The following is a 55466-nucleotide window of genomic DNA, read 5'->3' as shown; positions in this document are numbered from 1 at the left end:
GCGCGAAGCGACGTACGATCGCGTCGTCGTACTTGACGGTGACTTGGGTCATGACTTGGTCTCGCCTTCGGTGGAGTCGTCGAACACGACGCGCAAAGGAGGGGTGTCGAGGTCGTCGAATTGGCCCGAGCGCACTGCCCAGCGGAATGCCAGCAGTGCGACCGCCACGATGAGGGCGGCGAGGGGGATCAGCGCATAAAGGACGCCCATGGCTCGAGTCGACGCTCTTGCCCACTCGTAACGCCCGCGAACGACGTGCACCAATGAACGCGTTGCCTGCCTTGCGGCCGAACCACGCAACGCTTGCGCGTCGCGACAAAATCGCGGGCGCAGCTCGGGGGAGGCCTGAGGCGAAGCAAGTGTCGTGGTCGATGCACGCGCAAACTCGGCGCGGCGCGTGTGAAACGTCGCCGGTCGTGCGCCAGAACGGGACGCCCACGCAACCAGGCGGGCTGCGTCAGCGCGGTGCGACCGCGTCCGTCGGTGCCGGCACCAGGATGCTCTCCGGGTCGTCGAGCGTGTGCTGATCGAGCCAGGTTCGGATCTCCTGCTCCTGCTCGTCGCGGTAGTTGGGCGGGATGCCGGGCATGCGCGCCAGCGCGGCCTCGGCCAGTGCGACGGCGCGATGTCGCTCGGCGGGGAGCTCCCACAGGATCTGCGCGAGCCTGAACTCGGCCTCGGGCCGCCCGATGAAGAAGGCGTCGGGCCCCATCTTTCCCAGCGCCGTCTCGAGCAGCCCGCGGGCCTCCTCCCGTCGGCCCGCGTGGAGGAGGACGTTGGCGAGCTCGATGTCCGCGAACGCGAAGTAGGCCCCGTCGTCGGCGTGCGAGGCGGCCTCGAGGGTCGAGGCCTCGCGCAGCACGGCCTCGGCGTCGCTCCACTGCGCGAGCGCGACCAGCTCGCGTCCCAGCGCGCCGAGGCCCGCGGCGACCAGGCCGCGGTTGCCGGCGATCCTTCGCAACCGCACCGTCTCGCGCAGCGTCGCGGCGGCGCGGCTGTGATCGCCCTGCAGCGAGTAGATGTGGGCGAGGTTGTGCAGCGTCGATGCGCGCGCCGGGTGGGCCTCGGGCACGCGACCATCCATGCGCCGAAGCGCCTCTTCGGTCGCGCTCGCGGCCTCGTCGAGCCGGCCGAGCTCGCCGAGCGCCGTCGCGCGCATGCCCATCATCGACCACACGCGGTCATGGTTGGGGCCATAGGCGGCCTCGACGATCGCGAGACCGCGATCGAAGTCCGCCAGCGCTTCGTCGATGTGGCCGTCGCCCAACGCCGACCAGCCCAGCTGCGTGAGCGCCGACGCCACCTTGGGATGATCGGGACCAAAGGCGGCCTCGGCGATTGCGAGCGCGCGCTGCAGATACGCGTTGCACTGCTCGATGCGACCGAGCACGTGCAACAGCTGCGCGTTGGCGATGAGGACACCGATCAGATCCGGATGCTCGGGGCCGACCGCCTGCTCGAGCTGCGTCAGCGCGCCCGCGAAGTACGGCTCGGCCTCGAGCTCGAGCTCGCGGTCGGCGAAGACCTCGCCGTAGACCAGCATCGCGTCGGCGACCAGCCGCGGATCGCTGCCGTCGCCCTGCGCGAGCCCCAGGGCGGTGCGGGCCAACCACATGGACGGCTCGGCCGAGCCGTTCTCGTTCGACAGCAGCGAGGTGAGCTCGACGGCCGCGCTCGCGGCGGTGTGTTGCGCACGATGGGCCAGCGCCGTGTCGAGCGCTCGCTCGAACGACGCCCGCGCTGGCTCGGGGCGATCGAGTGCGTCGAGCAGCATGCCGACCGCGAGCTCGGCCTCGGCGTGCAGCGGCGGGTGATCGATCGCCAGCGCGTCGGCGCGAGCCTGCTCGGCGAGCTCGAGCGCGGCCTCGTGTCGACCGGCGCGGGACTGTAGGCGGGCCTGTTCGAGCCGCGCGCGCACGTCGTCGATCGCGGCGCGCTGCTGTGGCGAGTCGCCGGGCGCGGTGCGCTCGCGCAACGCCGATGCGTCCGCGCAACCCTCGAGCGGGCCGAGGCCGAGGGTCAGCTCGACCGCCCGCTCGAGCACCGCGTCGTCGCCGGCGGCGAGGAGATCGGTCACGGTGTTCAGCTCACCCGCGCGCGCCCGCAGGCAAGCCATCCGCAGATCGAGGGCCTCGTCCGACTGCTCGTGATGCACCCGCGTCGCCTCGCAGGCCTCCACGTGGGCCTGCGCCCATGCCTGCGACCAGGCGTCGAGGCTCGCGAGCACCCGCGTGCGGGTGTCGGCGGCGTAGCTCAGGCGCGAAGCCGAGAGCGCCGCGTCGACCCGCGCGCGCGCGTCGTCGTCGAACACCTGCGCGTGGGCACTCGCGACATCGCTGCACGCCGGCGCGCGTTGCCACCACAGGACGCCCGCCACCGCAGCGACCGCAGCGAGTGCCACCGGGGCGCCCCAGCGCCGCGGCATCGTGCGCCGCTGCAGCTCGTCGAGCAGCGCGTCCATGTCGGGCCAGCGATGCTCCGGTCGCGGCTGCAGGCCCCGCTGCAGCACCGCCTGCAGGGCCGCCGGCACGCGCGCGCCCGTGGGGGCCTTCGGCGAGCCCATCAGCTTCGCGGCCGCCAGTTCGCCGAGATCGCGTCCCGTGAACGGCACCGCGCCGTACAGCGCCTCCCACAGCGACACGCAGAAGGCATACTGATCCGTCCGCGCGTCGACCGGCTCGGCGACGTGCTGCTCCGGCGCCATGTACGGCGGCGTGCCCACCACCGTGCCGTCGGCCGTCAGGGTGTCGCCGACGTCGATCACCGCATCTCCGTCGTCGCCCTCGACGCGCGGCGCGAATGCGTCGGGCACTGCGTCGAAGATCCCCGAGTCGTCGTCACTGGCGGCGCGGGCGAGTCCGAAGTCCATCACGCGGGCGCGACCGTCGGTGCCGACGATGACGTTGGCGGGCTTGAAGTCGCGATGCACGATGCCCTGCGCGTGCGCGGCCGCGAGGCCGCGGCCGGCCTGCACGAACATGCCGAGCACCGCACGCCAGCTCGGCGCGCGTCGCCGCAACCACGTACGCAGCGTGACGCCTTCGACGTACTCCATCGCGATGAACAGCGCGCCGTGGTCGAGATCGACGTCGAACACCGAGACCACGTTGGGGTGGGCCAGCTGCGCCATCGCCTTGGCCTCGCGCAGCATCCGGGCGCCGTCGTTCGAGCGCGGGCCCACGCGCACGTGCAGGCGCTTGAGCGCGACCTCGCGGCCGAGCTTGGGATCGTAGGCACGGAAGACCCTGCCCATCCCGCCGGCGCCGATCTGATCGATGACGAGGTAGCGCCCGATCTCGGGGCCGATGTCGGCGACCCCTGCGTCCGCGGCGGCGCTCCCGTCCATCACGGTGCGCAGCAGCGGATCGGTCGGCGGGTCCATTGCCACGGTCGAGGATAACGCGCGGGTCGCGAGGCGCCGGGATCCCGCCGACCCTTGCCTGTCGAGGCTCCGCGTCGTAAAGGAAGGCCCCGCGCGGGGCTCCGCGCCCCTGCGCCGCGCCTCGCGATCGCCGCGGCACGCCCCGCGGGCCGCCACACCGGCCCGATCGAGCGCCACCTCACGGCCCGCAGGCGCGTGACCCTCCGATTCCGCCGAGCCGTCCCTTGCGATCGCGGCGGAGGTTCGGCTATAGACTCGCGCCCCGGCCCGGAGTTTCCGCGGCTCGGACCCGTCCACGGAGTCGCTTCACCTTCCACTCCACTGCTTCATGCATCGACCGAGCTGCACTGCCCCAAGCGCAGTGCGACTGGCGATGCCCCGCCCGACCGCTGCTCGACCACGGGCCCACGGTCGCAAGCGAAGGCCCCAGCCGAGCGACACCCCCTCCCGAACTCGAGGAGGCGGATCGCCCGGCTCGCGGGCCCTTCTCAGCACCCCGACTCCCTGATCTCCGCGCGCACGCGCATTCGAAGCTCCAACCGGAACCCAACCCACCTGTAGAGGAATCACGAACATGGCGAAGGAAAAGTTCGTCCGCGACAAGCCCCACGTGAACATCGGCACCATCGGCCACGTGGACCACGGCAAGACCACGCTGACCGCGGCGATCACGAAGGTGTTGTCGTCGCGCGGTTGGGCCGCTGCCATCCCGTTCGACCAGATCGACAAGGCCCCCGAGGAGCGCGCGCGCGGCATCACCATCTCGACCGCGCACGTCGAGTACAACTCGGAGAAGCGCCACTACGCGCACGTCGACTGCCCCGGCCACGCCGACTACATCAAGAACATGATCACCGGTGCGGCGCAGATGGACGGCGCGATCCTCGTGGTCGCGGCGACCGACGGCGCGATGCCCCAGACTCGCGAGCACGTGCTGCTCGGTCGTCAGGTCGGCATCCCGAAGATCGTGGTCTTCCTCAACAAGTGCGACATGGTCGACGACGACGAGATGATCGAGCTCGTCGAGGTCGAGCTGCGCGACCTGCTGAGCAAGTACGAGTTCGACGGCGACAACGCCCCGATCGTGCGTGGCTCGGCGCTCAAGGCCCTGAACGCTCCCAACTGGGAGCACCCGGACGCCAAGTGCATCTTCGACCTCATGGAGGCGTGCGATGCCTGGATCCCGGAGCCGGTCCGCGAGCTGGACAAGCCGTTCCTGATGCCGGTCGAGGACGTGTTCACGATCTCGGGTCGTGGCACGGTCGTGACCGGTCGCATCGAGCGCGGCGTGGTCAAGGTCGGCGAGGAAGTCGAGATCGTCGGCATCAAGGACACCGTCACGACCACCATCACGGGCGTCGAGATGTTCCGCAAGCTGCTCGACCAGGGCCAGGCCGGTGACAACGTCGGTCTGCTCCTTCGCGGTGTGAAGCGCGAGGACGTCGAGCGCGGCCAGGTGCTGTGCAAGCCGAAGTCGATCACGCCGCACACGCGCTTCATGGCGCAGGTGTACGTGCTGAAGAAGGAAGAAGGCGGCCGCCATACGCCGTTCTTCAAGGGCTACCGCCCGCAGTTCTACTTCCGCACCACCGACGTGACCGGCAACATCCACCTCCCCGAGAACGTGGAGATGGTCATGCCGGGCGACAACATCGAGCTCGAGGTCGAGCTCATCTGCACGATCGCGTGCGAAGAGGGTGTGAAGTTCGCGATCCGCGAGGGCGGCAAGACCGTCGGCGCCGGCGTCGTGACCAAGATCATCACCTGACCTGACGCCGCCGCTGCGGCGGCGTCCTCGGTTCCGGCCACGCGGCCGGGACCACCCCGGGGACGACGGGCACCCGCCCGACGCTCCCTCCCTCGCACGCCGCCGACCGCGGCGGCGTGTGAGACCGACTTCCCCGTTTTCGTCCGCTCCTTTTTCGTCCCCCCGGAGAGCTCCGATGGAGAACCTCAAGATCCGGATTCGGCTCAAGGCCTACGACCACAAGCTGCTCGATCAGTCGGCGCGTGAAATCGCCGACACCGCGCGGCGTACGGGTGCGACCGTGGCCGGTCCGATTCCGCTGCCGACCAAGATCAACAAGTACACGGTGCTCCGCGGGCCGTTCATCGACAAGAAGTCGCGCGAACAGTTCGAGATCCGCACCCACAAGCGGCTGCTCGACATCCTCGAACCCAACAAGCAGACGCTCGACGCGTTGATGAAGCTCGATCTCTCGGCCGGCGTGGACGTCGAGATCAAGACCTGAGGTAGCCATGGCGAAGCTTTCCGTCATCGATCTGCAGGGCAACGCCACCGGCTCCATCGAGCTGGACGACGGCGTGTTCGCGGCGCCGGTCAAGGAGCACCTGCTGTGGGAGGCCGTCCGGTCGCTGCGCGCTGCGAAGCGCCGCGGCACCGCGAAGGTCAAGGGCCGCAGCGAGGTCAACCTGACCAAGGACAAGTACATCAAGCAGAAGGGCTCGGGCGGCGCGCGTCACGGTAACAAGCGCACCAACCTGTACCCCAAGGGCGGTCGCGTGCACGGCCCCGTGCCGCACCTCTACATCCTGCACGTCAACAAGCGTGCGATGGCCGGCGCGCTGCGCTCGGCGCTGTCGCTGCGGGCGCAGGCGGGTGATCTGCTGGTGGTCAAGGCGTTCGCCGGCGATGCGCCCAAGACCAAGCTGCTGGCCCAGGGCCTGCTGGCGATCAAGGCCCCGCGTGCGCTGCTGGTCGACACCGGCGACAACGAGTGGCTGCGCCGCACCTCGAAGAACCTCGCGCAGGCGAACTTCCTCGATGTCCGCGGGCTCAACGTCTACGACATCCTGAAGTACCCCAAGCTCGTGATCGCCGAAGGGGCCATCCGCGCGCTCGAGGAACGACTCAAGAAGACGGTGCCCAAGCGCGCCGCGGCAGGTGCAGCGTGATCACACCGCATCAAGTCATCGTGCGGCCGATTGTGACCGAGAAGAGCAACGACCTCGTCTCGGCCAACAACCAGTACGTGTTCGAGGTCCACAAGGACTCCAACAAGATCGAGATCCGCTCCGCGGTCGAGATGGTGTTCGGCGTCCGCGTGGTCGGGGTGCGCACGCAGGTGGTCCGCTCGGACCTCCGCCGCGTGGGCCGCTACTACGGCCGCAAGCCGTCGTGGAAGAAGGCCATCGTGACCCTGCACAGCGAGGACTCGATCGACCTCTACGGCGAGGAGGGCTGACGCCATGGCCATCAAGAAGTACAAGCCGACCTCCCCCGGCCGTCGAACGATGACGGTCAGCGACAAGGCCGACGTCACCGCCGAGAAGCCGCACAAGCAGCTCACCGGCTTTCGTCACCGCTCGCAGGGCCACAACAACGCCGGTCGCATCACCTCGCGCTTCCGCGGCGGTGGTCACAAGCGCCTGTATCGCTCGATCGACTTCAAGCGCGACAAGTTCGGCGTGCCCGGCAAGGTCGCGACCATCGAGTACGATCCGAACCGCTCGGCCCGCATCGCGCTGGTGCACTACGCCGACGGCGAGAAGCGCTACATCTTGGCGCCCGCCGGACTCGGCGTGGGCCAGACGGTGATCGCTTCGGCCAAGGCCGACATCACGCCGGGCAACACGTTGCCGCTGCGCGCGATGCCGTCGGGCACCGAGATCCACAACGTCGAGCTCAAGATCGGCCGTGGCGCCCAGCTGGTCCGGGCCGCCGGCGGCGTTGCCCGCCTGATGGCGCGTGACGGTGACTGGGCGCTGGTTCGCCTGCCCTCGGGCGAGCTCCGCCGCGTGCACGCCGACTGCCGCGCCACCATCGGCACGCTGTCGAACTCCGAGCACACCAACATCAGCCTCGGTAAGGCCGGACGAACCCGCTGGCTCGGCCGTCGCCCCCACAACCGCGGCGTCGCGATGAACCCGGTCGACCACCCGATGGGCGGTGGCGAAGGCCGTACCTCCGGCGGCGGTCACCCGCGCTCGCCGTGGGGCAAGCAGACCAAGGGCCTGCGAACCCGCAACAACAAGCGCACCGACGTCTACCGCGTCTCCCGTCGCGCGAAGTAACCCGAGGATTCCGACCGATGCCACGCTCCGTACGCAAGGGCCCGTTCTGCGACGACCACCTGATCGTGAAGGTGGATGCCACCGCCGGCGACAAGCAGCGCCGCGCGATCAAGACCTGGTCGCGCCGCTCGACCATCCTGCCGACCTTCGTCGGCGCCAACCTCATGGTCCACAACGGCAACAAGTTCATTCCGGTCTACGTGACCGAGAACATGGTCGGCCACAAGCTCGGCGAGTTCGCGCCCACGCGTACCTTCCGTGGTCACGCCGCCGACCGCAAGGCGAAGAAGTGAAGCCATGTCGACCGCACGCCTCTCCCACGTTCGCATCGCGCCCCGCAAGCTGCGGGTCCTGGCCAAGATGTTGCGCGGCATGCCCGTGACGCGGGCCATCAACTCGCTGCGCTTCATGAACAAGTCGGGCTCGCGCGAGTTCTTCAAGCTGCTCGTGTCCGCCGTCGCCAACGCCGAGGACCGGGGCCAGGGCGACGTCGACGTGCTGGTCGTGAAGACGGTGCTCGTCGACCAAGGGCCGGTGCTCAAGCGCTGGCGTCCGCGCGCGATGGGCCGCGCCAACCGCATCAACAAGAAGACCAGCCACGTGTTCGTGGAGCTGGCCGAGGGCGCGGCGGGCTGAGGCCCGCGGCGCACGCGAAGAAGGATTCCAAGCACATGGGCCAGAAGACACATCCAGTCGGCTTCCGCATCGGGATCGTCAAGACCTGGAACAGCAAGTGGTTCGAGCACCAGCGCTATCGGCAGTGGCTGCACGAGGACCTGCGCCTGCGTCGCGTCCTCAAGCAGAAGCTCAACAGCGCCAGCATCTCCGAGATCACCATCGAGCGCGCCGCCAACAAGGTGAAGATCAACATCTTCTCCGCGCGTCCGGGCATCATCATCGGCAAGCGCGGCGCGGGCGTCGAGCAGCTCAAGAAGGACGTCCAGAAGCTGACCGAGTCCGAGGTGTTCATCAACATCCAGGAGGTCCGCAAGGCCGAGGTCAACGCGCAGCTGGTGGCGGAGAACATCGCCCAGCAGCTCGAGCGACGCATCGCCTTCCGCCGCGCGCTCAAGCGTGCCGTGCAGACCGCGATGAAGTTCGGCGCGAAGGGCATCCGCGTGAACGCGGCCGGTCGCCTGGGCGGCGCCGAGATGTGCCGCCGCGAGTGGTACCGCGAGGGTCGCATTCCGTTGCACACCCTGCGCGCCGACATCGACTACGGCTTCACCGAGGCCCGCACCACCGCCGGCTCGATCGGCGTGAAGTGCTGGATCTTCAAGGGTGAGGTCTATGACCACCGACAGGGCGGCGGCGGTCAGCAAGAACGCTTCCCGCACCCGCAGCGAGGATGAGGACGAGACGCCATGCTCACACCATCACGCGTCAAGTTTCGCAAGGTCTTCAAGGGCCGCATGGCCGGTCGCGCCAAGGGCGGCGACACGGTGGACTTCGGTGACTTCGGCCTGCAGGCGACCACCTGCGGCTGGCTGACCTCGCGCCAGATCGAGGCTGCCCGTGTCGCCATCAACCGCCACGTCAAGCGCGGCGGCAAGCTCTACGTGCGGGTCTTCCCCGACAAGCCGGTGAGCAAGAAGCCCGCCGAGACTCGAATGGGTAAGGGTAAGGGCGGTCCGGAGTACTGGGTCGCCGTGGTCCGCCCCGGCCGCGTCATCTACGAGCTCGAGGGCGTGCCCGAGCAGCTCGCGCGCGAGGCCTTCCACCGCGCCCATCACAAGCTCCCGGTCAACACCCGCGTCATCAAGAGGGAGGCGGCGCTGTGAAGCCCTCCGAGTTGCGAGACAAGAGCGATGACGAGCTCGTCACGCTCGAGAAGGACCTGCGCGACCAGCTGATCAAGCTGGGCATCGCGCGCGCGACCCAGCGCATGCGCAACAGCGCTCAGCTGGGCAAGCTCAAGCGGGACATCGCCCGCATCAAGACCATCGTCCGCGAGCGCGAGCTCGGGCTCGCCACCGGCGGACGAAGCCAGAGCGAGGCGTCCACATGAGCACTCAAGCCGAGCCGTCCACCACCGCCACCGAGGTCCGCCGCAAGCGGCAGCTCGTCGGCACCGTGGTGTCCAACAAGATGGACAAGACCTGCGTGGTGCAGGTGAGCCGTCGCTTCCGCCACACGAAGTACAAGAAGTACGTGAACGAGCGGAAGCGCTACAAGGCCCACGACGAGCGCAACGAGGCGAACGTCGGCGACAAGGTCGTCATCGTCGAGTGCAGCCCGATCTCCCGTGACAAGCGCTGGCGCCTCCAGAGCGTGGTCGAGAAGGCGGTGGCCGTATGATCCAGGTCGAATCGGTCCTCGACGTCGCCGACAACTCCGGCGCGCGCAGGGTGTTCTGCATCAAGGTGCTCGGCGGCTCCAAGCGCCGCTACGCCTCGGTGGGTGACGTGATCGTGGTGTCGATCCGCGACGCGCTGCCGAACAGCAAGGTGAAGAAGGGCGCGGTCATGAAGGCCGTCGTCGTGCGCAGCAAGAAGGGTCTGCGCCGCGCCGATGGCAGCGTGATCCGCTTCGACAGCAACAGCGCGGTGCTGATCGATGCCCAGAAGCAGCCCATCGGGACGCGCATCTTCGGGCCTGTCGCGCGCGAGCTGCGGGCCAAGAAGTTCCTCAAGATCATCAGCCTCGCGCCGGAGGTGCTGTGATGCAGCGCGTACGGCAGGGCGACACGGTCGTCGTGATCGCCGGCAAGCAGAAGGGCACCAGCGGCCGCGTGCTGAAGGTGCTGCCCGCCGACGACGGCGTGGTCGTCGAGGGCATCAACGTGCGCACCAAGCACGTCAAGCCCACCCAGCAGAACCCCCAGGGCGGTCGCATCAAGCGCGAGTACCCCATTCACCTGTCGAACGTGATGTTGGCCGACCCGAAGACCGGCGAGCCCACCCGCGTGCGCATCTCAACCCTCACCGACGGTCGCCGCGTACGCGTAGCGGTCAAGTCGGGCGAGCAGATCGACAAGTAGGAGCACCACCATGGCCGAAGCAAAAGCTCAGGGTGGCGGCGGACAGAAGAAGAAGAAGGACACCGGCTTCGCCTTCAAGTTCCGCAATGTGATGGATGAGCCCGGCAACCGCGGCGGCACCGAGAAGCCGCGGATGTTGCTCAAGTACGAAGAGAAGGTGCGTCCCGTCCTCTCGAAGGAGTTCGGGTACAGCAACTCGATGCAGATCCCCAAGCTGCAGAAGATCACGCTCAACATCGGCCTCGGCGAGGCCCTGCGCGTGCCCAAGCTGCTCGAGCAGGCGTTCGAGGCGCTGGGCAACATCTCGGGTCAACGCCCGGTGGTGACCCGCGCACGCAAGTCGATCGCGACCTTCAAGCTCCGTGAAGGTCAGAAGATCGGTTGCATGGTCACCCTCCGCGGCCCGCGGATGTGGGACTTCTTCGACCGCTTCATCACCGTCGCCCTGCCGCGAACCCGCGACTTCCGCGGCGTGAGCCGCAAAGGCTTCGACGGCCGTGGCAACTACACCCTCGGGATCAAAGAGCTCCTCATCTTCCCCGAGGTCGACATCGACAAGCTCGAGAAGGTCCCCGGCATGAACATCTGCATCCACACCAGTGCCCGCACCGACGACGAAGGTCGCGCACTGCTCACCCACCTCGGCGTCCCGTTCCGCGCCGCCTGAGAGACCGAGGAGAGCACGATGTCCATGACCGATCCCATCGCCGACATGCTCACGCGGATCCGCAATGCGGTGGCCGCGAAGCACCGTTCCCTCGTCCTGCCGGGCAGCAAGCTCAAGCTGCGCCTGGGCCAGATCCTCAAGGAGGAGGGCTACATCGAGGACGTGACCTGGAAGCCCGAGGGGCCCCAGGGCGCCATCGAGATCAACCTGCGCTTCCGCGAGGGCCAGTCGGCCATCGAGGGCCTGCAGCGCATCAGCCGTCCGGGCCAGCGTCGCTACGCCAGCCACGACGAGATTCCCAAGATCCGCAACGGCCTCGGCATCCTGATCGTGTCGACCAGCCGCGGCATGATGACCGATCGCGCCGCCCGCAAGGCTGGCGTCGGCGGCGAGCTCGTCTGCAGCATCTGGTAGCGCGGGCAAGAAGGACACCACCATGAGTCGCATCGGCAATGCACCCGTCACCGTGCCCAAGGGCGTGACGCTCACGACCGCCGGCCGTACGGTCTCGGCCAAGGGCCCCAAGGGCCAGCTCAGCTTCGAGATGCCCGACGGCGTCACGATGGAGCACAAGGGCGATCAGCTCACCTTCACCCGCGCGGCCAACGACTCGCGCCACCGCGCCATGCACGGCATGGTGCGCGCGCGCCTGGCCAACATGATCGCGGGCGTCGGCACGGGCTTCACCCGCGAGCTCGAGATCATCGGCGTCGGTTACCGCGCCGCGGTCAAGGGCCAGAGCGTCGAGCTGACCCTGGGCTTCTCCCACGGCGTCAACTACCCGCTGCCCGACGGCGTCAAGGCCGAGGTCACCAAGGACAACAAGCTCATCCTGTCCGGCTGCGACCGCGTCGTGCTCGGCCAGGTGGCGTCCGACATCCGCGACTTCCGTCCGCCGGAGCCCTACAAGGGCAAGGGTGTGAAGTACGCCGAGGAAACCATCATCCGCAAGGAAGGCAAGCGCGGCAAGAAGTAGCCCGCTTCCGCCTCCTGACGAGACACCGCCTTTCGTTCGGCACGGGATCATCATGGCCAACAAAGCATTCGAACAACGCCTGCGGCGCAAGCTGCGAGTGCGCGCGCGTGTCACCGGCACGTCCGAGCGCCCGCGCCTGACCGTGTTCCGCAGCAACAAGCACATCTACGCGCAGGTCATCGACGACAGCTCGTCGCAGTCGCTGGTGTCGGTCTCGACCCTGAGCAAGCAGCTCAAGGACAAGCTCGCCGGCCAGGACAAGAGCGGCGAGGCGAAGCTCGTCGGCACCGCGATCGCCGAGGCCTGCAAGGGCGCCGGCATCACCAAGGTCGTGTTCGACCGCAACGGCTACGCTTACCACGGGCGCATCAGCGCGCTCGCCGAGGCTGCCCGCGAAGCCGGGCTGGAGTTCTGATCCATGGCGCACTCGCGACGAGATTCCGACAACAACCGCGGCCGCCGTGACGACGACGGCGAAGACAAGGGCGACCTCGTCGACCGTGTCGTGTACATCAACCGCGTGGCCAAGGTCGTCAAGGGCGGCCGCAACTTCTCCTTCACGGCGGTGGTCGTCGTGGGCGACGAGCACGGCAAGGTCGGCATGGGCTACGGCAAGGCCCGCGAGGTCCCCGAGGCCATTCGCAAGGCCACCGACTACGCGCGCCGCAGCCTCTTCGAGGTGCCGCTGTCGGGCACGACGATCCCCCACGACGTCATCGGTCACCACGGCGCCGGCCAGGTGCTGCTGCGCCCCGCCTCGGCGGGTACCGGCGTGATCGCCGGTGGTCCCGTCCGCGCGGTGGTCGAGTGCGCCGGCATCCACGACGTGCTGAGCAAGTGCATCGGCACCAACAACCCCCTCAACGTCATCCACGCGACCATGGAAGCGCTGCGTCAGCTGCGTAGCCCCGAGCAGGTCGCCATCAAGCGCGGCGTCGACGTGGCGTCGTTCGCCGAAGGGTAGGCCGACCATGGCGCTCAAACTCAAGGTCACGCTCGTGCGCAGCACGATCAACCGTCCCGAGACGCAGAAGCGCACGATCAAGGGGCTCGGTCTCACGAAGATCAATCGCTCGGCGGTGCACCCCGACAACGACGCGATTCGCGGGATGATCCGCAAGGTGCAGCACCTCGTGACCGTGGAAGCGGTGGAGTAGGGCAATGGGAACCACACTGCATACGCTGCAGCCGCCCAAGGGCGCGCGGAAGAAGATGAAGCGCGTCGGCCGTGGCGTCGGCTCGGGCAAGGGCAAGACCTCGGGTCGCGGCATGAAGGGCCAGATGGCCCGTCGTCAGCCGCCGAAGCCGAACTTCGAGGGCGGCCAGAACCCGATCCACCGTCGCGTGCCCAAGCGCGGGTTCGTGAACATCTTCCGCGTGGAGTACCACCCGGTGAACCTCGCCCTCATCGAGGGCAAGTTCGCCGCCGGCGAGGAGGTCACGGTGGAGTCGCTCTACGCCAAGAAGCTCGTGCCCAAGCGCGCCAAGCAGATCAAGGTGCTGGGCATGGGCGAGATCAAGACGGCGGTCAAGCTCAAGGTCCACGCGGTCAGCGAGACCGCGAAGTCGAAGATCGAGGCTGCCGGTGGCAGCGTCGAGATCATCGGCGCCGCCGCGGCCTGAGCGGCCCCGTGAATGCGGCCCCACCGGTGGCCGCAGCCGTCGACGCCCGCGCGAGGACTCTTGCGCGGGCGTCGTTCGTCGTGGGTCAGTGCGGGCGCCAGTCGAGGCCCTCGCCGAAGGCCCGCTCCCAACCCGTGCTGGGCAGCGGCGCACCGCTGGCGTCGATGGCCTGTGGCTGCCCACGCTCCGCGTCCCAGCGCAGCGCGCCCTCGCGGTCGCAGGTGAATGCGCCGAGCTCGGGTCGCTGCACGCTGTACCACTGGCCCGGCGCGGCGATGTGGATCTCCTGCGAGCACAGCACGCCACCGCGATACAGGTACGCGTGACCGCGATCGCCGGGTAGCTCGAGGCTGGCGGCGAGCGTCGGTCCGAACGGAAACGACGGCTCCGACACCAGCACGCCCACCGCCAGCGCGATGCTGCCGAGCAAGTGGGCGACGACGACGGCGACGGCGTGCCGGGGCCTTCGCATGCGCCTGGCCCACCCGACGCACGAGACGATCGCGGCGACGAGGCCCAACCCGGCGAGCATCCACGGCGTCGCGGCCAACAGCGGGCGGGGCAGCGCGTCGGGTGGTGTCGCGAGCCCTAGCGCGCCGTTCAGCGCCGCGGCGAGTCCGAAGCCGAGCACCGCGGCGATGCTGCTGCGCCAGCGGCGAGTCATCCGCCCATCAGCGTAGCCCCCTCGTCGCCTGATTCGCGACAAAAGTGACAGGGCCGACGATGGCGGGGGTTCTCTTGGCCGCGAGTCAGGCCTCCAGGAGACGCGCCCGCCCGCCCCGCTACAGGTCGTCGAGCTCGAAGCTGGTGTGGACGATCGTGATGATGTCCTTCTCGAACGACGTGGTGTCGTTGTTGCCGTCCCACGAGGTACTGGTCGAGTTGGGCGGGTTGATGTTGATGACGCCCATGTCCGCCGAGCGCAGACGACCGACGCTCGCGCCACCGGCGGCCTCGACGACCTTCTCCGCACGCAGACGTGCGTCGGCGCTGGCCTCCGCGAGCATCTCGATCTTGAGCTCTCCGAGTCCGGTGTAGAAGTAGGCCGGCGTCGACGAGTCGACCGAGATGCCGCCCTCGAGCAGCTGCGTGACCTCGCGGGACACCCGCTCGACCACCGCGACGTCCGTCGAACGCACCGTGATGGCCTGGCCGGCCGCAAAGCCATCGGCGACCTGCCGCTCGTAGCGCTCCTCGCCGCTGCCGACCATCTCGCTGCGGGTCAGCTCCTGCAGCGACGCCGACGAGACGCGGATCTGGTCGCGCGCGATGCCCTGGGCCACGAGGTAGGCCACGGTCTTCTCGACGTCGGCGTGCAGCTTGCGATACGCGGTCACGCGCTCGACGTCGCGGGTGTCGACGTGGGCGGTCCACTCGATGGTGTCGGAGACGATGCGTCGCTTGGCCGAGCCGGTCACCTGCAGCACGCGCTCCTTGGGCTTGGTCTTGACGCGCTCCCAGGTCGCGGCGGGGATCCACGCCGCCGCGATCACGGCGAGGGACGGGGCCAGAAGGTCGAGCGGGAGCAGACGTCGTCGGTGGGCGGGACTCATGGCGGTGCCGCGACGCATGGGCGCTGCAGTCTGTTCCCGAACCCGCGCGGGTGGTCACTACCCGCCGTCACAGGCCGGGAATTGGGCCGCGCCAGGCACGTCGGCGTCGGCCACCAGCGCGATGGCGTGGTCCTCGAGGACCACGCCGTGGACGTCGGTGATGCGTAGGTCCAGCGGACCCTCGCCCATGCCCGAGTCCTGCACGAAGTAGTTGTAGTCGAGCCGGGGCACCTCGACCCACGCGCCGGCCTGCGAGAACTCGAAGCGCGCGATGCCATGTCGGTGGTTGCGCAGCTGCACCGCCGTCCACCAGGGGTTGCTGCCGTCCTTGAAGTGGTACACGACCGGGCCCTCGACCGCGCACGGGATCACCTGCCAGGTGATCGCCACGCGCCCTGCCGTGAGCGGAGCGATGCGCTCGAACGCACCGGGCGAGAGGTCGATGTCGCCGGCGGGGCACTCGGGACACTGGTCGACGATGCGCACGTCGACACTGCCGTCGGGGCCCTGCACGCGGACGCACGTCCCGCAGGCGGACGACCCGGCGTAGTCGACGTGGTTCATCGCCGCGACCAAGGGATCGTCGGGCGTGGCCGGAAAGCCGCAGTTGCCCGAGCCGTCGGCGAAGTCGTAGTAGGTCGCTTCACCGCTGCGCGTCGGGGTCGCGGTGCAGGGGTCGACGTGCCCACCGTCGCTGCCGTGTCCCGATGCGGTGCCCTCGGCCGCGTGGGTGTCGCCGGACTCACCATCGGCGTCGTCGGTGGCGCTCGCAGTGCAGCCGAGCAAGATCCACGGACACAGGGCACGCCATCGCACGCGAACAACGATAGCAGGCGCGCGGCCGGCACGACGATCTGGCATGATCGGCGGCAGGCATGCGGAACGCGACGGGGATGGCACTCGCGGTGTGGGCGACGGCGTGCTTCGGCGAGGCGCCGGTGACGGGATCGGGCAGCGGCGACGGGCAGTCGACGTCGGCCGGGACCACCACCTCCACGGACGCGTCGACCGGCGGCAGCGAGGCCTCGAGCGCCGGCTCGGCCAACACGAGCACGTCGTCGGACCCCTCCGCCGGGACCACGATCGCCGACAGCAGCGGCAGCTCCGGCGATGTCGACTGCGAGCCGGCACTCGAGGGCCTCGTCGCATGGTGGCCGTTCGAGAACGACGCCACCGATCGGGTCGCCGGCCTCACGCTCGACCTGCTCGACGTGTCCTTCGACGAGGGCCGACACGGCCTCGCGGCGCGCTTCGATGGCTTGTCCGCGATCGGCACGGCGCCCTCGAATGGCGCGCTCGAGGTCGCGCCGGGCGATTTCACGGTCGAGGCGTGGGTCAACCTCGACGACCTCGTGCAGCCGCCCGAGTTCGGCGCGCCGGTCGACTTCGCGGTGGTCACCAAGATGCTCAGCAGCCAGGGCATGCCCAACGCCGACGGCTGGCGCCTGCTCATGTTCGCCGGCGATCACCGCTGGTGGTTCTGCCTCGGCGGCGACGAAAACGGCTGCAACCCCGGCGGGAACACGGCGAACGTCGCCCGCTCGAGCAGCGAGGCGGTCGCCGCCACGTGGATCCACGTCGTCGGGGTGCGCATCGGCAAGGGCGTCCGGATCTACGTCGATGGCGTGCTCGAGGACGATCTCCAGGCCGTCGCGCCGATCAGCAGCGTCAACATGGAGACGCCGCTCACCATCGGCGGTACCGCCTTCACCGACGGCGAAGGGCGCAGCTTCGCGCTGTTCGGTCGCGTCGACGAGGTGTCGATCTACGCGCGAGCCCTGAGCGACGACGAGATCGCCGGCCTCGCCCAGGCCGCGCGCCCGCGCTGCGGTAGCTGACCTGACTCACGCGCGCCGCGCCGAACCCGGGCCTGCGCCCTGCCCGAAGCGCTGGGCGCGGCCGCAGGGGCGGTTTCCCCGTCAGATGCGGCCCGCTCGTGCCTAAGGTATGTTCGCCCGCCCGGAAGGGGGCTCGCGCCCGAGCGCATCCCCCCGATCGAGGGTTTCGTCCGCCGTCATGAGCGTCATCGTCAACATCTTCAAGCTGCCGGAGCTGCGCAAGCGGCTCGGCTTCACGCTGGCGATGCTCGCCGTCTACCGCCTCGGGGTCTTCATCGCCGTGCCCGGCGTCGACCGCAAGGTGATGAGCGACATCGTCAACCAGGGCGAGGGCGGCTTCCTGGCCTACTTCAACATGTTCTCGGGCGGTGCGCTCGAGCAGCTGTCGGTGTTCGCACTCGGCATCATGCCGTACATCAGCGCGAGCATCATCATGCAGCTGATGACGGTCGTCATCCCGCGGCTCGAGCAGCTGTCGAAGGAGGGCGAGACCGGTCGTCGCAAGATCAACCAGTACAGCCGCTACGGCACCGTCGGCCTCGCCTTCGTGCAGGGCTACTTCATGGCCAGCTGGCTCGAGTCGCAGAACTCGCAGGGCCAGACGTTGGTCGTCGATCCGGGCCTGGGCTTCCAGATCATGACGGTGCTGACGCTGACCGGCGGCACCATCTTCCTGATGTGGCTGGGCGAGCAGATCACCGAGCGCGGCATCGGCAACGGCATCTCGCTGGTCATCTTCTCGGGCATCATCGCCAACCTGCCGCGCGCGCTGTACCAGCTGCTGCAGAAGACCCAGGACGATCCCGAGAACTTCGGCCCGATGACCCTGGCCGTGCTGCTGGCCATGGCCATCGCCGTGATCGCGTTCATCATCGTGATGGAGCGCGGGCAGCGGCGCATCCAGGTGCAGTACGCCAAGCGCGTGGTCGGCCGCCGCATGTTCGGTGGCAACGCCAACTACCTGCCCCTGCGCATCAACTCGGCTGGCGTGATCCCGCCGATCTTTGCGTCGTCGATCCTGATGTTCCCCAATCAGATCGCCGGCATGACCCAGAACGAGTGGCTGCAGAAGTTCTCGGGCGCGCTGCGCTACGACGGCTGGCTGTACATCACGCTCTACGTCGGGCTCATCGTCTTCTTCTGCTACTTCTACACGGCCATCCAGTTCAACCCGACCGATGTCGCCGACAGCCTGAAGAAGCAGAACGCGTCGGTGCCCGGCATCCGCCCCGGCAAGCGGACGGCGGAGTACATCGACTTCGTGCTCAGCCGGCTGACCTTCGTCGGCGCCTGGTACATCTCGGCGGTGTGCATCCTGCCGCAGCTGCTGCAGACCCGCTTCGACGTGCCGTTCCAATACGGCGGCACCTCGCTGCTCATCGTGGTCGGCGTCGCGCTGGACACGGCACAGCAGATCGAGAGCCACCTGGTGACCCGCTCGTACGAGGGTTTTGCGGGCCCGCGCGGGCCTCGGATCCGCGGTCGCAAGGGTTGAGACCCGCCGTCGCGCTCGCTACTCTCGCGCGGGCATGGGCGAGCGCAAGGGTCTCATCCTCATCGGGGCACCGGGTTCGGGCAAGGGCACGCAGGCCAAGCGCCTGCAGGAGCAGCTCGGCTGGGCGCACATCAGCACCGGCGACTTGCTGCGTGCGGCGGTCGCCGCCGGCAGCGAGCTGGGCGTGCGCGCCAAGGGCTTCATGGACGAAGGTGGCTTGGTCCCCGACGCACTCGTGATCGACCTGCTGCTCGAGGCGCTCGCGGCTCCGGCCGCCGCCAAGGGCTTCATCCTCGACGGCTTCCCGCGCACGATGCCGCAGGCGGAGGCGCTCGACGCCGCGGTCTCGATCGACAAGGTCATCGACCTGCAGGTGCCGTTCTCGCTCATCGAGGAGCGCATCACCGGCCGCCGCATGTCGCCCTCGGGCCACGTCTATCACGTGAAGTACAGCCCGCCGAAGGTCGAGGGCATCTGCGACGTCACCGGCGAGGCGCTGTACCAGCGCAGCGACGACACCCCCGACAAGGTCCGCGAGCGGCTGGCGAAGTTCGAGGCCGAGACGCGGCCGGTGATCGCCCGATATCAATCCAAGGGCATCGTGGTCGCGGTCGACGGCGTGGGCGATCCCGACGAGGTCTACGCGCGCATCGCTGCGGTGCTGTAGCCGTCGTGCGCGGTCGTGCACGACGATCGTGCACGGCCAGCTGGCCCCGCCCCCGTCGATGGGCGATGATGTCCGCTTCGGGGGATGATGGCCATGACGAGCATGCGACGCGCCGTGTGGGGGCTGTGGTTCGGGCTGCTGGCGGCCTGCGGCAGCACAGGTGACGGCGGCGGCGAATCGACCTCCGAGGTGGCCGACGGGACCTGCGGGATCGCCGGCTGCGATGACAGCGTCACGACCACGGTCGCCACCACCGGGAGTGGCGAAGGCGGCTCCGCGGACAGCGGCTCGACCGGCGGCGCGGCCACCAGCGGCCTGCCGTGCGACGTCGCCGACGTCGTCGAGCGCAACTGCCTGCTGTGTCACGCGCCCCCCGATGGCCTGTTCGGCGCGCCGATGTCGTTGGCGAGCGCGGCCGACTGGCAGGTGCCTGCCATCACCGCGCCGACCAACAAGGTCTACGAGCTCGCGGCCCAGCGCATCGACGATCCCGTGTCACCGATGCCGCAGAACATGGTCATGTCCGACGCCGACAAGGCCACGCTGCACGCGTGGTTCGATGCCGGTGCGCCGGCCGACGAGGGCGCCGACTGTGGCGACACCACCACCGGCGGTGACACCGATGGCGGCGTCGGCCCCGACGCGCTGCCGTGCGAGCCGACCCATACCTTCGTCGCCGGAGCCGGCGACGGCAGCGGCGATGCGTTCCATGTGCCCGAGAACGGCGCCGACAACCTCTACATGTGCTTCACCTTCGCGTCGCCGTTCGGCACCGAGGTGCAGGGCACGGCATGGGCGCCGATCACCGATGACGAGCGCGTGCTCCACCACTGGATCCTCTTCCGCACGCAGGAGCCCCAGGTCGACGGCGGCGCAGGGCCGTGCAACATGCCCAGCGACGCGGTGTTCGTGTCGGGCTGGGCGCCCGGCGGGCAGAACTTCGTGATGCCCGACGACGTCGGGCTCGAGCTCGGCGGGCCCGACAACTACTACATTCTGCAGGTCCACTATCACAACGTCGCGCACCACGCCGACGCGCTCGATCGCAGCGGCGTCGCGTTCTGCACCACCGAGGCCCCGCGAGCCCACACCGCCGGCGTGTTGACCTTCGGCACCACGTCGATCGACGTGCCCGCCGGCGCCACCGGTGCGACCGCGACCGGACACTGCCCCAGCTCGATCACGTCGTTGCTGCCGGTCGATCTGAACGTGCTCGCCAGCTTCCCGCACATGCACGGGCTCGGTCGCCAGTTCGACACCACCGTCACGCGCGCGGGCCAAGACCTCACGCTGGTCGACGTGCCGGCGTTCAGCTTCGACAACCAAGTCTCGTACATCCACGACCCGCCGTTCGTGCTGAAGGCCGGCGACTCGATCACGACCACGTGCACCTACGACAACCCGGGCGGCTCACCGGTCCACTTCGGCGAGCGCACCGAGGACGAGATGTGCTTCAACTTCGCGCTCATGTGGCCGATCGAGATCCTGCCGCCGCAGTACCGCATCTGCATGACCGACTAGTACCTCGACACAGCGATAGTGATGGGTCAGAACGCCGTCATGGCCGCGACTAGCGTCGTGCCCCGCGGGCGCTCGCCCGCCGTGCCCGCGCGGGCCGCCAGAGCGACGACGAAACCAAGACAATCGGCGCCCGAACCAGGACGCGCCCCCGCCCGGCCGGGGCGTTAGCCTGACGCCCATGGTGATTGCCGCGTTCTTCGTGTGCCACTGGGTGCTCGCGGTCTTCTTCCAGAGCTTCTTCCATCATCGCTATGGCGCCCATCGGATGTTCACGATGTCGCGCGGGTGGGAGCGCTTCTTCTATCTCGCGGCCTACGTGACCCAGGGCTCGTCGTTCCTCGACCCGAGGGGTTACGGCATCCTCCACCGCCTGCACCACGCGTTCAGCGACGGCGCACGCGATCCCCACTCGCCACAGAACCACCCCAACGTGTGGGCCATGATGTGGGCGACCAAGTACGAGTACGATCGCTACGCCCACCACGGCGAGCTGCCCGAGGCACGGTTCCTGGGCGGCCTACCGAGCTGGCCCGCGCTCGATCGCATCGGTCAGAGCTGGGCCAGTCGCGTCGCGTTCATGGGCCTGTACGTGTGGTTCTACGCGGCGTTCGCGACCGCTTGGTGGCAGTTCCTGCTGCTGCCGGTGCACTTCATGATGGGCCCGGTGCACGGCGCAATCGTGAACTGGTGCGGCCATCGCTACGGCTACCGCAACTTCTCGCTCGCCGACCAGTCGCGGAACTCGCTCATCGTCGACCTGGTCTGCGCCGGTGAGCTGTACCAGAACAACCATCACAAGTACTCGATGTCGCCCGACTTCGCGGCGCGGTGGTTCGAGTTCGACACCACCTACGCGGTGATGCGGGTGTTCGCGTGGCTCGGCATCATCGAGTTCGGCGCGCACACCCAGCGCATGCGGCTGACCGAGCGGGCCATCGCGCGGGCCGGCGAGGCCGGGGTCGCGCAGGCGTGTGCGACGATGCCGTCGATCGACGATTCGCCGGTGGTGGCGATGGTCGACGAGCCGGTTGCGACCAGCGACCTCTGAGTCGAGGATGAACGCGAGGCGTTCATCCTCGAGGAAGGCAAGGACCGAAGCGATGAGGGACACGGCGGGCTCTGCCCGACGGAGGGGGAAGGGCGGGCCGCCGTTCCCCACTTGCTTGGTAGCCGCGTCTCGGGCGTCGTCAGCGACGCTCGACGCTCGAGGCACCGCTGGTGTGGGGCTCGACCTTGCCGGCGTTCCCGGCCCACCGCACGTGGCTCGCACCGCTGGCATCGGCGTCGAGCGAGACCTCGGCGGTGACGTCGATCGAGCTCGCGCCGCTGGCATCGACCTCGACTTCGTCGGCGGTGGTAGCCGCCGCGTCGATCGTCGACGCACCGCTGGCGTCGACGTGCAGCCTCGTCACGCGGCCGCTCGCGCGCGCATGGCTGGCGCCGGACAACGCGAGTGTGAACGCATCGCCGCTCAGGCCGGTGAGCTCGGCCCGCGCGGCGCCACCGAGACTCACGCGATCGAGCGTCGGCGTGCGCACCACGAGCACGAGGTCGAGCGACGGCAACACGTTGTCGTGCAGGCGCGCCTGCAGTACGCCGTCATCGACCGCGAGCTCGACCTTGGGCACGAGGTTCGCGTCGCCGCGCAGCTCGACCGCTTGCGGTCCGTCGGTGCGCGTGGCCTGCAGATGGAAGACACCGCCGACATCGACCGCGTGGAACGGCGCGAGCTCGGGCTGGATCGAGCTCGGCTCGCCGTTGCCGCGCTCCATGCACGCCGTGAGGCCGAGCGTGAGGCAAGCGAGGGTGAGGGGGCGGCGGCGGGTCGTCATGGGATCTCCGGGGCCGGGCCGGGGCGGCCGCGGGTCCGCGAGGGGTAGCACGGCGGCACCGCGCGGCCCGTGGGGTCGGCGTCGCCGCGGCGTTGGAGGGCGTCGCCGGGCCGCCATGGGGGCCTGGCGGTCGTTTGGGCCCCGCGTCCCCGGGGCGCGCCGCGGCCTGGGGGCGAACGCCGGCCGGCCGGTCGATGGTGCGGATCCTCAAGCCACCACAGCCGTGCGGACCCGCTGGACAGCCGCTGGGTGCCCCCCTACACTCCGCGCTCCCTGGGGCCCCCCAAGGACGCACGAATGCCTGCTTCGAGCGATGAGCTGCTGGCCGCAACGGTCCAGCACGAGCTGGGCAACCAACTCTTTCGACTGCTCCTGTCCGACGGAACCACTCTCATCGCAGGTCTCTCCACCGAAGTCAGACGACTGGGCTTGCCCATCAGCACCGGGATGCGTGTAGAAGTGCGTCGCGCCCGGTTGGACCCCGCCCGCGGGACCGTCCTCGGTCCCATCTCGGTCTCCGAGCAACCCGCTCGGCCCCGCACCACAGTGTTCGACCCCACGAAGAATCCTCGCAAGCGAAGTTAGCCGCGTGATGCCATGAAAGTCCGAGCCAGCGTCAAGAAGATCTGTGAGAAGTGCAAGGTGATCCGCCGTCGCGGCATCGTGCGCGTCATCTGCGAGAACCCCAAGCACAAGCAGAGGCAAGGCTAGGTCATGGCACGCATTGCAGGCGTCGATCTTCCGCGCAACAAGCGGATCGAGGTTGCCCTCACCTACATCTATGGCATCGGTCGCGTGACGGCGTCCGAGATCCTCGACAAGTCGGGCGTTGGTCCGTCGGTTCGCACCGACGAACTCACCGACGAGCAGGTCAGCGCCATCCGCCACGTCATCGAGAGCAGCTACAAGGTCGAAGGTGATCTTCGACGCGACGTGCAGTCGAGCATCAAGCGATTGATGGACCTCGGCTGCTACCGCGGGCTGCGACATCGCCGTGGGCTGCCGGTTCGAGGGCAGCGCACGCACACCAACGCGCGCACGCGCAAGGGCCCCAAGCGCGCCACCATCGCGCAGAAGAAGCGAGTCTGATCCATGGCCACCACGCAGGGGAACAAGCCCACCAAGAAGCGTGCGAAGAAGAACGTCTCGACCGGCATCGTGCACATCCGGTCGACCTTCAACAACACGGTGGTCAGCGTGACCGACGTCAACGGCAACGTGTTGTCGTGGGCCTCGGCCGGCGTGCGCGGCTTCAAGGGCTCGCGCAAGTCGACCCCGTTCGCCGCTCAGCTCGCCGCCGACGATGCCGCCCGCAAGGCCGCGGAGCACGGCGTCCACACGGTCGCGATCCGCATCAGCGGTCCCGGTGCCGGTCGCGAGTCGGCGTTGCGCGGCATCCAGTCGGCTGGCATGCGCGTGACCTCGATCAAGGACGTCACTCCGATCCCCCACAACGGCTGCCGCCCGCCCAAGCGTCGCCGCGTCTGACCCGTCTTCCCAGGCTTCCAAGGCACCATGGCTCGCTATACCGGACCCGTTTGTCGTCTCTGCCGTCGTGAGGACGTGCAGTTGTTCCTGAAGGGCGATCGCTGCTTCTCCCAGAAGTGCGCCTACGAGCGTCGGCCGTACCCGGCCGGCCAGCACGGCCAAGGCCGCAAGCGCCGGCCGTCGGACTATGGCCAGCAGCTTCGCGAGAAGCAGAAGGTCAAGCGCATGTACGGCCTGCTCGAGAAGCAGTTCCGTGGCTACTACTACCGCGCGGCCCGCATGAAGGGCGTGACCGGCGAGAACCTGCTGTCGCTGCTCGAGCGTCGGCTCGACAACGTCGTGCTGCGCTGCGGCTTCGGCAACAGCCACGCCGAGGCCCGCCAGCTCGCGCGCCACGGTCACTTCACGGTGAACGGCAAGCGGGTCAACATCCCCAGCTACCTGGTGAAGTCGGGCGACATCATCGAGGTGCGCGAGGGCAGCCGCACGATCCAGAAGATCGTCGACGCCCTCGGCAAGGTCGACCGCACCTCGCGGCCGACCTGGATCGAACTCGACAAGGACAACATGCGCGGGAAGATCACCGCGCTCCCGGCTCGCTCCGACATCGCGGCCGACATCGACGAGCAGCTGATCGTCGAGCTCTACAGCAAGTGATCGAGTGAGCGCCTTGGCGGGCCGAGTACCGGCTTCGCCTTCGCGAGGAGAACGAGGATGCAGGACACCAACACCATCGCCCGCAACTGGCGCGACCTCATTCGCCCGAAGAAGCTCGAGGTCGAGGGCGAGAGCCTCACCGACGGCTACGGCAAGTTCACGTGTGAGCCGCTCGAGCGCGGCTACGGCATCACGCTGGCGAACAGCCTGCGTCGGGTGCTGTTGTCGTCGCTGCAGGGCGCCGCCATCACCACCGTGCGGATCGAGGGCGCGCTCCACGAGTTCACGACCATCGAGGGTGTGGTCGAGGACGTCACCGACATCATCTTGAACGTCAAGGCGCTGCGCCTGCGGATGGACGACTCCACGCCGCGCACGCTCACGATCGACAAGCAGGGTGAGGGTGAGGTCAAGGCCTCGGACATCCAGTGCCCGACCGGCGTGACCGTGCTCGACGGCGAGCAGCACCTCGCGACGCTGTCCAAGGGTGGCCACCTGCGGATGGAGCTCACCTGCGAGATGGGTCGTGGCTACGCCACCGCCGACCAGAACAAGCGCGAGGGCATGCCCATCGGCGTGATTCCGATCGACAGCCTGTTCTCGCCGATCCAGAAGGTGAACTACCGCGTCACGAACGCCCGCGTCGGTCAGCGCACCGACTACGACCGTCTCGTGCTCGAGGTGTGGACCGACGGTTCGGTGCGCCCCGACGACGCGGTGGCGTTCGCCGCGAAGATCCTCAAGGAGCAGCTCTCGATCTTCATCAATCGCGAGGAGATCGAAGAGGCGACCACCGCCGAGCCGACCGAGGAGGACAAGCTCAACGAGTACCTCTGGCGCTCGGTCGACGAGCTCGAGCTCTCGGTGCGCTCGGCCAACTGCCTGCAGAACGCGAACATCCACTACATCGGTGACTTGGTGCAGAAGACCGAGCCCGAGATGCTCAAGACCAAGAACTTCGGTCGCAAGTCCTTGAAGGAAATCAAGGAAATCCTCGCGCAGATGGGCTTGACGCTGGGCATGAAGATCCCCAACTGGCAGGGCCCGCCGCCGGCCCGCGAAGACGCTTAGAGGTTCCCATGCGACATCGCGACGCTGGCCGCAAGTTCGGCCGAAACAGCACCCACCGCAACGCCATGTTCCGCAACATGGCGACCTCGCTCGTCGAGCACGGGCGAATCACCACCACCGAGCCCAAGGCCAAGGAGCTGCGGCGCTTCGTCGAGAAGGTGATCACCCGCAGCATCGGCGTCCACGAGCTCGTGGCCAAGCCGGTCGACTCGCGCACCAAGGCAGAGCAAGCCCAGGTCGTGCACGCGATCCGCATGGCCGGCCGCCTGGTCCGCACCCGTGAGGCGCTGAGCAAGCTCTTCAACGAGGTCGCGCCGCGCTTCAAGGACCGGCCCGGCGGGTACACCCGCATCATCCGCACCGCGCCCCGTCCGGGCGATGGCGCGCCGATGGCGATCATCGAGCTCGTCTAGCGCTGCGGCACGGCGGCCGCCCCCCGTCGGGTGGTCGCTGCGAGCCGACTGGCCGCGTGATCACGGGTGAGCGCCCGGCGATCGTGCGGCTTTTTTGTCGCACATCGTGGGACCGCTTAGCTTCGGCCCCATGCTGTTCGCGTCGTCGTCCGCCCAGGTGTTGATCGAGATCGGGCTCGTACTCGGCGTGCTCGCGGGCGTGCTGGGCTGGCTCGGACGCCGCGCCAAATCGGCTGATCCGAGCGTGCTGCGGACCATCCGCCTGTCGCCGCAACACGCGGTCTACGTGGTCGCTGTCGAGGATCGCCGGCTGCTGCTCGGGGTCGGGCAGGGCTCGGCACCGACGTTGCTGTGCGACCTCGGTGACCGCATCAAGGCCGTGCGCAACGACGCGACCCGTGCGGACGCGGGGCCGCGCGCCGGGGGAGATGCGTTCGTGGCCGGGGCCAGCCGCGGTCGCGGGGGCTGGGACCACGGTGCCTGAGCTGTCGAGCTCGACGGCGACGTTCGCCCTGCTGGCGATCGTACCGATCGTGCTCGTGGTCGCGACCGCGTTCGCGAAGTCGTCGGTGTTGCTCGGCGCGGTCCGGACGGGCCTGGGCGCCGAGGCGCTGCTGCCGATGCCGGTGGTACTGGCGCTCGCGATGGTGGTCACGGCGATCGTGATGGCGCCGACGGCCGGGGCCGTGTTGGCCGAGATCGACGCCCGCGGTGGCCCGGCGGCCATCGACGGCGTCTCGGGGTGGTGGGCGAGCGCCGCCCCTTGGCTCGAGTTCCTCCAGCGCCACGCCGACGGCGACGAGCTGTCGTTCTTCGCCGAGCTGCAGGCACGGGGCGCCGAAGACCCGCTGGTGATCGTGCCGGCGTTCCTCGTGACCGAGCTGCGCGAGGCGCTGTCGATGGCGGTCGTGGTGTTGGTGCCGTTGGTGGTCGTCGATCTGTTGGTCGCCCAGGCGGTGACGCTGCTGGGCTTCGCACAGCTGCAGACCGCGCTGGTGTCGGTGCCGCTCAAGCTGTTGTTGTTCCTCGCCGTTGGCGGCTGGGGCGTCGTGATCGGCGGGCTGGTCGAGGGCTATCGATGACCGACGGCGTCGCGTTGGTGCACGACGGCTTCGCGCTGCTGCTGGCGATCGCGATCCCGCTGGTGGCGGCGGCGGTGGTCGGGGTCTTGCTCGCCGTGCTGGCCACGCGCACGCTCGGCATCGCCGATCCCGCGGTCGGAGCGGTCGCGCGGGCGCTGGCGGTGTTCGCCGCACTGGCGGTCTTCGGTGCGACCTGGGCCACGCAGCTGCACGACTTCACGGCGACGGCGTGGCAGCAGCTCGCCGCGCTCGGGCGCGGACCATGAGCGCGCTGGCGCAGGCGCTGGTGTTGGCGTTCGCGCGCTACGTCGCGCTGCTTCGGGTGCAGCCGCTCTTGCGGGCCGCGTTGCCCTCGGCGTGGTGGGCCCTCGCCGCGATGACGGCGGCCGTGCTGGTGCTCCGCGAGGGCGTGGTGCCCGGGCCGGCGCGCAGCCTCGATGCGTTCGTGCTCGCGTTGGTGCTGGAGCTGGTGCTCGGCACCGTCGTGGGCGTGGTGGTGGCCCTGCCGGCGCAGGTGCTCGTCGGCGCGGCGAGTGTGCCCGCGGCGCTGCTGCGGGTGCCGGCGGCGGGGTGGACCGCGCTGGTGATCGCGTTGGTGTCGTCGGCGGCGTTTGCGATGGGCCTGCACCACGCGGTGCTCGCAGGCGCGTCGACGCTGCAGCAGGTGTTCCCGCTCGGGGAGGCCAGGGCCTGGTGGCTCGGCGCGCACTCGGCCACGGCCGAGCTGGTTGCGATCGCCCACGCGACCACGCTGCTGGCGCTGGCGCTCGCGAGCCCGTCGCTGCTGGTGGCCGCGGCGGTCGAGCTGGTCGGCGCCGCGGCGGCACGGAGCTCGGCCGAAGCCGCCGCCTTCGCCGCTGCGCCGGTGGCGTTGCTGCGACTGGCCGCGGTGTTGATTGCGCTCGGGGCCTCGTGGGCGATCGACATGCCGCGGTGGGCCAGCGCGGCGCTGCCATCGGTGCCCGCGACCGTGCCGTAGCGCCGAAGGGGGCGCCGCCGCGGTCCGGGCGGCTAGGTCGGCGATGCCCGCCGTGGTTGTGCGATGCTCGGCCGGCGTGCGATCGCATCGACAGCAGCGCGCCGGAGCGATTCGGAGCCACGGTGCGGCGATCGTCTGCCTGTTGGTGCCGTGGTCGTGGGCCTGCGGCCGTGATCTCCCCGAGGCCACGCTCGGCGATCTGCGGCAGCCGACCGGCGTCGCGCTCTCCGACGAGGGGCGGTTCCTGTTCGTGACCAACGGCAACTGGGATCAGTCCGAGCGCACGGGCGGCGTGCTGGTGTTGGACCTGCAGTCGTTGCACGATGCGTTGGCGGACCACGACGAGCACGGGAGTTGTCGCGTGCGCGGCGACACGCCCGTGGCCACGATCGAGTGCGGTGCGCGCGGGCTGGTGGTCCCGCGCGCCGGCATCACGCTGGGCAGCGCCGTCGGCAACCTCGCCCGCGATCGCCCCGCCGGTGTGACCGGGGCGCTGCGGCTGCTGACGGTGCAGCGCGCCCCTGCGGCGGTGGTGTGGTTCGACGTGATCGCCGGCGACGACGGTCCCCAGCTCGACTGCGGCGTGGGCTTCGACGGCAACTGCGACGACGTGCACGTCATCACCACGGCGCCCGATCGCGGCGATCTGCGGCTGCCACCGGACCCGGCGCGGGTCGTGGTCGACGACCAGGGCTATCGCTTCGCCTACGTGCCGCAGCTGTTCGGCGAGCGCGGCTCGCCCAAGGCGGACCTCTCGCTCATCGACCTCGATGGCGAGTTCGGTCCCGAGCTGGTCAACGTCGCCCAGGACGTCTACCGCGACGATCCCTTCGATGGCACCGAGTACTCGGGGGGCTTCGGCGTGGCGTCGCGGCCTTGCGACCTCGCGAACGCGCCCGACGGCAGCCGCGACTGCACGCGACCGGTGCTGTACGGCAGCCAGCGCTTCTTCCCGTCGCTGCGACGCTTCGCCGTCGCGCCGGGGCTCGACGTCATCGTGCCCGGCGAGGAGTCGTCGATCGCCAACGTGAACCCCGAGAGCGTGCAGCAGCAGCCGTTCCTGGCCGACCTCGCGTTCGAGGACCCCAGCGGCGGTGTCGACCTGCTGGTGGTGCAGACCACCCCCGCTGCGTTGTTGCGCGTCGACACCACCGTCGAGGACGGCCGCTCCGTCGACGCCATCGTCGGCATGCTGCCGCTGTGCGAGCAACCCAACATGCTCGCGGTGCACCGGCACGGCGACGACGAGCCGCTCGCGCTGGTGTCGTGCTTCGCCGAGGGTGAGCTGGCGATCGTCGGGCTGACGAGCTGGCGCGTGCTGCAGCAGCTCGAGCTCGAGGCCGGCGCGAACGAGATCACCATCGACCCCGCGCGACAGTGGGCGTTCGTGGCCAACACCCCGGCCGACTCGATCTCGGTGGTGTCGCTCGATCGCGACGCGGCTGGCTATCTCACCGAGATCGCTCGCATCGTGCACGGCTGACGCGGGGGCCCGCTCGACGACGGGCGAGCTCGGGTGCCCGCACGCCCGAGACCATTGTGGGGGCGCGCCTGCGGCCCCCGGCCCAAGCCAGACCCGCGGCTCAAGCCGCCTCGACGCGAGGTCGAACGAACGTGCGAGGTGATCGACACCCGTCATCGCGGCCGTGCGGCCGCCCTCGCGACGCTGGTGCTGCTGACGGCGGCCTGCGATCGCGCGACCTACCTCGAGGGGGTGACGCAATGGCGCAGCAGCGACGCCGCCTACGGCGTCGAGTTCGTCACGCCACCGTGGACGCTCGCCAGCGACGACGGCGTCACGCTCGAGCTCCATGTCGCAGCCGAGATCTTCGGCGTTGCGGTCGGGGGCTCGCCGCCGACCCACGTGTTCGCGCTGGGGCCGATCGATCCCAGCTCCGACCTCGCGTCGCTGCTGCCCGATAGCGTCCAGTTGGGTAGCGGCAGCGGCAGCGGCAGCGGCACCGGCTTCGACATCGGCGATCTCGCCGACACGGGCGGCAGCGACGGCACCGGCGGTGCATCGCCGCTGCTCGACGTCGATCTCACCAACCCGCGGGAGGTCGCGCTCGCGGAGCTCGATCACCTGGTCACCGATCAGCAGGCCGAGCTCGAGCGCGAGCTGGTGGAGACCACCGCGCCCGGGGCACCGTGGCGGTACGACGTCGTGATCCCGCCGGGCGTCTACGTGCGCGGCCTCTACTACGACGGCGGCGGACGGACGATCCGCGCCAGCTTCGCCTCGCTGTTCTCGCCCGCCGATGGCGATCTCGACGCGATGGCGGCGACGATCGTAGTGGTGGGGGCCAAGTGATCCCGCTGCTGCTGCTGCTGCTCGCGGGCCCGCCGAAGCTGCCGCCGTTGCCCGGTGGTGGCATGCCGCCGGCGCAGGCCCCTGCGCCGAGCAAGGCACCCGCGGCCGAGGACGTTGCCGACGACGCGCCGCCATCGGGCAACGACGCGCCGCACGCGGAGGCCGACGACGTACCCGCTCCGCCGCCCGCACCCACGCCGACACCGCGCGCCGGCGCGACGCCGCCAGGCGGGCCGGAGGTCGTCGCCCGCGTCGCCCAAGCCGCCGGCTCTGGCCTCGCCCAGCCTGCCGGGCACGATGCAGGCGCCGCCCGCCGCGGCGCCACCGGGGCCGGAGCTCGCCGCCGATGGCCCCGCGGGGTTTCGCGAGCGCAACGAGGGCCTCCCGCCCGGCGCGGCCAAGCGTCCGAGCAAGGGCGGCGGCGGAGCATCGCTGCGACTGGTCGCGCGCGACGAGGTCGAGCGCTGGGAGGCCGAGGATCGCAAGCAAGCGGCGGCGGCCAAGCCCGCGCCGACCCGAAGTCCCACGCGCGCACCGTCGGTCACGCGCACGGCCACCGCCGCGCCAGCCGACGAACAGCTGCGCTACCGCCGGCCACCGCATCCGCCCCAGCGCTCGGCGGCGTTCGTGCTCGGCTACCGCTACTTCTCGATCCGCGATCGGCTCGGGCGCGCGCAGAACTGGCACCTCGCCTCGCTGGAGGTGACACCGATGCGCCGCTACGTGCGGATCAACCTGCTCACCGAGTTCGGCATCGAAGGTGGACCCGCGGCGACGCGGGGCGACCGCGCCGACATGCTGCTGATGGAGCGGCTCGGCCTGGGCATGCAGTACCCCCACGTGGTCACGCCGTTCCTCGAGTTCCAAGCCGGCGTGGGAGGGGCTCGCGTGGAGCTCTTCGGGCGCAACGACATCGCGCTGCTGTACACACTGGGCCTCGATCTCGGGGCCCAGTTCGCGGTCGCGAAGTGGTTGTACCTGCACGCCGCGCTGGGGTGGATCCGTCCGACCTTCGTGTGGCGGGAGAAGGTCGCCAGCTACGATCGCCTGGCGTTCAAGCTCGGCGTCGGGTTCTAGTACGGGCGTATTTCAAGGTGCGGCAACGCAGCGAGGCGCGGTCAGGGCGGTGCTATGGCCCGTCACAATCCCTGTGTCGAGGTACTCGGCGGCCGCGCCGACGACCCGATGACCCACGGACGCGTCACAGGCTCGCGACCGCGATGGGACTCGCGGAGAAGCCCAGCGCGCCGTCACCGAGCGCGCCGTGGTCCCGCTCGCCCCAACAGACCACGTCGCCCGCGCTGCGGCGCGCGCAGCTGATGCTGCCCCCGGCCGCGATCTCGCGGGCCCCATCGACGCCGCCCACACCGACGGGCACGCGCTGGATGCCACCGGCCTCGCGGCCCAGCTGGCCGTCGGCGTTGGTGCCCCAGCAGGCCACTGCGCCGCTGCTCCGCGCGACGCAGATGTGCGCGACGCCGCCCGACAGCGCGATCGCGTCGGTGATGTCCTTCACCGGCACGCGCGTGGTCCATGTGCCCTCGATGCCCGCACCGAGCTGGCCGCGATCGTTGTGCCCCCAGCACGCGATCGCTCCGCTGCGTCGACGCGCGCACGAGTGGACCTCGCCGGCCTCGACCTCGACCGCGTCCTCGACCCGCACGACCGCGACCGGGTTGGGCTGCGGCGTGCCGAGCTCCTTCGACGGCGGGCCATTGCCGAGCTGGCCGAAGTGATTGTGCCCCCAGCACGCGACGCGACCCGACGCCCGCACCGCGCAGCTGTGCTCGCCGCCCGCGGCGATCTGGATCGCATCGCGGAGGTTGGGCACATCGGTGATGCCTGCGGGGCGATCGAGCACGACCGCACCGACCTGGCCGAACTGGCCGTCGCCCCAGCACGACACCGCACCGCCACGTCGTCGTACACAGGTGTGCGCACGGCCACCGGCGACCTCGACGGCGTCGTTGATGCCGGCCACGCGCCCCGGCACGCGGCGGCCGGCGTGCTTGCCATCGCCGAGCTGACCGCCGTCGTCGGCGCCCCAGCACCACACTGCGCCGTCGTTGGTGACGGCGCACGCGTGTTGCCACCCGGCGCCCAGCGAGATCACGTTCGACAGCGATGCGAGCGTGGTCGGGGCGTGGGCGTCGTCGCTGCCGCCGTTGCCGAGCTGGCCGACCGCGTTGGCGCCCCAGCACGCGACCTTGCCCCGCGTGAGCGCGCATGCGAAGTCGAGCCCGGTCACCACGCGATCGACGTCGTCGAGCGCGACCACCGGCGCGCGGCCCTCGGCCGCACCGGCCGTGCCGCCGCCGAGCATGCCGTGGTCGTTACGGCCCCAGCACGCGACGCGACCGGGACGCGTGAGCGCGCAGGTGCTGTCACCGCCGGCGGCGATGTCTCCGATCCCGGCCATGCGCAGCACCGCGACCGGGGCCTCGCGCACGTCGGTGGTGCCGTCGCCCAGCTGGCCGTCGTCGTTGGCACCCCAACACTGCACGCGACCGGTGGTCAGTCGCGCGCAGGTGTGGCCGTCGCCGGCTGCGAGCTCGGCGACGTTGACGACGTTCGGGCCCTTGGGCGTGCTGCTGGTGCCGCCGCGCTGACCATCGATCTGCCCCGAGCTGTCGTCACCCCAGCACGCCACCTGGTTGCCGGCCGTGATCACGCAGGTGTGCTGCGCACCGGCGGCGATGGCCTTGGCTCCGGCGGTGTTGGCAACCGCGCGCGGCCGCGAACCATCACCACCGGCACTGCCGAGCTGCATGCGATCGTTGCGGCCGAAGCACAGCACGCCGCCCTGCTTGCGCAGCGCGCAGGTGTGCGCGTCACCGGCGGCCAGCGCCGTCACGTCGCCGAGGCCCTGCACCGCCACCGGTGCAACCCAGGCGGTGCGCCCGGCGGTGGCGAGCTGGCCCGAGCGGTTGTCGCCCCAGCACACCACACTCGCGTTGCGACGCAGCGCGCACACGTGGCGACGGCCCGCGACCAGCGAGACGGCATCGCCGAGGCCTTTGGCGACCACCGGTGCGCTGGCGTTGCTGCGACCGGGTCCGCCCTCGCCATCACCGAGCTGTCCGAGATCATTGCGGCCCCAACACGCGACCGTGCCGGGGTGGCGCCGCACGCAGGTGAAGCCGTCGCCGGCGACCAGCTGCTCGGCATCCTCGATGCCGCGCACCTCGACCGCGGTGAGGCTGTCCTCGCGCAGTCCGTGCCCGAGCTGACCGTTGCCGCCGCCGCCCCAGCAGCGAACCTGGCCGCCCTGGTGACGCGCGCACACGTGATCCACACCGACCGCGATCTCGACGACCGGGCCGCGCGGGCGTGACGAGCCTCCGCCACCACCGACCGGCGTCACGGTGCCGCCGTGGTGCTCGGGGTCGCGGGTGTCGCAGGCGGCGGCGAGGGTCCACGCGAGCACCGCGAACACGACGGCGCTCGCGCGCGGCAGGAGATCGGCCCAACGAAGCCGCGGCGCCTGGGGAAGCATTGCGCGCAGCATACCTTGCACCGCGCGCGCGATGGTCTCCGGCGACCGCCGCAACCGTGGGCGCACGCGCCTGCGACCGGGTCGGTGCGCAATCCTTGGCGAAGCGGCGCGGCCACTGGTAGATGGGTCGGGTGAGCGCTGCGACGGCGAGTCCGGCCCGAGTGCGTCGCGCCCATCGGGCGGGGTTGCGTCCAACGTCGGCATGTCTGGTCCCTGGCTGCGTGTGCGTGGCCCTGTCGCTGGCGACCGGCCTGGGCTCCGACGCGCCCACGGAGCTGGGCGATGGGGTCGCCGCCGCGCTCGCACACGGCGGTGTGGCGGCTCGCACATTCGCCGCCCAGGGCTTGAACACCGCGCTCGCGGTGATGTCGGCGATGGGCGCAGTCGTGATCGCGATCGTCATCGTCGCGGCCGCCGCGTCGGGACGGCTGGGCGCGATCGATCCCGGCGCCGCCGCGGGCCTCGAGCTGCCCCCGCGGCCGGCTCGCATGCGCGTGGCGATCGTCGCGGTCGCGTTGTCGCTGGGCGTCGGCGCGGTGGTGGTGCGTGCTCGCATCGCGGGCGCGGCGCGGGCGGCCGACGCGTCGCCCGAGGCACTCGTCGCGCTGTGGCGTGGTAGCGCCGGCGACACGCTGATGGCGATCGGTCTCGCACTGCTGGCGATCGCGGCGTTCGAGCTGTGGCAGAGCCGCCGCGATCTCGAGCTCGCGCTGCTGGAGGGCGAAGACCGCAACGCCGCGCGGCCGAGGATCATCGCACGGTGACTTCGCGGCTGGTGTCGGTCGCCGTCGCGGTCGCGCTCGACAACGCGTTCACCTACGCGGTGCCCGAGCACCTCGAGCTCCCGCCGGCGGGCGCCCGCGTGCTGGTGCCGCTGGGCGCCCGCGTGCTCGTCGGAGTCGTGCGGGCCGAGACGGCCGCGCCGGTCGCGAAGGGTCTGAAGGCGCTGCTCGACGTGCTCGACCCCGAGGAGCCCGCGCTCACGCCGGCGCTGCTTCAGCTGTGCGAGTGGCTGTCGGACTACTACCTCGCGCCGATCGGCGAGGTCTATCGACTCGCGCTGCCGGGCATGCTCACCCACGCCGACGCGCGCGTGGTCGCGATCACCGACACTGGACGCCTCGCGCTCGATGCCGCGGGGCCCTTGCTCGGCGGCACCGAGCTACAGGCCAGCGAGCGCGCGCTGCTCGAGGCCGTGGCGCACAGCGGCGCGACCGGCCTGCCGATGTCGAAGCTGGTCCGCACGCTCAAGCGCGGCGGCGCGTCGCGGGTGCTCGGCGCCCTCGAGGCCCGCGGGCTGGTCACCGCAGGTTGGGCCCAGGACGACGAGCTGCGCACGGAGACGTGGGTGCGGCGCACCGACGCGCTGCGCGACGGTAGCGGCGAGGACGAGCTGCAGCGTGTGATCGGTCGCTCGAAGCAGCGCCGTGCCCTGCTCGACGAGCTCGAGCGCCGCACCGACGACGACGCCGGCTGGGTCGCGTTGGGCGAGCTGCGGGGGCCGTTCCCGCGGGTGCGCGAGCTGCTGCCGCCGCTGGTCGGCGCGCAGCTGGTCGAGCTCGACGAGCGCGCGCGAACCCTCGACCCGTTCGCGCAGACCGAGCCGGCGGCCGCATTGCCACAGACGCCGACGGCCGATCAAGCGCAGGCGCTGACGTACCTGCACGGCTTGCTGGCACGCGGTGGCTTCGAGTCGGTGCTGCTGCAGGGCATCACCGGCAGCGGCAAGACCGAGGTCTACCTGCAGCTCATCGCTAGCGTGCGGGCACAACGGCGGGGCGCGATCGTGCTGGTGCCGGAGATCGCCCTCACGCCCCAGCTCGCCGATCGCTTCCGGGCCCGCTTCGGCGACGAGGTCGCGGTGCTGCACAGCGGCCTCACGCCGCGCCAGCGGCTGGACGCGTGGCAGCAGATCCGCCGCGGCCTGCGTCCGATCGTGATCGGCGCGCGCTCGGCCGTGTTCGCACCGTTGCCCTCGCTGGGGGTGATCGTGGTCGACGAGGAGCACGACGCCTCGTTCAAGCAGGAGGACGGCGTGCGCTACCACGGGCGCGACGTCGCGCTGGTGCGGGCCAAGGCCGCGGGGGTGCCGGTCGTGCTCGGGTCGGCGACGCCCTCGCTCGAGAGCTACGCGCTGGCCCAAGCCGGTCGCCACCACTGGCTGCACCTGCGGCAGCGGCCCACGCCGCGGCCGCTGCCGAGCGTCGAGGTGGTGCCGCTGTCGGTGCATCGGCCCGATCCCGAGTCGCTGATGACGGCGCGCCTGCGGCAGAGCATTGCCGAGTGCGCGGGTGCGGGCGAGCAGGCGATCGTGTTCCTCAACCGTCGCGGCTTCACCACCACCTTGGTGTGCGATCAGTGCGGCTCGTTCCAGCAGTGCCCCGACTGCAGCGCGCCGTCGATGACGTATCACCTGCAGCGGCACCGGCTCATGTGCCACCTGTGCGGCCACATCGAGGCGACGCCCGATCGCTGCTCGTCGTGCGGCTGGCACGAGCTCTCCCACGGTGGCGTGGGCACCGAGCGGGTCGAGTCGGCGCTCGCACGCGAGCTGCCCGGCATCCGCGTGCTGCGGCTCGATCGCGATGCGACCCGCGGCCGCGCGCTGTTCGACACGCTGGCGCGCTTCCGGGCCCGCGAGGCCGACGTGTTGGTCGGCACCCAGATGCTCTCGAAGGGGCACGACTTCCCCGGCGTGACGCTGGTCGGCATCCTCCAAGGCGATCACGGGCTCGCGCTGCCCGACGTCCGTGCGGCCGAGCGCACCTTCCAGCTGCTCACGCAGGTCGCCGGACGGGCCGGGCGCGGCGATCGACCCGGGCGCGTCATCATCCAGGCGTGGGCGGTCGATCACCCCGCCATCGCGTGCGCGCAGCGTCACGACGTCGACGGCTTCGCCGCACTCGAGCTCGAGCAGCGGCGGCGGCTCGACAACCCGCCCCACGGTCACCTGGCGTTGGTGCGCGTGAGCGGGCTCGGCGCGGCGGCGGTGCAGGCCCGCGCGCGCGCGCTCGGACAGCTGGCGAGCGAGCGCATCGCTCGGTTGCCGAGCCCCGACCTCGTGCGTCTGCTGGGCCCGGTGCCGTCGCCGATCGAGCGCATCGACCGACGCACCCGCTGGCAGCTGCTGCTGCGCGCGCGTGAGCGCTCGCCGCTGCGGTGGGTGCTGCAGGCCCTGCGGCCGCGGCTCGGTGCCGAGGGCAGCGGCGCGACGCAGACCCACGCGTTCGTCGACGTCGATCCGTACAGCATGCTGTAGACTCGCGCCCGGACAGCGCGACCACGTGGACGCAGAGGTGCTCATCGTCGGTGATCCGAGCAGCCGCGCGGGCGTGGTCGGGCAGGTCGCGTCGCTCGGTTATGCCGCGGCTGCGATCGGGCCCGAGCTCGCGGCCGCGGCGCTCGAGTCGAGTGCGCCGCGCATGATCGTCGTGTTCCTCGACGACATCGATCCGCCGGTGTTCATGGCGGCGCTGCGCCGGCTCCACCGCGGCGCGGCGATCCCAGTGACGCTGTGCGGCCGCCCGGCCGACTCGGGCTTCGACCTCGCCGACGTGCTGGAGCTCGGCGCCGATCATTTCATCGAGGAGCCGATCACCGACGACGCGCTGCTCGCTGCACTCGAGGCGCTCGCGGGGCCGCCGCTGCGGCGCACGATCGAACCCAGCCCCATCGCGCCGGTCGAGCCGGTCGCAACGGCGGCGGAGGCGAGCGGCTCGTGGCCGACGCGCACCGAGGTCATCGAAGAGACCGGTCCGGTGCGGGTGCTGCCGGCGGCGACCGACGAGTCGCAGATGAGTGGCCAGCTGCACCGCGCGTTCGGCATCCTCGACGCGCGTCGGCGTTCGCCGCAGGAGCGCAGCGCGGTCGGTGACTCCACCGACGATCTCGATCTCGCCGATCTCGGCCTCGACGACGTGCCGCTGCCGGAGCACGACGACGGCATCGATCCCGGCGAGTCCCACGACCGCCTCGAGGTCGCGCAGCTGCACGTGTTGGTGCCCGGCACCGACGTCCACGGGCTCGAGATTGCCTCGCCGTTGCGGCCACCCAAGGGCCCGCGCGAGACCACCGTGCTGCTCGAGGACGCGAGCCCGGTCGGTCCTCGCACGCCCACCGGCAACCGCTACGCGCCGCCCGATGGCGTCACCGGCGAGGTCCGCGAGCGCACCTCGCCGCAGGTCTCGGTCACCTCGGAGTTCGCCGATCGCCCGCGGCGTCGCGTGCCATTGCCGCTCGAACGCCAGGGTGACCTCGCGACCGTCGAGGTGCCGCGACTGCTCAGCCGCCTGCACCGGGCCGCATTCACCGGCAAGCTGACGCTGGCGGCGGCGCGGGTCGAGAAGAGCGTGTGGTTCGAGTCGGGCGTCATCGTCTTCGCGCGCTCGAGCGCGGGCCATGATCGCCTGCTCGATGGTCTGCTGCGCTCGGGTCTGCTGACGCGCTCGCAGTACGCCGAGGCGCGGCGCATGACCGAGGCCGACGGTCGTCGTGCCGGCCAGGTGCTGGTCGAGGCTGGGCTGCTCAAGCAGGCCGAGCTGCTCGACGCGCTGCAGGATCACCTCGCACGCATCGTCGACTCGACGATGCCGTGGCGCGAGGGGGTGTGGTCGCTCGAGCCCGACGAGCGCTGCGAGGAGCCGATCCAGATGACCACGCCGACCGCCGTGTTGCTGGTCGAGGGCATCCGCCAGCGCATGGAGCCGACGCGGCTGCTGGGCTTGCTCGGCGGTCCCGGGGCCCACCCGCAGCTGCGCGACGAGGCGTGGTCGCGACCGTCGGCGCTGCACGACCTGGCCGAGGGCCTGCAGCTCTCGGCCAGCGAAGAGGCATGGCTCGAGCGGCTCGATGGGCGCAGCAGCTTGTCGCAGCTGCTGTCCGATCCGGCCGCCGACGAGGGTGAGCTGTTGGCGGCGGTCTACGCCCTGCACGTGCTCGAGCTGCTGGATCTGCCCGGCGAGCCGATCCCGGCGCCGCGCGTGCACGACGATCCGGTCGCGATCGATCGTCGACGCATCGAGGCGCGGCTGGCCCTCGCGCGGGAGGCCGACTACTTCGCCCTGCTCGGGCTCGAGCGCGATGCCACGCGCGCCGACGTCCGCGTTGCGTGGGCCGATCTCGATCGCACGTTCGGCGAGGCGCGGCTCGAGCCCGCGACCTTGCAAGAGCTCGCGGCCGAGCTCGCCGAGCTCCGCGCGGCGCTGGCCGAGGCCCGCGACGTGCTCGCGCACGACATGCTGCGCAACGCCTACCTCTCCCAGCTGGAGGAGCCATGAAGTTGCGCGCGGTGTTCATGGGGTCGCCCGAGTTCGCGCTGCCGAGCCTGCGGGAGGTCGCGGCGCGCTGCGACCTGCGGGCGGTGGTATGCCAGCCGGATCGCCCGGCGGGGCGCGGGCGCGCGGTCACGCAGCCCGCGGTCAAGCAGGCCGCGCTCGCGCTCGACGTGCCGATCCTGCAACCGACCAAGATGAAGGACGGCACGCTGCGGGACGCACTCGCCGAGCATCGCCCCGAACTCGCGATCGTGGTCGCGTTCGGCCGCATCCTGCCGACCGACCTGCTGACGCTCCCGACGTACGGCTGCCTCAACGTGCACGCGTCGCTGTTGCCGCGCTGGCGCGGCGCCGCGCCGATCCAGCGGGCGATCCTCGCCGGTGACCGCGAGACCGGCGTGAGCATCATGCAGATGGATGCCGGGCTCGACACCGGCGCGGTGCACCGCGTGGTCCGCTGCGCGATCGATCCCTACGAGACTCAAGGCGAGCTGTTCGCCCGGCTCGCCGAGCTCGGTGCGGCCGCGCTGGGCGAGTTCCTCGCGGCCTTCCCCGACGTGCCCACACCGACCCCGCAACCCGACGCCGGCGTGGTGCTGGCGCCGCCGCTGCGCAAGGAGGAGGGCCGCATCGACTGGACCCGCGGGGTCACGGCGCTCGTCGACCACGTGCGCGGGATGGACCCGTGGCCGACGGCCGCGTGTGTGCGTGGCAGCGACGAGCTCAAGCTGTTCGCGGCGCGGACGTCGACGCGCAGCCGTGACGACGCTGCGCCCGGGGCCGTGCTGGCGGTCGATGCCGCGGGCCTGCACGTCGCGGTCGGCGACGGCGTGCTGTGCGTCGGCGAGCTGCAGCCGGCCGGCAAGCGCCGCATGCCCGCGCGCGCCTACGCGGCCGGGCGACCATTCGCGCCCGGCGAGCGCCTGGACTAGGGGCCATGGCCGCGTCATGGCCCGTCACAATCCCTGTGTCGAGGTACGAGCGGCGCGCGCGGTCGAGCGCTACGGCGCCGTGAGGTGCAGGCGATAGTGAACGTCCGCGTCGCCGGCCGAGAAGCCAGTGACACGCTCCATCCGCACGTTGCCGCCCAGCATCTCGAGCCCGCGGCGGAAGTAGCCGATGACCGAGTACTCGAAGTAGAGGTGACGCAGGCCGACGGGCACGCCCTCGATGTGGAGCTCGATGCAGTCGGGGCGCACCTCGGTGCGCGCCCGGCCGGTGTCGAAGAAGTTCGACCACATCACCGGGGCCATTGCTGCGAAGCGCGTGACGTCGCGGCCCTCGAGCAGACCCTTGTAGGGCCCTTCGGTGAGCGACCACTCGGCACTCATCGCGCCCAGCTCCCACAGCGAGTCGGTGTCGCCGCCGTAGACCTGCTCCACGATGGCGTCGTTGAGCTGTAGGAAGGTCTCGGCGGGGATCTGCGAGGTCGGCAGCACGCTGGTGGGGAACTCGGGGTGCTCGCGCCGATACGCGGCGACGAACGCCTCGACGGCGTCCTCGCCGAGCTTGTGCTTCAGCAGGTACAGCCGAGCGTGGAAGGCGGTGCCCTTGACGCGCATGCGGTGAGATTGTCGCACGCGCGTGGCGGCCGTCGACCACCGCGCCCGCGCGTGCGTGCAGACCCGGCTCGAACCGGCGTGCGGGCGCACGCGCACGGCCCAGCGTGCGGGACCATCGTGGCTCGCTGCCTGCGTCACGTCGGCGCGCGGCGTAAAGGTGGCCGGCCGGTGTGGCGCGGCCGGCGGGATCCTGCTGTACAACCGATCGCGCTTGTCGTTCGTCCTCGCCACCCTGTGCATCGTCGCGCTGGCGCCGAACACCGCGCCGGCGACGATTCCGGCACCGCCCGATCCACGCGAACTCGAGCTGCACTGGCGCGCACCCGCGGACTGTCCTTCGCGAGAGGAACTCGAGCGCCGCATCCACGCGTTGCTACCGGACGCTCCCAGCGGCGAGGGGGTGTTGGTCATCGAGGGCGAGGTCACCCGCACCGAGACCGCGGCGACGTTGATGCTGCGTTCGACGTACCAGGGACGCAGCGACACGCGGACCATCACGTCGCCGACGTGCGCCGAGCTGACGGAGACGACCGCGGTGTTGGTCGCGATCGCCCTCGAGCCCTCGGCCGCGATCCCGCCGTCCGAGCCGCTGACGGCGCCCGGGCCGATGACCCTGCCCGGGCCGATGACCGTGCCCGAGCCCGACCCCGCACCGGCGGTGACGACCTCGCCGCCGGAGATCTCGCCGATGCGGACGCCTGCGGTCGAGCCGGCGATCGACACGCGGCGGGTCGAGCGTCGGCGTGCGGCGCCGGGACTCGGGCTCCGCGTCGCGGCCGGGCTCGAAGCCGGTGCGATCCCCCCGCCCACGCTCGCGCTCACGGCTGCGCTCTCGCTGCTGTGGCGTCGTGCACGGCTCGAGCTGCACGGAGCCTGGCTCGCACCACGCACGGTCCGCGGCGAAGACGGTCGCGGCGTCACCTATCAGCTCGGCAGCGTCGGCGCGCGCGGGTGCGGTCGGCTGTTCGTGCGCGCGCTCGAGCTGCCGCTGTGTGGCGGCGCCGAGGCGGGGGTCCTGCGCGCGCGTCCGCGGGGGATCGACTCGCCCCCGGTGCTCGCGCCTTGGGCGGCTGGGGTCGCGGGCGTCGGCCTCGTGCGGCGCTGGGGACCGGTGGCGATCGTCGCCGCCGTCGATGGCATCGCGCGCGTGGTCGGCCACCGCTTCGTGGTCGACGGCCGGCGGTCGCTGGTGCAGTGGCCGGTGTCGGTGCGTGCGCTGGTCGGCGTCGAGCTGCGCTGGGGTGGCTCGCGGCGCTAGCAGTGCCGCCTGGGACTGAGAGAGCAAGCGCGGGTGCTGGCCAGTTGGCCGGCTCGCGCGTCGCCGCGCTGGTCGTGTTCGCGCGGGCGCCCGACGCGACTTGGTCTCGATCACTCGCTCGCGAGGCTGGACACTCGCGGCATCGTCGTGAACGCACCCCGCGTGGTAGGTTGGCTCGCGCAGGAGCGCAGGAGGCCCGCATGTGCCAGCTCGCAATCACGGACGTCCGGGGACTCGAGCAGAGCGGCGCCATCGTCCGCTGGTTCCGCGTGCGCGGGACCGCCGGGGACTGCAAGCTAGTCGACGTCGAGGTCGTGGTGGCTGGTCGCGCCGCGACCGGTGCGGCCACGGTCGCGCAAGACGGGACGTGGCAGGTCATCGTGGAGGCTCCGGGCCCCGACGTTCGCTGCCGTGATCGCGCCTCGATTCGCGCCACGTGCCGGGATGTCGCGGGTTGCTCGGCCGTCGCCTGGGAGAACCGAGCGATCGACTGCGAGCGCGTGCCGGACTGCGCGTACCCAACCGATATCGTGATGACCGGCACGACCTGCGCCGGGTCTGGGCTGCGCACCACCGTGCGGTTCGAAGTGCGGCTCAACACAGCCGCGCCATCGGGCACTCGGTATTTCTGGAAATTCGGCGACGAGCCGGGGCCGGTCCCGGTGTCGCAGCGTCCGTCACGCCTCGACGATCCGAGCTTCGAGCACGAGTACGAGACGCCGGGCAACGTCTCCGTCGAGGTCGTGGTACGGCGCGATGGTTGCGATGACGAGCCGTTGTCGGTGCCGCTGACGATTCCTCCCTGTTGTCCCGCCCTCACGAGCCTCGTCGTCACCGACGAGACCTGTGCCAACGACGGCACGACGGCGATCGTGGGTTTGTTCGTTCGTACCGATCCCGAGGGCGCCCCAGGGGTGTTCTCGTGGGATTTTGGCGACGGAACGCCCCACGAGACGAGCAGCGCGCCGACCAAGCAGCACGCTTTCGTCCCCGGTCGGTCGTACGCCGTGACGGTGTCGTTCACACCCAGCAGCGGTGCACCTTGCGGCGAGCTCAGGAAGACGCAATCCATCGACGTGGGTGCGTGCGGCCCACCAGCCTGTCCATTCCTACGAGACGTCGAAATGGCGAGCGAGCACTGCGTCGCCAACGCCGATGGAACCGCCGACGGCGTCGCCTCCGTGACCTTGGTGGCGACGACCGAGCCTGCGGACGCCGGCGGCACCTACGAGTGGGATTTCGGTGATGGGACGCCCGCGGTGACTGGAGGCCCGCGCGCGGATCACAACTACGCCACCGCAGGCGACAAGCTCGTCCGCGTCCGGTTCCGGCCTCGTGATTCGAGGTGCCCCCCCACCAGCGTGGAACGCAAGATCTCGGTCAGTGCGTGTGGGAAGACGCCGGCACCGACGACAACGGCACCCCCCGACGAGACCTGCCTCTTCTGGCTCATCATGATGTTGCTCATCATGGCGGTCGGTGCCCTGCTCCTCGGGGTCGGCCTGTGTCTGTTGTTCATGAGCCTCTGGCAGGCGGGCATCCTCTTGACTGGACTCGGTGTGCTGTTGCTGCTGATCGGGTTCGTCATCTTCGTCGGTTGGCTGCTTCTGTGTGCCACTGCCTCGAACAACTGCCTCCTCCTCGACCTGTTGATCGACTTTCTCCTCTTCCTCGCGGGGGCATCGTGGCTGATCTCGATCGCGGTGCTCGTCCTCGGGGCGTTCGCGGGCAGGTTCGGATTGTGCTTCGTCGGGCCGGCGATCGACGGTGCGTACTTCAGCGCGTTGGCTTCGATCGCCTATTGGTGGGCGCGGTTCGTGGGCTGTCGGCCGTGGCCGCGATGGGTGCCAGGTTGGGCGCGGGTCAGCTTGCCGGCGGCCGCGCGCGGCGGGCTCGATGAGGCTCGGAGCCGCCTTCATGGGCCGTGATCGAGTCGGCGTCGCTCGCGTGCCGGTGTCGGTGCGTCCCCTGGTCGGCGTCGGGCTGCGCTGGGGCAGCCCGCGGCGCTAGCACCGCGACTTTCACCCCGAGCTCCACGTCGTCGTTCACGCGGTGCAGAGTTCCTGCCGACGCCGGTGCCTGCTGGACGGATGTCGATCGCAGCGTCGATCGGCGTCCGATTTGCGCGGGCTGGATGACTGAGGGCGAGCGTACCTCTCGGACACACTGCACGGGATGATCCACGTCGTCGACACCATCGACCCGGCGGCCGCGATCGAGCCGCTAGTGGTGGATCCCCGCCTCGGGCGGGTCCACGGCATCGCACTGTCGGACGCGGCACCGCGCCTGTTCGCGACCGCGTACGAGGGCGGCCTGAGCATCTACGACCTGCCCGGTCAGCGATTCCTCGGCGAACCCTTCGCCGCCGCCGCCGGGGACGACGGCTTGGCCTACGTTGAAGGGGCGCTCTATGGCATCGGCGGTGATCGTCTCACTCGCTACGTTCTCGACGCCGACCAGGCCCGCGTGGTGCGATCGGAGGTGATCGTGCACGAGCACGAGAGCTTCAACGACCCGCGCGACGTGTGGGCCGAGCCCGGGCGCCTCACATGCCTGGCGAACATGGAGCTCGACCCGGTCGCGCCCCACCGGCGCGGCCGCGCGGCCACGGACACCTCGCTGCTCGAGGTGCAGCTCCCCGCCCGATGAGACCAAGTCGGGGGAAGGCCGCGCGGCACGTGAGCGGTGGCATCACGTAGATCGGCCAGCATCCTTCCACGTCTGCCCAACGGGGAGCCCTCGTCGACCTCGACCCGAACGTCGCAGGGGCGCTGAACGTGAGCCTCACGATCGACGACGACGGAGCGGTTGCATCCGTCACGACCGACCCGGGCTTTGCCGATCCAGGCATCCCCGCGTGTGTCGCGGGGCTCGCGAGGACCCTTGTGTTCCCGCCGCCTCGAGGGCGCGGCGCAGTGGAGACCTACCCCTCACGTTGATCCCCAGCCCGCAAGAGTCCGCCCGTCCGGCTTCGGCCGAGCGCACGGGCTCGGCACCTCGAGGAGGCGCTCGACTTGGCGCGGCGCTCGTGGGGGCGCTCGCCTAACGTCGCCGGTGGCGATGTGGCGCTCGCGCGGCGTCATCCGTGGCGGTCGGCGGGAAATCGACCGCGTCCGTCGTGGAATCCTCCGATGGTGGACAATGCCACCCCGATGCTCGACACGGCGCCCGACGCGGTCCGCACGCCGCACCCGATGGAGGCGCTGTACCGCGCCCACTACGGGTTCGTGTGGCACGCGGTGCGCCGCTTCGGTGTCGCGGGTGCGCTCATGGACGATGCGGTTCAAGACACGTTCATCACGGCGTATCGGCGCTTCGACGAACTCGCGATGCCGACCGCGAAGGCGTGGCTGTACGGCATCGCGCGGCGGGTCGCGAGCAACTACCGCCGCGCCGAGCAGCGCGGCGCTCGCAAGCGCAGGGCGATGGCGGTCGCGAGCGAGGCTGCGCCACCGCGGAGTGCGACGCCCGAGGCGATCCTCGTGCTCGATCGGTTCCTCGCCGCGCTCGATCCCGTGGATCGCGAGCTCTTCGTGCTGTCCGAGATCGAGGGCATGACCGGGCCCGAGGCGGCCGCGATCCTGGCGCTGAACACCAGCACGACCTACAGTCGCGTGCAGAGCCTGCGTCGCCGCTTCCGCGAGTCGCTGGCGGAGCGCGATCCTTCGGGGGTCGTGCACGAGGCCCGCGAGCAGCGACCGCGCGCCACCACCCACGGTTGGATGCTGCTGCTGCCAAGGCTCGGCCTGCCGAACGCCGCGAAGCCGGCGGCGCTGCTGGGGCTCGCGACGGTGGCGAAGGTGGCGGCCATCGCCGGCGGCGTGACGTTCGCGATCGGAGCCGCGTTTGCGGCCACCGGCAGCCGCGAAGCCGACGTGCCCGCGGCCGCGCGCGAGTCCGTGTCGCGCGCCACCCCGGCCCCCGCCGAGGCGGGGCTCGTCGTCGCGACACCGGCGACCCTGCCGGTGGGGCCAGAGCCGGCGCCACGCCACACCGCGAACCCAGCCCGATTGCCGCCTGCAGCGACGCCATCGCGTGCAGCACCGCGCGCGGCCGCCCGGGTCGAGTCGGTGCCGTCGTTGACGCGGGACAACGCGCTGCTGCAGGACGCCACGCGAGCGCTGCGCGACGGAGATGCCGAGGCTGCGCTCGCGATCACGACGCAGGCGGCGCGCGAGCTGCCCGACAGCCCACTCGCGGACGCCCGCGCGGCGCTGCGCATCGAGGCCCTGTGCGCGCTGGGCAAGTCGGCGCAGGCTCGCGGCGAGGCCCGCGTGTTGCTCGACACGCGGCCGGCGACGCCGGTTCGCGCTCGCATCGAGCGATCGTGCGTCGATGGGTCCGTGGATTCCGCCGCAAGCGGACAAGAGGGGGAGCGATGAAACCCTGCGCCCCGTCGAGTCCGTCGTCATGGCTCCTGCTCTTGCCGCTGGCGGCCTGCGTCTTCACCCATCGTCTCGGCGAAGGGAACTCCGACGCCGGCGACGCGACGGCGACCACTGCGGTCGATGACACCGGCGGTGCCGGCATCTCGCTCGGGAACGCCGCGCAGGTGATGGCCGAGGCGCGCTGCGGTGCGTTCTTCGCCTGCGGATGCGGCGACGGCGTGGCACTGGCGTGGTCGGATGTCGACGCGTGCATCGACGACATCCATGCGCTCGTCGAGGACGAAATCACCGACGGCATCTTCGACGACCTCACCTTCGACCCCGACTGTGCGCAGGCGTTCGCGGGGTACTTCTCCGTGCGCGGATGCGTCGCGGCCGATGATGCCTCCGAGGCCGAACTCGCCGCAGCGCTGGCGTGTGGCTTGTTCGAGGGCGGAATCGAGGTCGGTGGTCGGTGCTCGCGGGGATACGCGGGGCTTCCGCCCGTACGCGCGTGCGCCCCGGGTTTGGTCTGCCGCGACGAGCGCTGCACGCTCGAGGGGGCCAGCGGGACGTCGTGCGATGCCACGGCCGACTGCGCCGCCGGGCTCGCCTGCGACCAGGCCGCGACGCCGCCCGTGTGCTCACCCTGGCGCGCGATCGGGACCTCCTGCGACGACGACAGCCAGTGCGAACCCGGGAGTTTCTGCGACCACGACGTGTGCGCGGCCAAGGCCGCCCCCGGCGAGCCGTGCACGGACGCGTTCGGCTGCTTGCACGGCGTCTGCGACACCAGCGCGCTCGAGTACGTCTGCGAGGCTCGCATCGCGCTGTGCGACCCCACCGAGATCGTCGTCGAGGACGGTTGCGATCAGGCGCGCGCCGCCCTGCAGTCGTTCGTCGAGTCGAACCGCGCCTGCAACGACGTCGGCGACTGCATCGAGCGCGCGGCGCCCTGCCACGACGAGACCCAATGCGGCAGCGTCGCGGTGGCTGCCGATGCCGACCTCGCGGCGTTCGACGCCGCGCTCGCGCTGGTCGAGCAGCAGTGCCAGGCGTGCGGCGGCGATCCCTGCGGCAGCACGCTGGTCTGCGACGCCGGTAGCTGCGGCCTCGCGCTGTGACGTCGCTCGCGGCCGCGGCTACCGTGCAGGTACCTGCGGCCGCGGCACGCGGACCAACACCCGCGAGCGCAGGCTGCCGAGCACGAGCTCGTCCCCGACCGGCACCGCGCTGGTGATCGCGCCGACGGTGCCGCTGTCGTCCTGCAGGTTGTGCACCACGCCGCCGTCGGCGTCGATCCCCAGCACGAAGCCGTAGCGCGGCGGGATCGGCTGCAGTGCCATCGGCACCCGCGCGATCACCTTGCGCACCCACGGCCACGGCAGTGTCGCGTCGAGCAGCGCGCTACGCCGCGAGACCAGGGCGACCCACAGCACGCCGTCGTCGGCGTAGGTGAGGTTGTCCACGAAGCCGGGCAGATCCGCGACGAGCACGTCGGTGCGACCCGCGTCCGGGCCCCGCAGCCAATGCCGCGTGACGCGGTAGTCGAAGGTCTCGGCCACCAGCACGAACGACTCGTCCGGAGCCAGCGCGACGCCGTTGGCGAAGCGCAGGCCGTCGAGCACGAGGGTGGTCTCGCCGGTGGTGGGCTCGTGGCGCAGCAGCCGACCGGTCGCGCGGTTCTCCAGCGCGTCGAGCACATGGTCCTCGACCGCGAAACGCGTCGAGGCGTCGGTGAACCACACCGCGCCGCTGGCCGCGATCGCGAGCTCGTCGGTCAGTCGCAGGGGCGCGCCGTCGAACGCATCGACCAGCACGTGGACCTCGGCGTCGGGGTCGATCGCGAGCAGCCCACGGTGGGCGTCGGCGACCAGCAGTCGACCGTCGCGATCGAACGCGAGCCCGAGCGGGCGTCCGCCGGTGTCGGCCCACGGCTGTGCGCTCGCCAGCGACACGGGCAGCCGCAGGATGCGACCGTCGGCGAGGCCGGTGTAGAGCAGGCCGTCGGGACCGAGCGCCACGTCCTCGGGGCCCTCGCCGAGATCGACCGACGCGATGCCGTCGCGCAGCCGTTGGTTGGGTGCGAACACGCCGACCAGCGCGGGCGCTGGCGCGACCGTGCGCGCGCTGGGATCGACCGGCGTCGGCCACAGCGCGAGGTAGAGCAGCAGGGCCAGCAGCGCGAGCACGACGCCGCGAAGGATCCTCGTCCGCCAGGTGGTGCGCCGTGCCATCCCCGGGAGCGTAGGCCGAACGCCGGGGTTGCGTCAGCCCGAGCATGGCCGCACGGCGACGCTCACGGACAGTTCTGCGACACCACCGGCGTGCCGGAGACCGGTACGCCGGCATCGACGAACTCCATCGGGATCGACTGGCAGGTGAGGTTGCCGCAGCTCTCCATCCGCATCGCGTGCACATGGGGCCCGGTCGAGTAGCCGGTCGTACCCGACAGGCCCAGCTGTTGCCCGCGCTCGACCTCGTCGCCGACGCCGACCTGCACCACGTTGAGGTGCTTGTACAACGTCGAGGTGCCGTCGCCGTGCTGTACGATCACCAGGTTGCCCGCCGGACCGCACTCGGGTCCGCCGCCGTCGTAGCAGGGGTCGCCGGGGACGGTGGCGTCGTAGATGTTGGCGACGACGCCGGCCGCCATCGCGACGATCGGCGTGTCGAGCGGGACCCCGAAGTCGAACGCGTAGGCGTGCAGCCCGTTGTGCGAGGTGGCGCCGTTGTTGCCCTGCGTGCAGTTGACCGCCATGCCGCACGGTAGCGGCAGGTAGTAGCCGTCGGGCGGCTCGGGCGGCTCCTCGAGCGTGCACGCGGCGAAGACCCCCGAGACGTAGCCGTCGCCGCCGCCGTACGGGATGTGGAACCACTGCGTGTTGCCCTCGATCGACTCGCCGACGACCTCTTCGATCACATCGACGATGGCGCCGCTCGGCAGCGCCCCGATCGGCGACGCCCCGGTGGAGGGATCGGGGCGGACGTTGAGCGGCTCGTCGGGCGGCACCATCACGCGGATGCGCGGGCACGGGTCGAGCGCGGGCAGGTCGGGCATCGCGCCGGTCTCCGGCGCGGCGGTGTCGGAGTCGCTACCCGGCATCCCGCTCGAGCTGTCGGCGACATCGCCCGCGTCGCTGCTCGCGGGCGCCTCGGTGCTGCCGCCCTCGTCGACCACGCCACCGCCGTCGCTCTGCCACGCGGCGGTGGTCTGCGTGCCGGCGTCGCCGCAGGCGATGCCGAGGATCGTCGCGAGGAGCAGGCCGGTCGTGCGTCGCGCGGGCAGCATGGGCCCCCATCTCACCCGCTCGACGCACCGCTGACCATACGCAATCCCGGCGTTCCGACATCAACGCGACCATGCGCCGTCGCGGGCGGCAGCGGACGAGCTGCGCGCCGAAGGTGCCCCTCGCCGGAGCGGATCAGCCCACCAGCGAGCTGCCGGTCTCGAGCACCGACTTCAGATCGCTGAGGATCCAGCTCCAGCCGCCCGTGCCCTGCTCGTTGAACTTCGACGCGACCATTGCGGCCATGATCGGCTGGCCCGCGAGCTCGTGGGTCACGGTCAGGCGCGTGAAGCCCGAGGCGGTCGGCGCGATGTCGTAGGTCAGCCGTGAGAAGCCCTCGGCCGTGGTCTGCTCGTTGAAGAGAAATCGGTAGGTCTGCACCAGCCGGTGCGGCGGCTCGGCCTCGAGCACCTCGCCGTCGACCATCGTCGCGGTCATGCCCATCGCGACCATCGCCGCGCTCGGGTCGGCCTTGAAGCGTCCGCCGGGCCGCAGCTCGTAGTCGACCGGGCCGCGGTAGCCGAAGCGGGCGGTCCACTCGGGGGTCGTGATGGCATCCCAGATCGCCTGGGGCGTCGCCTTGATGTAGACCTCGTAGATCTGCGTCGTGGGGGTGGGGCGGGCCTCGTTACTCATGCGGTCTCCTCGAGCTTCGCTTTCAGCTGGGTGAGAGCGGACACCTGCCGCTCGGTGTACTTGTCGATCCAGCGGTCGTGGATCAACCGGATCGGGATGGGGTTGAGGAAGTGCTGCTTGGTGCGGCCGACGCGACGCGTCACCACCAGGTTGGCGGCTTCGAGCACGCGCAGGTGTTTCATCACGCCGAAGCGCGTCATCTCGAGCTCGGACTCGAGCTCCGAGAGCGTGAGTCCGTCGCGTGTGAAGAGCCGGTCGAGCAGGGCCCGCCGGGTGCCATCGGCCAGAGCGCGAAAAACCGCGTCATCCCCCTCTCGCACGCGCCAGGAACCATACGTGACGAAATGGTCACCTGTCAAGGCAGCCGGCGACGGCCACCATCTCGAGGGGGGAACCGATCGCCGGCGTGGCGGCGCTAGGCGGGCGGCAGTAGGCCCATCGCGCGCATCAACGCCAGCGCGTTGCTGCTGCGCACGATGCCGTCCTTCATGCGGTAGTCGAACGCGAGGGCGTTGCCCGCGAGCGTCTCGGCGAAGTGCACGTTGCGGATCCGCGGCGCATCGGCCACCACGTCGTGGGCGATCGCGAGGTCGTGCGTGGTCATCATGCCGATCGCGCCGGCGTCGACCAGACGATGGAGGATCGCGGCGGCGCCCTGTCGACGATCATCGGAGTTGGTGCCGTGCAGGATCTCGTCGAGCAGGAACAACACCGGCATGTCGTGATCGAGCAGCGCGACGATCTGCTGCAGTCGGGCGAGCTCGGCCGAGAAGCGCGACGCGCCGCCACGCAGCGAGTCCTCGACGCGGATCGACGCTCCGATCGCCAGCGGCGACAGCCGCAGTCGCGTCGCACAGACCGGCGCGCCGGCCTGGGCGAGCACCACGTTGATGCCGAGCGTGCGCAGGTAGGTGCTCTTGCCGGCCATGTTCGAACCGCTGATGACGAGCGCACGCACGGGCTCACCGAGCGCGACGTCGTTGGCGACGCAGGCGCGCGCGGGCAGCAGCGGATGCGTCAAGCCCTCGCCGTGCAGGCACGCGGGACCGTCGACCAGCTCGGGCCACACCGCAGTGGGCCGGCCGAACGCGTAGGCAGACAGCGCCGCCAGGGCCTCGAGCTCGCCGAGCGCGTCGAACCAGCGCTGCAGCTGCGGGCCGTGGCGGAGGCGCCAGCGCTCGATCGACAGCGTGAGCAGCTCGCCGAAGCACACGAACCACAGCAGCGGTCCCAGCGGGGCGCTGCGACGCATCTGCAGCCACTGCACGCGGCGCTGCAGGTCGCGCACCGCGTGGGCCGCCGAGTCGGTGCCGGTCGCGAGCACCCGCTGCAGCTCGCTCGAGTATGGCGCCTCGAACGGCTCGCGCTCGAGGCGGGCGAACAGCTCGGCCATCACCTCGAGCTCGCGGGCGGGCCGCTCGACCGCCGCGTCGGTGCGCTGCACGAACGTGCGCAGGTGCGCGAGCGCCAGCCACCGCAGCACCACGACGCCAACGACGATCGTCGCGGGCGCATCGAGCCTCTGCCACGCCGCGAGCGCCAGCACGAACGCACCCGCGGCGAGCCACGACAGCACGCGTGCGCGTCGGCCGGCCGCGGGCGATGACGCGGGCGCCTGCGTGCCCCACCGCGCCAGCGCCTCGGGATCGAGCCCGGCCTGCACGTCGGCGCCGGCGATCGCGAGCTGCTCGCGCAGCTCGAGTCGTTCGCGCAGCTCCTCGACCGCCGCGTGCCGGGCGCTCACGCGCTCGGGCGTCGCCGCCTGCAGCAGCCAGTCGGCGAGCGTGCGCTCGCCGGCGCGGGTGCGTGTGGTGCACAGCAGCTCGAACAACGAGCCGCTGCCGAACAGATCGAGGTCGCGCGCGTAGGGGTGGCCGCTCGGCTGCAGGTGCGTGCCGGGGTTGCCGTGGCCGGCCCAGCGATCCTCGAGGCGCGCGAGCGCGTCATCGTGGTGCGCGATGCTGCGACTGGCGCGATCGATCGCCGCGTGCACGCGCTCGTGACGGAGCACCAGCGCGACGAACACCACCACCGGCAGCGCGACCCACCACCACGCCAACCGTCCGTCGTAGGCCAGCACCGCCACCACCACCAGCGCGCCGAAGCACGCCAGACGCGTCCGCGTCAGCCGCAGCGAGCGCCCCTCGAGCATGGCGTGATCGGCCGACGCGCGAGCGCGTGCGGCCTGATGGCGGTCCGCAGGTTCGCTGCTCACGGCCGACGAGCTTCGCACGTCCGCGGCGGTGCGTGCGGACGCGATGCCATCAGCGCGCGAGCTTCAGCGCCCGGTTCCACGGCGCGATGTCGTCGGCGAAGCGCTTGCGCTGCGCCTCGGGGATCGGCGCCCCGACGACCGCGGCGCGGTGCGACGTGCGAGCGAGCATCACCAATGGATCGACCGGCTTGCCATCGGTGGGACCGGTCAGCTCGAGCCGCAGGCGATCGTTGGGCGTGCGGCCGCTGTGACCGGCGAGGCCGACGATCTGTCCCTGCGCCACCTTGGTGCCCGCGGCCAGCTCGCCGACCACGCGCATGAGGTGGGCGTAGCGGGCGACGGTGCCGTCCTCGAATCGCAGCGAGAGCACGTGACCGTCGCTGGCGTCGCGCGCGACCGCGATCACCTCGCCGTCTCCGAGCGACACCACCGGCACGCCCTCGGGCACGCGATACACCGCGCCGATGCGGCCCTGCACCACCTCGATCGACGGCGCCAGCAGCCCGCGCGCCTCGGGGTCGACCGGGAAGTACGGGATCGGCGAGCGCAACAGCGCCCGTCGCACCGGCGCACCCTCGGCGTCGAAGAATGCCGGCGGCGCGCCCTCGGGCTTGTAGCGGTAGTAGGCCACGCGGGCGGCGTTGCCGACGAAGCGCACGGCCATCACCTGTCCGTAGCGATGGAAGCGGCGGCCGAGCCAGCGCTTCTCGACCAGCACCTCGATGCGGTCGCCGGGGCGGGTCTCGAGCATGAAGTCGACGTCGGACGCGAGCGTGCGCGCGATGAGGTCGGCCAGCTCGGGCTTCTCGCCCACGTCGCGCACGGCGTGGCCGAGATCCGCGTCGGCGCCGATCTCGATGCCGAGCACCTCGACGTCGGTGCGCAGCGGGTGCTGGATGTTGCGCACCTGCAGCGTCGACGCTTCGTCGCCGCTGCGGCAGGCCTGCAGGATGTGGCCCTCGGCGAGCTCGATCTCCAGCGCCTGCACCGCACCGTGGCGATCGATTGCGACCCGCAGTGGCGCCCCGCTGCCGCCCAGCAGCGTCAGGTCGACGTGGGTGCGCACGCTGGCCTCGACGCGATCGATCTCTTCGCTGGCGATGCCCAGCGCGAGCAGGCCCAGGCGCAGGGTGGTGCCGCCGGTGAGCGCGGTCTGCAGCGGAATCAGCGACAGGCCCTCGAAGATGCGCACCGGATCGCCGCCGCAGGCATCGGCGGGTGGCTCGGCCCACGGCGGCAGCGGCCCCGAGCGATCTTCGATCGCGGCCGCGCCGACCCCGAGCCCCGACAGGCTGGTGTCGCCGCGTCCGAGGAACACGTAGGCGTTGATCGCCGCCAGCACGCCGAGCGCCAAGATGGTGCGGTTGCGGGCCCGTCGCTCCGCGGGATCCTTGGGTGCGCGGGCGCGCTTGCCGGCGCCGTCCACCTTGCGGTTCTCGAGTCGCGCCGCGTTGCCGCCACGCTTGCGGCCGCGGCTGGCGCGGGTCTGTGGGGTGCGAGGGGGCAACGCCCTGTGATCGCTACCAAACCCGCGTCGCAGCGCGAAAAAACCGGCGCGTCCAGGGCGGTCGGTTCGTCCCAAGCGCGCGCGGGCGTGCTACCAGAGCGCCCGCGAGCAGCCCGTGGACCCGATCTACCGCAGCGCCCTCAACCGCGACGTGCCGCCGGCGGCGGCCGGCGAGTTCCGTGCAATCGACATCGGACCGCTGCACGTCTGGCCACCGGTCGTGCTCGCGCCGATGGCAGGGGTGACCAACTACCCCTTCCGTGCGCTGTGCCAGCGCTTCGGTGCGGGGCTGTTCGTCAGCGAGATGATCACCGCGCGGCCGCTGTGCGAGGGCAACGCCAAGACCCTCAAGCTGTCGGACTTCGGCGAGGACGAGCACCCGCGCAGCCTGCAGCTCTACGGCGTCGATCCCTACTACGTGGGTGAGGCGGTCAAGCGGCTGGTGGCCGAAGGCCGTGTCGATCACATCGACATGAACTTCGGCTGCCCGGTGCGCAAGGTGACGCGCAAGGGCGGCGGCGCGGCGATCCCCGCCAAGCGCCGCCTGCTCGCCAACATCGTGCGCGCGGCCGTCCGCAATGCTGGCGCCGTGCCGGTGACGATCAAGTTCCGCATCGGCATCGACGAGCACATCACGACCTTCCTCGACGCCGGGCGCATCGGCGAGGACGAGGGCTGCAAGGCGGTGGCGTTGCACGCCCGCACCGCAGCGCAGCTCTACGACGGGCTCGCGCGCTGGGACGCGATCGGCGAGCTCAAGCAGGCCGTGCGCACCATCCCGGTGCTGGGCAACGGCGACATCTGGGAGGCCGAGGACGCGCTACGGATGATGCGGCAGACCGGCTGCGACGGCGTGGTGGTCGGTCGCGGGTGCCTGGGCCGGCCGTGGTTGTTCCGCGATCTCGCGGCGGTGTTCGATGGCCGCGCGCCCGACGATCCACCGCAGCTCGGTGAGGTCGCCGCGATCATGGGCGAACACCTCGCGCGGCTGGTCGCATGGATGGGCGAGTCCAACGGCGTCCGCATGTTTCGCAAGCACGCGACCTGGTACACCAAGGGCTTCCGTGGCTCGGCATCGATCCGCGAGCGCATCATGAACGCCGGCACCCATGCGGCGGTGCTCGAGTGCCTCGCGGCCTTCGATCCCGACGAGCGCTTCCCGCCGTCGGCGATCCGCGTGCCGCGGGGCAAGACCGCCGGCACGCAGCAGGTCGCGCTGCCCGACGGCTTCCTCGACGACCGCGACGACGAGACGCCACCTGGGTGTGAGGCAGAGGACATCGGTGACGGAG

62 protein-coding genes and 1 pseudogene (2 of these 63 running past the window's edge) are annotated in these 55466 nt (G+C 70.8%); 48 read left to right on the top strand and 15 right to left on the bottom strand.

What is annotated here, in order from left to right:
- The 3 genes from ccoN to IPH07_12225 all read right to left on the bottom strand — a co-directional run.
- On the bottom strand, window positions 1-52 hold the 5' portion of the coding sequence (gene ccoN / locus IPH07_12235; GenBank protein ID MBK6918161.1) for a cytochrome-c oxidase, cbb3-type subunit I. Its footprint begins 2084 nt before the window's first position; only the first 52 of its 2136 coding nucleotides appear in the window; the start codon lies at window positions 50-52; its stop codon lies off the left edge, out of view.
- A complete protein-coding gene (ccoS, locus tag IPH07_12230; GenBank protein MBK6918160.1) occupies window positions 49-210 on the bottom strand; it encodes a cbb3-type cytochrome oxidase assembly protein CcoS in 162 nt (53 codons plus the stop codon). Before ccoS ends, ccoN begins: the two co-directional genes overlap by 4 nt.
- Before the next feature lie 247 nt (window positions 211-457).
- Complete coding sequence (locus IPH07_12225) at window positions 458-3382, bottom strand: tetratricopeptide repeat protein (protein ID MBK6918159.1); 2925 nt, start codon at window positions 3380-3382, stop codon at window positions 458-460.
- A 574-nt stretch (window positions 3383-3956) separates the two neighbouring features.
- Here IPH07_12225 and tuf point away from each other — a divergent pair.
- From tuf to rplO, 20 genes are all read left to right on the top strand, one after another.
- Window positions 3957-5150, top strand: a complete 1194-nt coding sequence (gene tuf, locus IPH07_12220) for an elongation factor Tu (protein ID MBK6918158.1) — start codon at window positions 3957-3959, stop codon at window positions 5148-5150.
- Between the two features lie 175 nt (window positions 5151-5325).
- Complete coding sequence (gene rpsJ, locus IPH07_12215) at window positions 5326-5634, top strand: 30S ribosomal protein S10 (protein MBK6918157.1); 309 nt, start codon at window positions 5326-5328, stop codon at window positions 5632-5634.
- 7 nt (window positions 5635-5641) lie between these two features.
- Entirely contained in the window at window positions 5642-6298 is a 657-nt protein-coding gene (gene rplD / locus IPH07_12210) for a 50S ribosomal protein L4 (GenBank protein MBK6918156.1), read from the top strand.
- The gene (gene rplW / locus IPH07_12205; GenBank protein MBK6918155.1) at window positions 6298-6588 is read left to right on the top strand and encodes a 50S ribosomal protein L23; all 291 of its coding nucleotides are present in this window, start codon (window positions 6298-6300) and stop codon (window positions 6586-6588) included. The genes rplD and rplW overlap by 1 nt, the downstream gene beginning before the upstream one ends.
- A 4-nt stretch (window positions 6589-6592) precedes the next feature.
- Window positions 6593-7417: a 50S ribosomal protein L2 gene (gene rplB / locus IPH07_12200; GenBank protein MBK6918154.1), complete on the top strand. Its 825-nt coding sequence runs from the start codon at window positions 6593-6595 to the stop codon at window positions 7415-7417.
- Between the two features lie 17 nt (window positions 7418-7434).
- A complete protein-coding gene (gene rpsS / locus IPH07_12195) occupies window positions 7435-7710 on the top strand; it encodes a 30S ribosomal protein S19 (protein MBK6918153.1) in 276 nt (91 codons plus the stop codon).
- 4 nt (window positions 7711-7714) lie between these two features.
- Window positions 7715-8053 carry a 50S ribosomal protein L22 gene (gene rplV, locus IPH07_12190; protein ID MBK6918152.1) on the top strand — a complete coding sequence of 113 codons (339 nt, stop codon included), beginning with the start codon at window positions 7715-7717 and terminating at the stop codon, window positions 8051-8053.
- Window positions 8054-8088: 35 nt separating this feature from the next.
- Window positions 8089-8769 carry a 30S ribosomal protein S3 gene (gene rpsC / locus IPH07_12185; protein ID MBK6918151.1) on the top strand — a complete coding sequence of 227 codons (681 nt, stop codon included), beginning with the start codon at window positions 8089-8091 and terminating at the stop codon, window positions 8767-8769.
- Between the two features lie 12 nt (window positions 8770-8781).
- Window positions 8782-9198 carry a 50S ribosomal protein L16 gene (rplP, locus tag IPH07_12180; protein ID MBK6918150.1) on the top strand — a complete coding sequence of 139 codons (417 nt, stop codon included), beginning with the start codon at window positions 8782-8784 and terminating at the stop codon, window positions 9196-9198.
- A complete protein-coding gene (rpmC, locus tag IPH07_12175) occupies window positions 9195-9425 on the top strand; it encodes a 50S ribosomal protein L29 (protein MBK6918149.1) in 231 nt (76 codons plus the stop codon). The genes rplP and rpmC overlap by 4 nt, the downstream gene beginning before the upstream one ends.
- Window positions 9422-9715, top strand: a complete 294-nt coding sequence (gene rpsQ / locus IPH07_12170) for a 30S ribosomal protein S17 (protein MBK6918148.1) — start codon at window positions 9422-9424, stop codon at window positions 9713-9715. The genes rpmC and rpsQ overlap by 4 nt, the downstream gene beginning before the upstream one ends.
- Window positions 9712-10080: a 50S ribosomal protein L14 gene (rplN, locus tag IPH07_12165; GenBank protein MBK6918147.1), complete on the top strand. Its 369-nt coding sequence runs from the start codon at window positions 9712-9714 to the stop codon at window positions 10078-10080. Before rpsQ ends, rplN begins: the two co-directional genes overlap by 4 nt.
- A complete protein-coding gene (gene rplX, locus IPH07_12160) occupies window positions 10080-10397 on the top strand; it encodes a 50S ribosomal protein L24 (protein MBK6918146.1) in 318 nt (105 codons plus the stop codon). Before rplN ends, rplX begins: the two co-directional genes overlap by 1 nt.
- A 10-nt stretch (window positions 10398-10407) precedes the next feature.
- The gene (gene rplE, locus IPH07_12155) at window positions 10408-11064 is read left to right on the top strand and encodes a 50S ribosomal protein L5 (protein ID MBK6918145.1); all 657 of its coding nucleotides are present in this window, start codon (window positions 10408-10410) and stop codon (window positions 11062-11064) included.
- An 18-nt stretch (window positions 11065-11082) separates the two neighbouring features.
- A complete protein-coding gene (gene rpsH, locus IPH07_12150) occupies window positions 11083-11478 on the top strand; it encodes a 30S ribosomal protein S8 (GenBank protein ID MBK6918144.1) in 396 nt (131 codons plus the stop codon).
- A 22-nt stretch (window positions 11479-11500) separates the two neighbouring features.
- Window positions 11501-12040 carry a 50S ribosomal protein L6 gene (gene rplF, locus IPH07_12145; protein MBK6918143.1) on the top strand — a complete coding sequence of 180 codons (540 nt, stop codon included), beginning with the start codon at window positions 11501-11503 and terminating at the stop codon, window positions 12038-12040.
- Window positions 12041-12092: 52 nt separating this feature from the next.
- Entirely contained in the window at window positions 12093-12455 is a 363-nt protein-coding gene (locus IPH07_12140; GenBank protein ID MBK6918142.1) for a 50S ribosomal protein L18, read from the top strand.
- Between the two features lie 3 nt (window positions 12456-12458).
- Window positions 12459-13004 (top strand): 30S ribosomal protein S5, encoded by a 546-nt coding sequence (gene rpsE / locus IPH07_12135; protein ID MBK6918141.1) that lies wholly within the window; start codon window positions 12459-12461, stop codon window positions 13002-13004.
- Window positions 13005-13011: 7 nt separating this feature from the next.
- Window positions 13012-13197, top strand: a complete 186-nt coding sequence (gene rpmD, locus IPH07_12130) for a 50S ribosomal protein L30 (protein ID MBK6918140.1) — start codon at window positions 13012-13014, stop codon at window positions 13195-13197.
- Between the two features lie 4 nt (window positions 13198-13201).
- Complete coding sequence (gene rplO, locus IPH07_12125; protein MBK6918139.1) at window positions 13202-13663, top strand: 50S ribosomal protein L15; 462 nt, start codon at window positions 13202-13204, stop codon at window positions 13661-13663.
- Window positions 13664-13748: 85 nt separating this feature from the next.
- Here the strand turns inward: rplO and IPH07_12120 are convergent, their stop codons facing one another.
- The 3 genes from IPH07_12120 to IPH07_12110 form a co-directional block, all read right to left on the bottom strand.
- Window positions 13749-14327, bottom strand: coding sequence for a hypothetical protein (locus IPH07_12120; GenBank protein MBK6918138.1), 579 nt, complete (start codon window positions 14325-14327; stop codon window positions 13749-13751).
- A 118-nt stretch (window positions 14328-14445) separates the two neighbouring features.
- Entirely contained in the window at window positions 14446-15216 is a 771-nt protein-coding gene (locus IPH07_12115; protein ID MBK6918137.1) for an SIMPL domain-containing protein, read from the bottom strand.
- Between the two features lie 57 nt (window positions 15217-15273).
- Window positions 15274-16077: a hypothetical protein gene (locus tag IPH07_12110; protein ID MBK6918136.1), complete on the bottom strand. Its 804-nt coding sequence runs from the start codon at window positions 16075-16077 to the stop codon at window positions 15274-15276.
- A gap of 14 nt (window positions 16078-16091) precedes the next feature.
- Between IPH07_12110 and IPH07_12105 the strand changes: the two genes are divergently transcribed.
- The 5 genes and pseudogenes from IPH07_12105 (at window position 16092) to IPH07_12085 (ending at window position 21626) form a co-directional block, all read left to right on the top strand.
- A complete protein-coding gene (locus IPH07_12105) occupies window positions 16092-17054 on the top strand; it encodes a LamG domain-containing protein (protein MBK6918135.1) in 963 nt (320 codons plus the stop codon).
- Window positions 17055-17232: 178 nt separating this feature from the next.
- The gene (gene secY, locus IPH07_12100; GenBank protein ID MBK6918134.1) at window positions 17233-18549 is read left to right on the top strand and encodes a preprotein translocase subunit SecY; all 1317 of its coding nucleotides are present in this window, start codon (window positions 17233-17235) and stop codon (window positions 18547-18549) included.
- 34 nt (window positions 18550-18583) lie between these two features.
- On the top strand, window positions 18584-19216 hold the full coding sequence (locus IPH07_12095) for an adenylate kinase (GenBank protein MBK6918133.1): 633 nt from the start codon (window positions 18584-18586) through the stop codon (window positions 19214-19216).
- 93 nt (window positions 19217-19309) lie between these two features.
- Window positions 19310-20737 (top strand): hypothetical protein, encoded by a 1428-nt coding sequence (locus IPH07_12090; GenBank protein ID MBK6918132.1) that lies wholly within the window; start codon window positions 19310-19312, stop codon window positions 20735-20737.
- A 178-nt stretch (window positions 20738-20915) separates the two neighbouring features.
- Window positions 20916-21626, top strand: a pseudogene (locus tag IPH07_12085) (acyl-CoA desaturase).
- A gap of 298 nt (window positions 21627-21924) precedes the next feature.
- Here the strand turns inward: IPH07_12085 and IPH07_12080 are convergent.
- Window positions 21925-22569: a DUF2807 domain-containing protein gene (locus IPH07_12080; protein ID MBK6918131.1), complete on the bottom strand. Its 645-nt coding sequence runs from the start codon at window positions 22567-22569 to the stop codon at window positions 21925-21927.
- Window positions 22570-23166: 597 nt separating this feature from the next.
- On the opposite strand from IPH07_12080, the gene rpmJ reads away from it, so the two are divergent.
- From rpmJ to IPH07_12015, 13 genes are all read left to right on the top strand, one after another.
- Window positions 23167-23280 carry a 50S ribosomal protein L36 gene (rpmJ, locus tag IPH07_12075; GenBank protein MBK6918130.1) on the top strand — a complete coding sequence of 38 codons (114 nt, stop codon included), beginning with the start codon at window positions 23167-23169 and terminating at the stop codon, window positions 23278-23280.
- A gap of 3 nt (window positions 23281-23283) precedes the next feature.
- A complete protein-coding gene (rpsM, locus tag IPH07_12070; protein MBK6918129.1) occupies window positions 23284-23658 on the top strand; it encodes a 30S ribosomal protein S13 in 375 nt (124 codons plus the stop codon).
- Between the two features lie 3 nt (window positions 23659-23661).
- The gene (rpsK, locus tag IPH07_12065) at window positions 23662-24057 is read left to right on the top strand and encodes a 30S ribosomal protein S11 (protein MBK6918128.1); all 396 of its coding nucleotides are present in this window, start codon (window positions 23662-23664) and stop codon (window positions 24055-24057) included.
- A gap of 27 nt (window positions 24058-24084) precedes the next feature.
- Window positions 24085-24714 carry a 30S ribosomal protein S4 gene (gene rpsD / locus IPH07_12060; protein MBK6918127.1) on the top strand — a complete coding sequence of 210 codons (630 nt, stop codon included), beginning with the start codon at window positions 24085-24087 and terminating at the stop codon, window positions 24712-24714.
- Between the two features lie 57 nt (window positions 24715-24771).
- Window positions 24772-25785 (top strand): DNA-directed RNA polymerase subunit alpha, encoded by a 1014-nt coding sequence (locus IPH07_12055; GenBank protein MBK6918126.1) that lies wholly within the window; start codon window positions 24772-24774, stop codon window positions 25783-25785.
- 8 nt (window positions 25786-25793) lie between these two features.
- Entirely contained in the window at window positions 25794-26198 is a 405-nt protein-coding gene (gene rplQ, locus IPH07_12050; GenBank protein ID MBK6918125.1) for a 50S ribosomal protein L17, read from the top strand.
- 130 nt (window positions 26199-26328) lie between these two features.
- Window positions 26329-26682, top strand: a complete 354-nt coding sequence (locus IPH07_12045) for a flagellar biosynthetic protein FliO (GenBank protein ID MBK6918124.1) — start codon at window positions 26329-26331, stop codon at window positions 26680-26682.
- A complete protein-coding gene (locus IPH07_12040) occupies window positions 26675-27280 on the top strand; it encodes a hypothetical protein (protein ID MBK6918123.1) in 606 nt (201 codons plus the stop codon). Before IPH07_12045 ends, IPH07_12040 begins: the two co-directional genes overlap by 8 nt.
- Complete coding sequence (locus IPH07_12035; protein ID MBK6918122.1) at window positions 27277-27546, top strand: flagellar biosynthetic protein FliQ; 270 nt, start codon at window positions 27277-27279, stop codon at window positions 27544-27546. The genes IPH07_12040 and IPH07_12035 overlap by 4 nt, the downstream gene beginning before the upstream one ends.
- Window positions 27543-28259: a hypothetical protein gene (locus IPH07_12030; GenBank protein MBK6918121.1), complete on the top strand. Its 717-nt coding sequence runs from the start codon at window positions 27543-27545 to the stop codon at window positions 28257-28259. Before IPH07_12035 ends, IPH07_12030 begins: the two co-directional genes overlap by 4 nt.
- A gap of 76 nt (window positions 28260-28335) precedes the next feature.
- Window positions 28336-29742, top strand: coding sequence for a hypothetical protein (locus IPH07_12025; protein MBK6918120.1), 1407 nt, complete (start codon window positions 28336-28338; stop codon window positions 29740-29742).
- Between the two features lie 138 nt (window positions 29743-29880).
- Window positions 29881-30570 (top strand): hypothetical protein, encoded by a 690-nt coding sequence (locus IPH07_12020; GenBank protein MBK6918119.1) that lies wholly within the window; start codon window positions 29881-29883, stop codon window positions 30568-30570.
- A gap of 297 nt (window positions 30571-30867) precedes the next feature.
- Window positions 30868-31647 carry a hypothetical protein gene (locus IPH07_12015; GenBank protein MBK6918118.1) on the top strand — a complete coding sequence of 260 codons (780 nt, stop codon included), beginning with the start codon at window positions 30868-30870 and terminating at the stop codon, window positions 31645-31647.
- A gap of 124 nt (window positions 31648-31771) precedes the next feature.
- Here IPH07_12015 and IPH07_12010 read toward each other — a convergent pair whose 3' ends face one another.
- On the bottom strand, window positions 31772-34066 hold the full coding sequence (locus IPH07_12010; protein MBK6918117.1) for an RCC1 repeat-containing protein: 2295 nt from the start codon (window positions 34064-34066) through the stop codon (window positions 31772-31774).
- A gap of 227 nt (window positions 34067-34293) precedes the next feature.
- Here IPH07_12010 and IPH07_12005 point away from each other — a divergent pair, with 227 nt between their 5' ends.
- From IPH07_12005 to IPH07_11990, 4 genes are read left to right on the top strand one after another with little or no spacing between them, the layout of a single operon-like run.
- Window positions 34294-34830 carry a hypothetical protein gene (locus IPH07_12005; protein ID MBK6918116.1) on the top strand — a complete coding sequence of 179 codons (537 nt, stop codon included), beginning with the start codon at window positions 34294-34296 and terminating at the stop codon, window positions 34828-34830.
- A complete protein-coding gene (priA, locus tag IPH07_12000) occupies window positions 34827-37325 on the top strand; it encodes a primosomal protein N' (protein ID MBK6918115.1) in 2499 nt (832 codons plus the stop codon). Before IPH07_12005 ends, priA begins: the two co-directional genes overlap by 4 nt.
- A 25-nt stretch (window positions 37326-37350) precedes the next feature.
- Window positions 37351-39342: a DUF4388 domain-containing protein gene (locus IPH07_11995; protein ID MBK6918114.1), complete on the top strand. Its 1992-nt coding sequence runs from the start codon at window positions 37351-37353 to the stop codon at window positions 39340-39342.
- Window positions 39339-40271, top strand: a complete 933-nt coding sequence (locus tag IPH07_11990) for a methionyl-tRNA formyltransferase (GenBank protein MBK6918113.1) — start codon at window positions 39339-39341, stop codon at window positions 40269-40271. Before IPH07_11995 ends, IPH07_11990 begins: the two co-directional genes overlap by 4 nt.
- 69 nt (window positions 40272-40340) lie before the next feature.
- Here the strand turns inward: IPH07_11990 and IPH07_11985 are convergent, their stop codons facing one another.
- Window positions 40341-40901, bottom strand: coding sequence for a hypothetical protein (locus IPH07_11985; GenBank protein MBK6918112.1), 561 nt, complete (start codon window positions 40899-40901; stop codon window positions 40341-40343).
- A 211-nt stretch (window positions 40902-41112) separates the two neighbouring features.
- On the opposite strand from IPH07_11985, the gene IPH07_11980 reads away from it, so the two are divergent.
- The 5 genes from IPH07_11980 (at window position 41113) to IPH07_11960 (ending at window position 47650) form a co-directional block, all read left to right on the top strand.
- Window positions 41113-42159 carry a hypothetical protein gene (locus IPH07_11980; GenBank protein ID MBK6918111.1) on the top strand — a complete coding sequence of 349 codons (1047 nt, stop codon included), beginning with the start codon at window positions 41113-41115 and terminating at the stop codon, window positions 42157-42159.
- A gap of 44 nt (window positions 42160-42203) precedes the next feature.
- Window positions 42204-44087 carry a PKD domain-containing protein gene (locus IPH07_11975; GenBank protein MBK6918110.1) on the top strand — a complete coding sequence of 628 codons (1884 nt, stop codon included), beginning with the start codon at window positions 42204-42206 and terminating at the stop codon, window positions 44085-44087.
- A 247-nt stretch (window positions 44088-44334) separates the two neighbouring features.
- Window positions 44335-44808 (top strand): hypothetical protein, encoded by a 474-nt coding sequence (locus tag IPH07_11970; protein MBK6918109.1) that lies wholly within the window; start codon window positions 44335-44337, stop codon window positions 44806-44808.
- Between the two features lie 503 nt (window positions 44809-45311).
- A complete protein-coding gene (locus tag IPH07_11965; GenBank protein MBK6918108.1) occupies window positions 45312-46541 on the top strand; it encodes a sigma-70 family RNA polymerase sigma factor in 1230 nt (409 codons plus the stop codon).
- Window positions 46538-47650, top strand: a complete 1113-nt coding sequence (locus IPH07_11960) for a hypothetical protein (GenBank protein ID MBK6918107.1) — start codon at window positions 46538-46540, stop codon at window positions 47648-47650. The genes IPH07_11965 and IPH07_11960 overlap by 4 nt, the downstream gene beginning before the upstream one ends.
- Before the next feature lie 18 nt (window positions 47651-47668).
- Here the strand turns inward: IPH07_11960 and IPH07_11955 are convergent, their stop codons facing one another.
- From IPH07_11955 to IPH07_11930, 6 genes are all read right to left on the bottom strand, one after another.
- Window positions 47669-48763 (bottom strand): SMP-30/gluconolactonase/LRE family protein, encoded by a 1095-nt coding sequence (locus IPH07_11955; protein ID MBK6918106.1) that lies wholly within the window; start codon window positions 48761-48763, stop codon window positions 47669-47671.
- A gap of 62 nt (window positions 48764-48825) precedes the next feature.
- Complete coding sequence (locus tag IPH07_11950; protein ID MBK6918105.1) at window positions 48826-49818, bottom strand: peptidoglycan DD-metalloendopeptidase family protein; 993 nt, start codon at window positions 49816-49818, stop codon at window positions 48826-48828.
- Window positions 49819-49951: 133 nt separating this feature from the next.
- Complete coding sequence (locus IPH07_11945) at window positions 49952-50452, bottom strand: SRPBCC domain-containing protein (protein MBK6918104.1); 501 nt, start codon at window positions 50450-50452, stop codon at window positions 49952-49954.
- Window positions 50449-50811 (bottom strand): helix-turn-helix transcriptional regulator, encoded by a 363-nt coding sequence (locus tag IPH07_11940; GenBank protein ID MBK6918103.1) that lies wholly within the window; start codon window positions 50809-50811, stop codon window positions 50449-50451. The genes IPH07_11945 and IPH07_11940 overlap by 4 nt, the downstream gene beginning before the upstream one ends.
- 56 nt (window positions 50812-50867) lie before the next feature.
- Window positions 50868-52667 carry a DNA mismatch repair protein MutS gene (locus tag IPH07_11935; protein MBK6918102.1) on the bottom strand — a complete coding sequence of 600 codons (1800 nt, stop codon included), beginning with the start codon at window positions 52665-52667 and terminating at the stop codon, window positions 50868-50870.
- Between the two features lie 49 nt (window positions 52668-52716).
- The gene (locus IPH07_11930) at window positions 52717-54174 is read right to left on the bottom strand and encodes a M23 family metallopeptidase (GenBank protein ID MBK6918101.1); all 1458 of its coding nucleotides are present in this window, start codon (window positions 54172-54174) and stop codon (window positions 52717-52719) included.
- A gap of 124 nt (window positions 54175-54298) precedes the next feature.
- Between IPH07_11930 and dusB the strand changes: the two genes are divergently transcribed.
- Window positions 54299-55466, top strand: partial view of a tRNA dihydrouridine synthase DusB gene (dusB, locus tag IPH07_11925; GenBank protein ID MBK6918100.1) — the 5' portion only. The gene runs 5 nt beyond the window's last position; only the first 1168 of its 1173 coding nucleotides appear in the window; it begins with the start codon at window positions 54299-54301; its stop codon lies beyond the right edge, outside the window.

Source organism: Deltaproteobacteria bacterium (assembly GCA_016709225.1).
GTDB lineage: Bacteria > Myxococcota_A > Polyangia > Nannocystales > Nannocystaceae > Xiheibacterium > Xiheibacterium phototrophicum.
Note: the sequence above shows the minus strand (reverse complement) of the source record. Positions and strands in the feature narration are given on the sequence as shown.

Bases quoted from the DNA above. Each gene is read 5' to 3' on its own strand.
- ccoS (MBK6918160.1), bottom strand. From the start codon at position 210: ATGGGCGTCCTTTATGCGCTGATCCCCCTCGCCGCCCTCATCGTGGCG.
- IPH07_12225 (MBK6918159.1), bottom strand. From the start codon at position 3,382: ATGGACCCGCCGACCGATCCGCTGCTGCGCACCGTGATGGACGGGAGC.
- tuf (MBK6918158.1), top strand. From the start codon at position 3,957: ATGGCGAAGGAAAAGTTCGTCCGCGACAAGCCCCACGTGAACATCGGC.
- rpsJ (MBK6918157.1), top strand. From the start codon at position 5,326: ATGGAGAACCTCAAGATCCGGATTCGGCTCAAGGCCTACGACCACAAG.
- rplD (MBK6918156.1), top strand. From the start codon at position 5,642: ATGGCGAAGCTTTCCGTCATCGATCTGCAGGGCAACGCCACCGGCTCC.
- rplB (MBK6918154.1), top strand. From the start codon at position 6,593: ATGGCCATCAAGAAGTACAAGCCGACCTCCCCCGGCCGTCGAACGATG.
- rpsS (MBK6918153.1), top strand. From the start codon at position 7,435: ATGCCACGCTCCGTACGCAAGGGCCCGTTCTGCGACGACCACCTGATC.
- rplV (MBK6918152.1), top strand. From the start codon at position 7,715: ATGTCGACCGCACGCCTCTCCCACGTTCGCATCGCGCCCCGCAAGCTG.
- rpsC (MBK6918151.1), top strand. From the start codon at position 8,089: ATGGGCCAGAAGACACATCCAGTCGGCTTCCGCATCGGGATCGTCAAG.
- rplP (MBK6918150.1), top strand. From the start codon at position 8,782: ATGCTCACACCATCACGCGTCAAGTTTCGCAAGGTCTTCAAGGGCCGC.
- rpsQ (MBK6918148.1), top strand. From the start codon at position 9,422: ATGAGCACTCAAGCCGAGCCGTCCACCACCGCCACCGAGGTCCGCCGC.
- rplN (MBK6918147.1), top strand. From the start codon at position 9,712: ATGATCCAGGTCGAATCGGTCCTCGACGTCGCCGACAACTCCGGCGCG.
- rplX (MBK6918146.1), top strand. From the start codon at position 10,080: ATGCAGCGCGTACGGCAGGGCGACACGGTCGTCGTGATCGCCGGCAAG.
- rplE (MBK6918145.1), top strand. From the start codon at position 10,408: ATGGCCGAAGCAAAAGCTCAGGGTGGCGGCGGACAGAAGAAGAAGAAG.
- rpsH (MBK6918144.1), top strand. From the start codon at position 11,083: ATGTCCATGACCGATCCCATCGCCGACATGCTCACGCGGATCCGCAAT.
- rplF (MBK6918143.1), top strand. From the start codon at position 11,501: ATGAGTCGCATCGGCAATGCACCCGTCACCGTGCCCAAGGGCGTGACG.
- IPH07_12140 (MBK6918142.1), top strand. From the start codon at position 12,093: ATGGCCAACAAAGCATTCGAACAACGCCTGCGGCGCAAGCTGCGAGTG.
- rpsE (MBK6918141.1), top strand. From the start codon at position 12,459: ATGGCGCACTCGCGACGAGATTCCGACAACAACCGCGGCCGCCGTGAC.
- rpmD (MBK6918140.1), top strand. From the start codon at position 13,012: ATGGCGCTCAAACTCAAGGTCACGCTCGTGCGCAGCACGATCAACCGT.
- rplO (MBK6918139.1), top strand. From the start codon at position 13,202: ATGGGAACCACACTGCATACGCTGCAGCCGCCCAAGGGCGCGCGGAAG.
- IPH07_12120 (MBK6918138.1), bottom strand. From the start codon at position 14,327: ATGACTCGCCGCTGGCGCAGCAGCATCGCCGCGGTGCTCGGCTTCGGA.
- IPH07_12115 (MBK6918137.1), bottom strand. From the start codon at position 15,216: ATGAGTCCCGCCCACCGACGACGTCTGCTCCCGCTCGACCTTCTGGCC.
- IPH07_12110 (MBK6918136.1), bottom strand. From the start codon at position 16,077: ATGCCAGATCGTCGTGCCGGCCGCGCGCCTGCTATCGTTGTTCGCGTG.
- IPH07_12105 (MBK6918135.1), top strand. From the start codon at position 16,092: ATGCGGAACGCGACGGGGATGGCACTCGCGGTGTGGGCGACGGCGTGC.
- secY (MBK6918134.1), top strand. From the start codon at position 17,233: ATGAGCGTCATCGTCAACATCTTCAAGCTGCCGGAGCTGCGCAAGCGG.
- IPH07_12095 (MBK6918133.1), top strand. From the start codon at position 18,584: ATGGGCGAGCGCAAGGGTCTCATCCTCATCGGGGCACCGGGTTCGGGC.
- IPH07_12090 (MBK6918132.1), top strand. From the start codon at position 19,310: ATGACGAGCATGCGACGCGCCGTGTGGGGGCTGTGGTTCGGGCTGCTG.
- IPH07_12080 (MBK6918131.1), bottom strand. From the start codon at position 22,569: ATGACGACCCGCCGCCGCCCCCTCACCCTCGCTTGCCTCACGCTCGGC.
- rpmJ (MBK6918130.1), top strand. From the start codon at position 23,167: ATGAAAGTCCGAGCCAGCGTCAAGAAGATCTGTGAGAAGTGCAAGGTG.
- rpsM (MBK6918129.1), top strand. From the start codon at position 23,284: ATGGCACGCATTGCAGGCGTCGATCTTCCGCGCAACAAGCGGATCGAG.
- rpsK (MBK6918128.1), top strand. From the start codon at position 23,662: ATGGCCACCACGCAGGGGAACAAGCCCACCAAGAAGCGTGCGAAGAAG.
- rpsD (MBK6918127.1), top strand. From the start codon at position 24,085: ATGGCTCGCTATACCGGACCCGTTTGTCGTCTCTGCCGTCGTGAGGAC.
- IPH07_12055 (MBK6918126.1), top strand. From the start codon at position 24,772: ATGCAGGACACCAACACCATCGCCCGCAACTGGCGCGACCTCATTCGC.
- rplQ (MBK6918125.1), top strand. From the start codon at position 25,794: ATGCGACATCGCGACGCTGGCCGCAAGTTCGGCCGAAACAGCACCCAC.
- IPH07_12045 (MBK6918124.1), top strand. From the start codon at position 26,329: ATGCTGTTCGCGTCGTCGTCCGCCCAGGTGTTGATCGAGATCGGGCTC.
- IPH07_12035 (MBK6918122.1), top strand. From the start codon at position 27,277: ATGACCGACGGCGTCGCGTTGGTGCACGACGGCTTCGCGCTGCTGCTG.
- IPH07_12030 (MBK6918121.1), top strand. From the start codon at position 27,543: ATGAGCGCGCTGGCGCAGGCGCTGGTGTTGGCGTTCGCGCGCTACGTC.
- IPH07_12015 (MBK6918118.1), top strand. From the start codon at position 30,868: ATGCAGGCGCCGCCCGCCGCGGCGCCACCGGGGCCGGAGCTCGCCGCC.
- IPH07_12010 (MBK6918117.1), bottom strand. From the start codon at position 34,066: ATGCTTCCCCAGGCGCCGCGGCTTCGTTGGGCCGATCTCCTGCCGCGC.
- IPH07_11990 (MBK6918113.1), top strand. From the start codon at position 39,339: ATGAAGTTGCGCGCGGTGTTCATGGGGTCGCCCGAGTTCGCGCTGCCG.
- IPH07_11985 (MBK6918112.1), bottom strand. From the start codon at position 40,901: ATGCGCGTCAAGGGCACCGCCTTCCACGCTCGGCTGTACCTGCTGAAG.
- IPH07_11970 (MBK6918109.1), top strand. From the start codon at position 44,335: ATGATCCACGTCGTCGACACCATCGACCCGGCGGCCGCGATCGAGCCG.
- IPH07_11965 (MBK6918108.1), top strand. From the start codon at position 45,312: ATGCTCGACACGGCGCCCGACGCGGTCCGCACGCCGCACCCGATGGAG.
- IPH07_11960 (MBK6918107.1), top strand. From the start codon at position 46,538: ATGAAACCCTGCGCCCCGTCGAGTCCGTCGTCATGGCTCCTGCTCTTG.
- IPH07_11955 (MBK6918106.1), bottom strand. From the start codon at position 48,763: ATGGCACGGCGCACCACCTGGCGGACGAGGATCCTTCGCGGCGTCGTG.
- IPH07_11950 (MBK6918105.1), bottom strand. From the start codon at position 49,818: ATGCTGCCCGCGCGACGCACGACCGGCCTGCTCCTCGCGACGATCCTC.
- IPH07_11945 (MBK6918104.1), bottom strand. From the start codon at position 50,452: ATGAGTAACGAGGCCCGCCCCACCCCCACGACGCAGATCTACGAGGTC.